The sequence below is a fragment of the Blastococcus sp. MG754426 genome, from assembly GCF_021699055.1.
GTDB lineage: Bacteria > Actinomycetota > Actinomycetes > Mycobacteriales > Geodermatophilaceae > Blastococcus.
In genome coordinates this window covers 1-57671 of sequence record NZ_SSXC01000006.1, presented here as the reverse complement: position 1 = coordinate 57671, position 57671 = coordinate 1, and the positions used below count along the sequence as shown (strand labels likewise).

The 57671-nt window shown below is 71.4% G+C and carries 49 protein-coding genes, 2 tRNA genes and 1 pseudogene (1 of these 52 running past the window's edge); 31 read left to right on the top strand and 21 right to left on the bottom strand.

What is annotated here, in order from left to right:
• The 5 genes from E9549_RS04685 to E9549_RS04665 all read left to right on the top strand — a co-directional run.
• Positions 1-1784: the 3' portion of a type IV secretory system conjugative DNA transfer family protein gene (locus E9549_RS04685; protein ID WP_097197038.1), read on the top strand. The gene continues 130 nt to the left of window position 1, outside the view; 1784 of the gene's 1914 nt are visible here — the last part of the coding sequence; the start codon falls outside the window, past its left edge; it ends in the stop codon at positions 1782-1784.
• Positions 1781-2359: a hypothetical protein gene (locus tag E9549_RS04680; protein ID WP_097197039.1), complete on the top strand. Its 579-nt coding sequence runs from the start codon at positions 1781-1783 to the stop codon at positions 2357-2359. Before E9549_RS04685 ends, E9549_RS04680 begins: the two co-directional genes overlap by 4 nt.
• Positions 2360-2478: 119 nt before the next feature.
• A complete protein-coding gene (locus E9549_RS04675) occupies positions 2479-2838 on the top strand; it encodes a hypothetical protein (protein ID WP_236825402.1) in 360 nt (119 codons plus the stop codon).
• A 108-nt stretch (positions 2839-2946) separates the two neighbouring features.
• Positions 2947-3243, top strand: a complete 297-nt coding sequence (locus E9549_RS04670) for a hypothetical protein (protein WP_097197041.1) — start codon at positions 2947-2949, stop codon at positions 3241-3243.
• 2 nt (positions 3244-3245) lie between these two features.
• Entirely contained in the window at positions 3246-4583 is a 1338-nt protein-coding gene (locus tag E9549_RS04665; protein WP_097197042.1) for a hypothetical protein, read from the top strand.
• On the opposite strand, the gene E9549_RS04660 is transcribed toward E9549_RS04665, so the two are convergent.
• The 9 genes from E9549_RS04660 to E9549_RS04620 all read right to left on the bottom strand — a co-directional run bounded on the left by E9549_RS04660 (position 4577) and on the right by E9549_RS04620 (position 19910).
• On the bottom strand, positions 4577-5410 hold the full coding sequence (locus E9549_RS04660; protein ID WP_097197043.1) for a DUF5710 domain-containing protein: 834 nt from the start codon (positions 5408-5410) through the stop codon (positions 4577-4579). The genes E9549_RS04665 and E9549_RS04660 overlap by 7 nt on opposite strands.
• 82 nt (positions 5411-5492) lie before the next feature.
• A complete protein-coding gene (locus E9549_RS04655) occupies positions 5493-5903 on the bottom strand; it encodes a hypothetical protein (protein ID WP_097197044.1) in 411 nt (136 codons plus the stop codon).
• A gap of 9 nt (positions 5904-5912) precedes the next feature.
• A complete protein-coding gene (locus E9549_RS04650; protein ID WP_097197045.1) occupies positions 5913-6605 on the bottom strand; it encodes a DUF433 domain-containing protein in 693 nt (230 codons plus the stop codon).
• Between the two features lie 141 nt (positions 6606-6746).
• Entirely contained in the window at positions 6747-12245 is a 5499-nt protein-coding gene (gene mobF / locus E9549_RS04645; protein ID WP_236825407.1) for a MobF family relaxase, read from the bottom strand.
• A gap of 752 nt (positions 12246-12997) precedes the next feature.
• Positions 12998-14053, bottom strand: a complete 1056-nt coding sequence (locus tag E9549_RS04640; protein ID WP_135095141.1) for an Eco57I restriction-modification methylase domain-containing protein — start codon at positions 14051-14053, stop codon at positions 12998-13000.
• 1 nt (position 14054) lies between these two features.
• Positions 14055-17333 (bottom strand): DEAD/DEAH box helicase, encoded by a 3279-nt coding sequence (locus E9549_RS04635; protein WP_135095140.1) that lies wholly within the window; start codon positions 17331-17333, stop codon positions 14055-14057.
• Complete coding sequence (locus tag E9549_RS04630) at positions 17326-17943, bottom strand: methylase (RefSeq protein WP_135095139.1); 618 nt, start codon at positions 17941-17943, stop codon at positions 17326-17328. The genes E9549_RS04635 and E9549_RS04630 overlap by 8 nt, the downstream gene beginning before the upstream one ends.
• Positions 17944-18397: 454 nt before the next feature.
• On the bottom strand, positions 18398-19120 hold the full coding sequence (locus tag E9549_RS04625) for a hypothetical protein (RefSeq protein WP_209305934.1): 723 nt from the start codon (positions 19118-19120) through the stop codon (positions 18398-18400).
• A 217-nt stretch (positions 19121-19337) separates the two neighbouring features.
• Entirely contained in the window at positions 19338-19910 is a 573-nt protein-coding gene (locus tag E9549_RS04620; RefSeq protein ID WP_236825401.1) for a hypothetical protein, read from the bottom strand.
• Positions 19911-19992: 82 nt separating this feature from the next.
• On the opposite strand from E9549_RS04620, the gene E9549_RS04615 reads away from it, so the two are divergent.
• Positions 19993-20409: a hypothetical protein gene (locus E9549_RS04615; protein ID WP_135095137.1), complete on the top strand. Its 417-nt coding sequence runs from the start codon at positions 19993-19995 to the stop codon at positions 20407-20409.
• Positions 20410-20557: 148 nt separating this feature from the next.
• Positions 20558-21511 carry an EVE domain-containing protein gene (locus tag E9549_RS04610; RefSeq protein WP_167758198.1) on the top strand — a complete coding sequence of 318 codons (954 nt, stop codon included), beginning with the start codon at positions 20558-20560 and terminating at the stop codon, positions 21509-21511.
• 927 nt (positions 21512-22438) lie between these two features.
• Here the strand turns inward: E9549_RS04610 and E9549_RS04605 are convergent.
• From E9549_RS04605 to E9549_RS04595, 3 genes are all read right to left on the bottom strand, one after another.
• A complete protein-coding gene (locus E9549_RS04605; RefSeq protein WP_135095135.1) occupies positions 22439-23374 on the bottom strand; it encodes a hypothetical protein in 936 nt (311 codons plus the stop codon).
• A 223-nt stretch (positions 23375-23597) separates the two neighbouring features.
• Complete coding sequence (locus tag E9549_RS04600) at positions 23598-24161, bottom strand: hypothetical protein (RefSeq protein ID WP_135095134.1); 564 nt, start codon at positions 24159-24161, stop codon at positions 23598-23600.
• A gap of 107 nt (positions 24162-24268) precedes the next feature.
• A complete protein-coding gene (locus E9549_RS04595; protein ID WP_135095133.1) occupies positions 24269-24478 on the bottom strand; it encodes a hypothetical protein in 210 nt (69 codons plus the stop codon).
• An 81-nt stretch (positions 24479-24559) separates the two neighbouring features.
• Here E9549_RS04595 and E9549_RS04590 point away from each other — a divergent pair, with 81 nt between their 5' ends.
• On the top strand, positions 24560-25696 hold the full coding sequence (locus E9549_RS04590; protein WP_135095132.1) for a DUF4062 domain-containing protein: 1137 nt from the start codon (positions 24560-24562) through the stop codon (positions 25694-25696).
• A 485-nt stretch (positions 25697-26181) separates the two neighbouring features.
• Positions 26182-27177: a PIN domain-containing protein gene (locus tag E9549_RS04585; RefSeq protein ID WP_135095131.1), complete on the top strand. Its 996-nt coding sequence runs from the start codon at positions 26182-26184 to the stop codon at positions 27175-27177.
• 254 nt (positions 27178-27431) lie between these two features.
• Here E9549_RS04585 and E9549_RS04580 read toward each other — a convergent pair.
• A tRNA-Gly gene (locus E9549_RS04580) sits at positions 27432-27505 on the bottom strand.
• A gap of 200 nt (positions 27506-27705) precedes the next feature.
• Here E9549_RS04580 and E9549_RS04575 point away from each other — a divergent pair.
• On the top strand, positions 27706-28497 hold the full coding sequence (locus tag E9549_RS04575; RefSeq protein ID WP_236825400.1) for a GAF and ANTAR domain-containing protein: 792 nt from the start codon (positions 27706-27708) through the stop codon (positions 28495-28497).
• Between the two features lie 111 nt (positions 28498-28608).
• Here E9549_RS04575 and E9549_RS04570 read toward each other — a convergent pair whose 3' ends face one another.
• Positions 28609-29634, bottom strand: coding sequence for a hemolysin family protein (locus tag E9549_RS04570; protein ID WP_236825399.1), 1026 nt, complete (start codon positions 29632-29634; stop codon positions 28609-28611).
• Complete coding sequence (locus E9549_RS04565) at positions 29631-31013, bottom strand: hemolysin family protein (RefSeq protein WP_236825398.1); 1383 nt, start codon at positions 31011-31013, stop codon at positions 29631-29633. Before E9549_RS04565 ends, E9549_RS04570 begins: the two co-directional genes overlap by 4 nt.
• A gap of 251 nt (positions 31014-31264) precedes the next feature.
• Between E9549_RS04565 and E9549_RS04560 the strand changes: the two genes are divergently transcribed.
• Genes E9549_RS04560 through E9549_RS04540 form a run of 5 tightly spaced genes read left to right on the top strand, consistent with a single transcriptional unit; the run spans position 31265 to position 36258 of the window.
• A complete protein-coding gene (locus tag E9549_RS04560; RefSeq protein WP_236825397.1) occupies positions 31265-32884 on the top strand; it encodes an ABC transporter substrate-binding protein in 1620 nt (539 codons plus the stop codon).
• Positions 32872-33984, top strand: a complete 1113-nt coding sequence (locus E9549_RS04555) for an ABC transporter permease (RefSeq protein ID WP_236825396.1) — start codon at positions 32872-32874, stop codon at positions 33982-33984. The genes E9549_RS04560 and E9549_RS04555 overlap by 13 nt, the downstream gene beginning before the upstream one ends.
• On the top strand, positions 33981-34838 hold the full coding sequence (locus E9549_RS04550) for an ABC transporter permease (RefSeq protein ID WP_236825395.1): 858 nt from the start codon (positions 33981-33983) through the stop codon (positions 34836-34838). Before E9549_RS04555 ends, E9549_RS04550 begins: the two co-directional genes overlap by 4 nt.
• Positions 34835-35641, top strand: a complete 807-nt coding sequence (locus E9549_RS04545; protein WP_236825394.1) for an ATP-binding cassette domain-containing protein — start codon at positions 34835-34837, stop codon at positions 35639-35641. Before E9549_RS04550 ends, E9549_RS04545 begins: the two co-directional genes overlap by 4 nt.
• Positions 35641-36258 carry an ABC transporter ATP-binding protein gene (locus E9549_RS04540; RefSeq protein WP_236825393.1) on the top strand — a complete coding sequence of 206 codons (618 nt, stop codon included), beginning with the start codon at positions 35641-35643 and terminating at the stop codon, positions 36256-36258. Before E9549_RS04545 ends, E9549_RS04540 begins: the two co-directional genes overlap by 1 nt.
• A 36-nt stretch (positions 36259-36294) precedes the next feature.
• On the opposite strand, the gene E9549_RS04535 is transcribed toward E9549_RS04540, so the two are convergent.
• Both E9549_RS04535 and E9549_RS04530 read right to left on the bottom strand, forming a co-directional pair.
• The gene (locus E9549_RS04535; protein ID WP_236825392.1) at positions 36295-36681 is read right to left on the bottom strand and encodes a hypothetical protein; all 387 of its coding nucleotides are present in this window, start codon (positions 36679-36681) and stop codon (positions 36295-36297) included.
• A gap of 107 nt (positions 36682-36788) precedes the next feature.
• Positions 36789-38726, bottom strand: a complete 1938-nt coding sequence (locus tag E9549_RS04530; RefSeq protein WP_236825391.1) for an alpha/beta hydrolase — start codon at positions 38724-38726, stop codon at positions 36789-36791.
• Here E9549_RS04530 and E9549_RS04525 point away from each other — a divergent pair.
• From E9549_RS04525 to clpX, 7 genes are all read left to right on the top strand, one after another.
• The gene (locus E9549_RS04525; protein ID WP_236825390.1) at positions 38725-38886 is read left to right on the top strand and encodes a hypothetical protein; all 162 of its coding nucleotides are present in this window, start codon (positions 38725-38727) and stop codon (positions 38884-38886) included. The genes E9549_RS04530 and E9549_RS04525 overlap by 2 nt on opposite strands.
• 54 nt (positions 38887-38940) lie before the next feature.
• Entirely contained in the window at positions 38941-40392 is a 1452-nt protein-coding gene (locus E9549_RS04520) for an amidase (RefSeq protein ID WP_236825389.1), read from the top strand.
• An 89-nt stretch (positions 40393-40481) separates the two neighbouring features.
• Positions 40482-40555 (top strand) — tRNA-Pro (locus E9549_RS04515).
• Positions 40556-40651: 96 nt separating this feature from the next.
• Positions 40652-42115, top strand: a complete 1464-nt coding sequence (gene tig, locus E9549_RS04510) for a trigger factor (RefSeq protein ID WP_236825388.1) — start codon at positions 40652-40654, stop codon at positions 42113-42115.
• A 299-nt stretch (positions 42116-42414) separates the two neighbouring features.
• Complete coding sequence (locus tag E9549_RS04505) at positions 42415-43053, top strand: ATP-dependent Clp protease proteolytic subunit (protein WP_374201379.1); 639 nt, start codon at positions 42415-42417, stop codon at positions 43051-43053.
• Between the two features lie 20 nt (positions 43054-43073).
• Complete coding sequence (locus tag E9549_RS04500; RefSeq protein WP_236825387.1) at positions 43074-43703, top strand: ATP-dependent Clp protease proteolytic subunit; 630 nt, start codon at positions 43074-43076, stop codon at positions 43701-43703.
• Between the two features lie 298 nt (positions 43704-44001).
• Positions 44002-45276: an ATP-dependent Clp protease ATP-binding subunit ClpX gene (gene clpX / locus E9549_RS04495; protein WP_236825386.1), complete on the top strand. Its 1275-nt coding sequence runs from the start codon at positions 44002-44004 to the stop codon at positions 45274-45276.
• Between the two features lie 112 nt (positions 45277-45388).
• Here the strand turns inward: clpX and E9549_RS24010 are convergent, their stop codons facing one another.
• The gene (locus tag E9549_RS24010) at positions 45389-46315 is read right to left on the bottom strand and encodes a DUF559 domain-containing protein (protein ID WP_236825385.1); all 927 of its coding nucleotides are present in this window, start codon (positions 46313-46315) and stop codon (positions 45389-45391) included.
• 166 nt (positions 46316-46481) lie between these two features.
• Here E9549_RS24010 and E9549_RS04485 point away from each other — a divergent pair, with 166 nt between their 5' ends.
• Positions 46482-47009 carry a DUF1697 domain-containing protein gene (locus E9549_RS04485; RefSeq protein WP_236825384.1) on the top strand — a complete coding sequence of 176 codons (528 nt, stop codon included), beginning with the start codon at positions 46482-46484 and terminating at the stop codon, positions 47007-47009.
• Between the two features lie 37 nt (positions 47010-47046).
• Positions 47047-47973 carry an oxygenase MpaB family protein gene (locus E9549_RS04480; RefSeq protein WP_236825383.1) on the top strand — a complete coding sequence of 309 codons (927 nt, stop codon included), beginning with the start codon at positions 47047-47049 and terminating at the stop codon, positions 47971-47973.
• A gap of 36 nt (positions 47974-48009) precedes the next feature.
• Here E9549_RS04480 and valS read toward each other — a convergent pair whose 3' ends face one another.
• On the bottom strand, positions 48010-50595 hold the full coding sequence (valS, locus tag E9549_RS04475) for a valine--tRNA ligase (RefSeq protein WP_236825382.1): 2586 nt from the start codon (positions 50593-50595) through the stop codon (positions 48010-48012).
• Positions 50596-50675: 80 nt separating this feature from the next.
• On the opposite strand from valS, the gene E9549_RS04470 reads away from it, so the two are divergent.
• The 4 genes from E9549_RS04470 to ndk are packed head-to-tail and all read left to right on the top strand — an operon-like array spanning position 50676 to position 53331.
• A complete protein-coding gene (locus tag E9549_RS04470) occupies positions 50676-51131 on the top strand; it encodes a YccF domain-containing protein (protein WP_236825381.1) in 456 nt (151 codons plus the stop codon).
• A 21-nt stretch (positions 51132-51152) separates the two neighbouring features.
• Positions 51153-52505: a folylpolyglutamate synthase/dihydrofolate synthase family protein gene (locus tag E9549_RS04465; protein ID WP_236825380.1), complete on the top strand. Its 1353-nt coding sequence runs from the start codon at positions 51153-51155 to the stop codon at positions 52503-52505.
• Positions 52502-52909 (top strand): DUF4233 domain-containing protein, encoded by a 408-nt coding sequence (locus E9549_RS04460; protein WP_236825379.1) that lies wholly within the window; start codon positions 52502-52504, stop codon positions 52907-52909. Before E9549_RS04465 ends, E9549_RS04460 begins: the two co-directional genes overlap by 4 nt.
• 11 nt (positions 52910-52920) lie before the next feature.
• Complete coding sequence (gene ndk, locus E9549_RS04455; RefSeq protein ID WP_236825378.1) at positions 52921-53331, top strand: nucleoside-diphosphate kinase; 411 nt, start codon at positions 52921-52923, stop codon at positions 53329-53331.
• Between the two features lie 74 nt (positions 53332-53405).
• On the opposite strand, the gene E9549_RS04450 is transcribed toward ndk, so the two are convergent.
• Both E9549_RS04450 and E9549_RS04445 read right to left on the bottom strand, forming a co-directional pair.
• On the bottom strand, positions 53406-53912 hold the full coding sequence (locus E9549_RS04450; RefSeq protein ID WP_236825377.1) for a hypothetical protein: 507 nt from the start codon (positions 53910-53912) through the stop codon (positions 53406-53408).
• Positions 53909-54175, bottom strand: coding sequence for a helix-turn-helix transcriptional regulator (locus tag E9549_RS04445; protein ID WP_236825376.1), 267 nt, complete (start codon positions 54173-54175; stop codon positions 53909-53911). The genes E9549_RS04450 and E9549_RS04445 overlap by 4 nt, the downstream gene beginning before the upstream one ends.
• A 162-nt stretch (positions 54176-54337) precedes the next feature.
• On the opposite strand from E9549_RS04445, the gene E9549_RS04440 reads away from it, so the two are divergent.
• The 3 genes and pseudogenes from E9549_RS04440 to E9549_RS04430 form a co-directional block, all read left to right on the top strand.
• Entirely contained in the window at positions 54338-56260 is a 1923-nt protein-coding gene (locus tag E9549_RS04440; protein WP_236825375.1) for a TIGR03960 family B12-binding radical SAM protein, read from the top strand.
• Positions 56260-57027 (top strand): TIGR03936 family radical SAM-associated protein, encoded by a 768-nt coding sequence (locus tag E9549_RS04435; RefSeq protein WP_236825374.1) that lies wholly within the window; start codon positions 56260-56262, stop codon positions 57025-57027. The genes E9549_RS04440 and E9549_RS04435 overlap by 1 nt, the downstream gene beginning before the upstream one ends.
• A gap of 320 nt (positions 57028-57347) precedes the next feature.
• A pseudogene (locus E9549_RS04430) lies at positions 57348-57671 on the top strand (hypothetical protein); the annotation flags it as partial.

The following is a 57671-nucleotide window of genomic DNA, read 5'->3' as shown; positions in this document are numbered from 1 at the left end:
ACGGCGGCGGCTGGGTCTGGCCGACCGACGGCGCCGCCCTGACCGCCTCGATCGGCGGCCTGCTGGTCGGGGATCCGGACACCGGCCTCGACGCGAGCCAGGCGGCGGCGCTGCCCGGCACCCCCGCCGTCTACGCCGTCATCGCGGTCCTGCTCGTCGCCTTCCTCGTCGCCAGCGGAGGTGCCGTCTGGGCCGGACGGCGGTTGCTCGGGACGCCGAGCGGAATGGCCGACCGCAGCCAAGTCGAGCAGGTGCTTGGCCGCTCCCGGCTGCGTCGCGCCGCTGCCGTGGTCCGGCCCGACTTTCCCACTTCCGCGGGTCGAGGCGGGCGGTCCCCCGAGTCGGATGGCGTGGGCTGGCGGCTGGGCGTCTGCGCCGTCCCCGCCGGTGGAGAGCTGTGGGTGCCCTTCGACCGGACCACCGGCATCTACGGCCCGCAGGGTTCGGGCAAGACCCTTGACCTGCTCGCACCGGCGCTCCTGGACGCGCCCGGCGCGGCGCTGGTGACGCTGACCAAGGCCGAGGACCTGCTGCTCACCCTCGACGCCCGCGCCGACGGCGGGCGGCCGGTCGCCGTGTGCGATCCGTTCGGCTCGGTCCCGGGCGTGCCGGAGCTGGTGTGGGACCCGGTCGCCGGTTGCGGAGATCCGATGGTCGCCGAGCGTCGGGCGAAGGCGTTCACCGCCGGCACCGTCGCCGGCGCGGTCACCGGGGGGATCTCCGACGGCGCGGCCCGCTTCTACGCCTTCGAGGCGGCCAAGGTGCTGCAGGCCTACTTCCACGCCGCCGCGCTGACCGGTGGCACCGTCGAGCACGTCCTCGAGTGGGCGGCCCATCCGCAGGCCGCGACCGCCCCGGCCGACATCCTGCGGGGCCACCCGCAGGCCGCGCCGTTGTGGGACGGGCTGCTGCACGGCGCCATGCAGGGCGACCCGCGCACCGCCGGGAACACCGCCACGACCGTCCAGCAGGCGCTGGCCTTGTTCTTCCAGGCCGACATCCGCCGCCGCTGCACTCCCGGGCCCGGCCGGCCGGCCACCGAGGTTGCCGGTCTCCTCGCTGCCGGCGGCACCGTCTACCTGCTCGGGCGCGACGACCCCTACGCCTCCGCGTCCCCGCTGCTGACCGCGCTGGCCGAGCACGTCCTCGATACCGCGCTCCAACTCGCCGCCGGCTCGCGGACCGGCCGGCTGTGCCCGCCGCTGCTGGCCTGTCTGGACGAGCTGCCGTCCACCGCGCCGCTGCCCACTCTGCGCACTCGCATGGCCAACGACCGGGCCCTGGGCGTGAGCTACATCTACGCCGCCCAGACCTGGCGGCAGCTGGTGTTGCTCTACGGCGAGCACGAGGCCCGGGCCCTGTTCGGCCTCACCAACGTCGTGATCGCTTTCGGCGGCGGCAAGGACGGCGATTTCTACCGCGAGCTCTCCGAGCTGATCGGCCGGACCCGCGTGCGCCGCTCCTCCTACAGCTACCGGGGCGCCGGCTGGGCGCGGTCCACCCACGGCGAGGACACCCCGGTGCTGCGGCCGGAGGAGATCCGCTTGTTGCCGCCCGGCCGGGCGCTGGTGCTCGCAGAGAACGCGCCGCCGCTGATCGCCCGTCTGACCCGGTGCCTCACGGGGCGCCGGGGCGCCACGCTCTTGGCCGCCCAGGCGGCCGCCCGCGACCGGGTTATGGCCGCCCGCGGCCGCGGCACCGGGGGAGGGGAGCGCCCCCGCCGCCCCTCCGAGCCGACGGCTGAAGCCGCAGGGACCATGCCCGCGAGTTGGGAGGTGTCGTGACCGAGATCCTCCTGGCGCCCCCGTTTCCGCGACCGCCGCGCTGGGTCCGGCACGCGCTGGAGATGCTGCGGCAGGCCGAGGTGTCCGGGCTCGAGCCATCGGCCTACGGGCTGCTAGACCGGCCGTGGGACCCGGCGACCTGCTCTCCCCAAGTGCGCCGGGAGCTGTGGTCGTGGATCGACGACGTCGCCGGCTGGCTCAACCACACCTACGCCTGGCAAACCGCGCACTTCGTCCCCTCCTGCTGGCCGGCCCACCCGGCACTGGTCCGCGAGCTGGCAGTCCTCGCGTGCATGCGGGCCGCGGCGGCCGACGCCACGGTTCCCCATCCGATGGAGGAGTGGCACCGCTACGCCCTGCCCGGCTTCTACGCCCGCATGAACGAGCGACAGGGCCTCGGCTGCCCACCCGGCCGACATGTCGACTGGCCGGCCCGCTCCTGGGACGCCGACTACCGCACTCCGTCCGCCGTCGCGGAGCGGCGCCGCCGCTTCGACGCCGACACCGGGGCCCAGTCATCTGACGGGGCACCGGACACAGTCACACTGGACGACGGCGAGGGAGCTACCCGATGAGTGCTGCTCCGCGCCCTGACCGGTCCGACGACTGGGTCGCGCTGCTCGGCGGCGTCCGGGTCAGCCGGCAGTGGATGACTCGCCACACTCCGGAACTGCTGGCCGCGTGGTGCGAGGCCATGCCCGAGGCCCGGCGGCGCGCCATCGCGGCCGAGATCGTGCGCGTCGCCGCCGAGATGGAGAGCGAGCCGGTCGGCCGCCGGGACGACGAGCCTGCAGACCCGGCGTGGGAGGCCGTCGCCCGGCGGATCGATCCGCGCCTCCTGGACGGCCCGGACTGGTGGCCTCTGTCCGCCGCCCTCACCCGCGCCGCGGCCGCCGGCTACGACGTTGCCGCCGGGCTGCCCGGCCTCGCCGCCGCCCCGCTTCCCGACCGGCATCCGGCGCGGGAGTTGCACTGGCGACTGCTCGACGACTGCCCGGCCGCCTTGCCCGTTCCCGATGCGGACGGCGGCCCAGCCACGCCGCCGCCCAGATGACCGGTCGTAAACAGCCCCGCCGCGATCCACAGGTTGATCGCCACATCCCCACTCACCGGCCGCGGCGACCCAGCCTCGGTGCAGTCCACCAAGTGAAGGAGAGCCGCCGTGACCGTCGAGGCGAGCATCGACCCGCTCAGCTACGCCGCCTCCCTGCTCGACGCCGTCGGCGCCGACCGAGAGCAAGTCCCCGCACACATCGCCCTGGAGTGCATGCAGGCCGCGGAGCTCCTCGAGCTGGCCGGTGGGCACGCCGAGCCTGTCCCACTGGTCGACGACGACCCCCGCGCCAGCATCCGCGCGGCTATGGGCGCGCTCGGCCTCGTCGACCAGGAGGCCTTCGCGACTCGCTACGTCATCGACGCGGCCCGCGCAGCCCGCCGCGCCCTGCGACAGCTGCGTTGATCATGGCCACCAGCCTGCAGCAGCTGCTCGACGCGCTCGCCGAACGCACCGCGGCGCCGACCAGCGTCGCGGCGATCGAGGACGTCACCGGAGCGATGGCCCACCTCGGCCGCGCCATCGCTGGCATGACCCAGGACGGGCTCACTGCTGGCGTCAGCCGTCGGCAGCAGACCGCCGCCCAGATGACCGCTGCCTGCACGACGGTGGGCCGGCTCTGGCCGCGCACCGGAGGACCGCTGACCGACCTGGCCGGCGCCGCCGCCGACGTGATCGGCCGCGACCGCGCCAGCATGGGTCGCGGCCACCGGTGGGCGGTCACCGTCGAACTTGCCGAAGCTGCCGACCACTGCGCCCGGCTGGCGCACCGGCTGCTGCCGCAGGCTGCGGTCGCCGAGCTGGCCGTCGTCCGGAGGCTGGCCGCAGCCGTCGAGCGCGACGCCCAGGCCGACCCGCCGACGGCCAACGGCGCGGCCGTCCTCGATCGCCTGGTGCCGGTGTCCGGCCTGCCACGAGCCGGCGAGAGGCTGACCGCAGTCGATGCCGCAGCGGCGCTGACCGCGGCGGTCGACCGATCCCTGCGCAGCGAAGGCCTGACCTTGCGCGACTTTCGCGCCGCTGTGGCCGCCGCCGAGATCACCAGCGACTGCGCCTCGTCCGTGCTAGCTGCCGCCTCGGGCGACGAAGGCATGCGGCCCCTGCTGGCAGCCGTCGCATGGGAACTCACGGGCCGAATCAGCATGACCTTCGACGACGGCCACCGAGTCGGGCCCACTGACCCCCACGGCGTCGTTCCTTGGGCACGCGCCCTCGCCGACACGCTGCGCAACGACCTCGGGTCCAACGCCGACCGCGGCGCGCTCCGCGACCGGGGCGACCTCCCTCGCCTGACCCGCACGGTCCAGCAGGTGACCAACCAGCTTCCCGTCCTCGCCGACCGACTCGCCGCGGCCGTCGACCGTTGGTCACGCACCGGTCAGCTCTACGCCGCCGCCCGCGACCTGCCCCGCATGGACAACATGCCCGACGACCGGGTGCGGGACGTCATCGCCGGCCGCCGCGTACAGGCCCGCGGCGCCGACCTTGACCGCCTCGGTCGCGCGGTCGCCTCGGCCACCGCGCTGTCGAGCAGCCTGGCCGACGCCGTGAACCGTGCTGCACCCGCCGCACCTACGAGCCAGCGCCACCTCGCCGGGCTCTACGCGCAGCGCGCTCGAGCGCCCGGCCCGGGCGAGCGACTGCTCAGCCACGCCGACGACGTGGCCAAGGCAGTCGCACGAGCCCGCTGTGCGCAAGGGATCAACACCCCGGCGCCGGGCGCAGGCGGCCCTGGCCGCTACTGACTAGTGAGAGCTCCGCGAATACGCGCCCACAGCTTTCTGCGGGGCGGTTCGGGTGCGGAGGGGCCTTCGTCGTCGCATCGGTACTCCGCGGCGGTATGGCTGCCGTGTTCCCCCTGTATCGACGTGGGCAGGAGCGGCATCTTGATTGCCAGGCGCGTCGCGCTCTCCTCAGTCCGACGCCCGGGATCGGGGGGCTCGACCACCCTGATGCCGGCGTTCGTGAGGATGCCCAGGTCGAGCCGCCACTCATGGGTCGACCGCTTCTCCCAGAGTGCGAAGGCGCGGTCGATGTGGGCGTCAGCTTCGCCGGGTGACCAGCCGTTGACCGCCCGAAGGTGGGCGGTCGCTTCGGCGGAGGTGCCGGTGACCTCGGCGAAGCCAAAATGCGTCGCCCGATGGCAGGACCAACACAGGGCGATCAGGCGCCGCAGCGTCTGCGTGTAGGTGCTCTCGTCGTACTGCCAGCGCTCGTGGGCTTCCAGTCGCTGACGGTCAGTGCCGCGTGGAGCGCCGCAGGCCTCGCAGCGGTGCCCGGCCCGGCGGTAGACCATGGACCGGAGCGCGTCCCACTGGCCTTCGTCGACGCAACTGCGGACGTTGGTGAACCAGCAAGTCGACGGCACCAGGTCGACAAACAGACCTTGGCCGAAGCTGCGGTCCTCCCCGGGCAAGAGCTCGGGTATCCGTGATTCCCAGCGCGCGAGCTTCGGGAGCAGTGCCACCTGAGGCGCATACCAGCGGCGAACGTCGGGATCCCATCGGGCACCGGCTGCCTTGGCAGCGTCCTTCTCGGCGTACGGCACGTCGAGCCACAAGCGATCCGGCATCGGTACTCCGTACTTACTCGGGGTGCCCTGACTATGCAGCCGGGTACCGACATGACGGTTGCCCCCATTCGGCGGGGGCTTCTCAAGCCAAAGGCAACTCCCTTACTGACCGTTCGGTGATGACGTACCACCATGGCCCTGGGCCCCTGGTGTCAACGATCTCCTCGATGTCGTCCCACCGGCGAACCATCCACGTCAGCCAACCCCACGTCGTTTCATCCCGCTTGCCGCCGATCCGGAAGACACGCAGGCCCGACTCCCGGATCAAGTGCACTTCGGCCGGCCGGGTACGCATTCGCCTGTCCCGGCCAATGGCGATGAGGCCTCGCGCCGCCACAGCTGGCATCCAGTCGGGGTCCAGCGTGCCGTATGGGCATTCGGGGATCAGTGGATGGCCGACATGAACGGTGTCAAAGCGCGCGGCGGTGAGAGCCTTGCCGAGCCCGAGCGCGCTCTCGTCCACGTAGAAGCGCAGACGTTCGCGATCGGCCACCACGAGACGTCAGGCGGCCGCGCGCTTCAGCTCGTACCGGACCGCGGCGTCGACGAGCGAGCGATTCAGCTCGTACATGTCTGCCACAGAGTCAGGCGTTTCTCCCGCACGGATCAGCTCTGCGATGACCTCAGTAGGGACGTTGCGAACAACTGGCTCCCCGTAGCCGCGAAGCGGATCGACCTGTACCTCAGCGATGTCCGGCATGGGATGCAGTAGTCGGGGCTCAGGAACATCGCCGTCTGTCCACTCGAGCGACCCCCGGAACGACTCGGCATGCTGAGACCAGAGAAGACGCTGGTTGCTCCTCACCACGACGAGCTGCAACGCGCTGTCGAGGCCGACCTCGTCTTGCACCGCTCGGACCAGTTCCTGACCCTCCGCGTACAGCCAGGTCCGCGCTGAGGCCAGCGGATACGGCGTTTCGAGCTCTCGGCGCAGGCGTTCCACCGCTGGCCGCATCCGGATCATCGGCACCCCGGCGTCACGGAACTCCGCGAGCAACCGAGTCTCTACAAACTCGCCCCACGTGGCGGTGTCCTCGTTGGTCCGCTCCTGCCTGATGACCGGCGGATACGACTTGGCTCCGCGGTTGTAGCCGTCGATCCACCGGCGGGCTGTCCCGCCATGAAGACCGAGGATGCGATCGACCTGGGCCATCGAGTACACCGGGCGGTCCACCAGCCGGGCGACTCGGTTCATGAGCGCATCTTGTCAGGGAGGTATGACCGAGCGCTGGACAAGCGGCATGCGGCGCAGGACTGTCACCCGACAGTGATGGGACCCAGACCGTGGCGCGTCCTCCCGGCTGCCGGGAGTGAACGCGTCCCGGAAGCCGAACCTCTACCGGGGTTGGTGCAGCTCAGGTGGCGTGCTGTGGGACGGCCGTCCCGTCTGACCCGGCCGCTGAGGATCCGCGTATGGGGGCGTTGAGCGGTGCGCCCGGTGTGGACCAGTCGGGGTCCTGCGAGGCGCCGAGGTGATCGGTTCGGTGTCGAGCACGGCCTTGTGGACGGTGCCAGGCGGCACGCCGAGAGCCTCGGTGACCCGGTCGATGTGTGCCAGCCACCGGCTGGGTGGCAGGGCGACGATGGTGGCGCTGACGTCGTGCAGTGCTGCGCGGAGAGCTGCGGGGCTCCTGTCGGAGAGCGCGGCGGTAAGGCGGGCGTCGAGAAGGTTGTCGGCGAGGCTGCTCGAGGCGTCGATGGCCCTCCGTAGCGCGGTGGCCCCCTCGCGGTGGAAGAGGTCGGCGGGATCGAGCCCGTCGAACAGGGCGAGTCGGCGCGGGTCGTCCCCACGGGTGGAGAGCTGCCAGAAGATGCGCTCTGCGGCCTGCTGTCCGGCGGTGTCGTCGTCGGTGGCCACGAGAATGCCGGGGCCGTGGAGGCGTATGTAGGGGCCGAGGAGGTCTGCTTGTCGGTCGGTCAGGGCGGTCCCGAGGGCGGCGACGCCGACGGTCTGTTCGCCACCGGCCAGAGTGAGGGCGATGGCGTCCAGCGGTCCCTCGACGAGAGCCGGGGTGGCTCCCGCGGCCAGCGCAGCTCGGCTCTCATGGAGCCCGAACAGGTGCTCGCCCTTGCGGTACAGGTCGGTGCCCGGGGTGTTGAGGTACTTGGGTCCGGCGCGTCCGTCGTCGGGTGCGGTGGGGTTGCGGCGGGCGACGAAGCCGACGATGACGCCGTCGCGGCTAAAGATGGGGAAGGTGAGCCGGTCGCGAAACCGATCGATCAGCGCTCCGGTGCGAGCGCGGAGGGCGAGGCCTGCGGCGAGCAGCTCTTGGTCGCTGGCGCCGAGGCCGCGCAGGTGGTCGACGAGCGCGGTCCAGCCGGCGGGGGCGTAGCCCGCGGTGAACCGGGGATCGGCGGTGAGGTCGGTGCCCAGCCGGTCGTGCAGGTAGCCCGCTGCCCAGGAGTGGCGGTAGTGGTCGCTGGAGAAGGCGGCGGCCTGGGCGTTGAGCTCGATGAGCCGGTCGCGGCCAACGATGGCGGTGGCCCAGAAGTGTTGCTCGAGGAGGTAGTCGGCGTCGTCGGCGACATCGACCCCGCCGGTGACGGTGAAGGGGTCCGGCGTGCGATACCGCGGCGGCCACGCCGGCGGAGGGGTGTCGTAGTTGGGGTCGAATGGCGCGTCCTCGTCGCAGGGCAGCCCGTCCGCCGGGTCAGTGGTGGCGGTCTTGGGTGCGTGCACGGGCGGCAGTAGATGCGCATCGTCGGGGGGCTGCAGATCGGCCGGCAGGGGTTCGGGGTCGTGCACGGGGGCCGGGTCGGTGAGGGCGGCGATCTGGAAGACCAGCGCCTCGGCCAGCCCAACCGCGTCGTCGGTCACTGCGGGCGGCAGGCCGGTGAGTGCGGCGGTGAGCAGGTCGGCGGGACGCCATCCGTTGCGGGTGCCGGTGGTGACCGCGGTGACCAGCGCCGGCCACGCCGGGTCGGCCAGCACACCTTGGGCCTGCTGGTCTGGGAGCAGGTCCAGCAGGGTGGTGCACCAGTCGGGGCGCGGTCCGGCCGTGCCCGGCCCAGCGGGAACGCTGGCCGGGGCGACGTGGGGTGCCATCCGCCACCACAGGGCCGCGGCGGGCAGGTCGTCGGGCAGGGGACGTTGTGCAGCAACGGCGGCGAGCATGCCGGCGGCATCTAGACCGGCACGGTCGGCGGCGGCCAGCCGGTCGCGGAGTGCCGGCCAGTGCTCGTCGCGGCGGATGCGGGGGGCGATGCCGTCGGCGAGGGCGGACCACACGGAGCTGTCCCGGGTGGGGCCGGTAGCGGTTACGGCCTCGTCCAGGCGTGTCTGAGATTGGCGTTCCGCAGCCTGCCGCCGGGGCGGTCCGGTGGGGCGCCGGTCGCTGTCGGGAACACTGAGCGCGGCGCGCCAGACGGCGAGGTCCGCACGCAGCGACCCGTGATCCGGGCCCAGCAGCGGTCTCGCCCAGGTGGGCGCGGTGGCCGCGGTCATGCCGGCGCTGTTCTCTCCGACCCGTGCCGCGCAGGCGATGACGTGATTGGCGCGGGCGGTCAGATAGGGCCCCCAACGCGGATCGTCGACCAGTGCCGCCGGTATCCCGGATAGCCACCGCAGCGGACCTGCCGGACCCGACACGGGCAGCCGGTGATCGAGGACGGCAGCGGGGTCGGTCGCCGTCTCCAGTTCCCGCGCTTCGACCGTCGTCCTCAGTACGGCGGCAGGGTCGCAGCCTTTGAGTGCGAGCAGCGCCAGGTGTCCGCGCAGCGTCGGCCACGCCGGCGCGGCGGTCAACCCGGCGTGCAGGCGCTCGGCGGCGTTCTCCAGTTCTTCTGCAGTCACGGCACCCAGGCGGTGGTCGGCGGCGACGTGTAGCGCGTCGGCGTACCGGGTGGCGGCCTCGTGCAGCAGCTCGGCCGGGTCAGCCAGTGCCCGGCGGGCGCCGGCCGCGGAGGTCTGGGCGCCGTCGCGGGCGAGCATGCCGACCAGCAGGTCGGTGGCCGTGGGCGGGGACACGGCGGCGGGGGTGACGATGCTGTGCGGATCACCGTCGCCGATGGTGGCCAGGTATAGGTGGTTCGCGGCGCGCCCCCGGGACAGCGCCACATAGAGCAGCTGCCGGGACTCGGTGCCGCCGAGAACGGTGTGGCAGACCTCGGCGGTGACGCCCTGGGCGCCGTGCACCGTAGTCGCGTAGCCGAGCTGCACGTGCTCGGCGACGTAGCCCGCCGGCAGGCTGATCCGCCGTCCGGTGTCCGTGTGCACGACGTCGAGGGAGCCGTCGCCGCCGACGGCCCGGACGGCGAACCGGTCACCGTTCTTCACCCACTCGGTGGCAGTGATCGGCAAATGCCGGTTGTTGGTGCGGGTGATGATGGGGTCCCCAGCGCCGACCCGGGTGCCGTCTGCCAGCTCGACCTCCGCACCCGGCGAGGAGGCGGCGCGGGTCAGCCGGTCAGCCCGCGCCCGCTGGTTCAGCTGCGCGACCAGCTCCCGGGTCGCGGCCAGCAGCAGCGCGTCCACACCGCGGTCGCGGTCGGCGGCCCAGGCGGCGTAGGCCTGCTCGGCGCAGGTGGACCGGTCCCCGACGTGGACCCGGCCGGAGTCGAGATAGAAGCCCAGCCCGAGGGTGTCGCCCTCCCGGACGGCGACGGTCGCCGCGGCCTCCGCCGGGTCATCGAAGCGCACCAACTGGGTGAGGGTGACCGCGCCATGGGTGGCGGCGATCTCGGCCAGCAGGCCGCCGGCGGCAACCGAGGTCAGCTGCTGGTGATCGCCGACCAGGCGCACCGATCCGCCCCGCCCCAAGACGTACTCGGCCGCGCGGGCCAGCTCGACAGTGCCGGCCATGCCGGCTTCGTCGAGGACCACCAGCGTCGTCGGCCCGATGCCGGCCACCCAGTCGGGTGCTTGTCCGGCCTCGAGGCACCAGACGAGCTTGGTAAGCGTCTCGCAAGGTGCACCAAGACAAGCCCGCAGCCCGGCGGTGGCCACGGCGGAGGGCGCTAACCCGAGCACCGTCCCGCCGTCGGCGGTCCAGGTGCGGGCCAGGGTGGCCAGCGCGGTCGTCTTACCAGCGCCGGCCGGGGCGAGGGCCAGCTGCATTCGGGCACCGCTGCAGGCCAGCTCACGGACCAGCTGCGCCTGGCCGGGATTGAGCTCCGCGCCGTTGGCCGTCGACTCAAGCAGCGCCAGCTCCACCGTGGCCGGATCGGCGCGGCGTCCCTCACCGCGCCCCGCGGCCGCCAGCAGCAGCGCCTCGGCGTCAAGCACCGCCCGGCTGGTGTAGAGCCGGGATCCGGCGACGGTATAGACGCTGGCCCCGTCCGAGCGGCGCAGCTCCGGCGGCTCGACCACCGGGTCGCGTTCACCGAGGGGAACGGACAGGCCGGGGGACAGCGCCTCCTCGGTGACCCGGGTGACCGCGACGTCCACCTCAGCGGGAGGCAGGGCGGCGGCCCGCACTACCCGCTCCACCTCGGCGCACACGTGCCACATCTGCCAGGTAGCCCGCCCAGCCGAGATGGTGTCCAGCACCCGGGAGGCGGCCGACTGGACCCAGGCCTCGGTTACCCCCGGGCGCGGGGACCCTCGCGCGCCCAGCACCCGGCCCAGCATCCGGTCGACGCGATTCGGGCTGCCGAGGATGGCGAGGGCTTCTCGGCGCCAGGTTGCCCGCTGCTCACCGATAGAGCGTGGCTCGTGCTTGGGGCCGCGCGTTTCCAGGGTCGCCTGCTGTGCCAGCCCGATCGCTTCCACCGCCGTGGGCGCCCGGCCGTGGTGGCGCTGGAACTCGCCCGCCAACACGCCTCGCCGGGCGTCGATGTCCCGACGCCGCGACGACCACGCGCTCAGCAGGCGTTGGTCCATGCCGACGATCTCCCGCACCGTCCGCCGGCCCGTTGTGATGCCGGGACGGTCGGTGAATCGAATCCCCAGGCGGGTGACCAGGTGCGCCTGCAGCCGGGTGTCGTAGCGCTCGGAGGCGGCGACAGCGGCCTTGTGCAGCACCCGCCCGTCCAGCGCCCGCCAGCGCCCGTCGCGGGTCTGCACCTTGTTGCTCACGGCCACGTGGCTGTGCAGGTCCGGGTCACCGGCGCGGGAGTCGCGGTGCGTGAACACCGCGGCGATCAGCCCGGTGGTCTCGACTTGCCGCACCCCGTCGGTGCCGAGCCGGGTGAAGCAGGCGCTGTCCTCCAGCCAGGCCAGGGCGTCGGCGACCGCGGTGGCATGGGCGGCCTCGATCTGCTCGGCCACCTCCCGCGGCGCCAACGCCCACAACGCCGAGACCGACTTGACCGGGGAGAAGGTCAGGTCGTAGCCGGCCACCGCTGTCGTCGCCGGCCGCGAGACTCGGGCGATGAACCCCGACAACTCACGTGCATCGCGCCAAGCGCGGCCGTAGGCCTCGGTGAACATGGTCCGGGCCAGGTCGCTGCGGATCTGCGCGCGGTCATCGTGCGGAACCGGGGTAGTGGCGGGCTGTCCGCGGGCAGCGTTGAAGGCGGCGTACCCCTGGGCGCACCGCGCCCGGAAGCCGTCGGCTCGAGCACTGAAGACGAAGAAGGCTCGCCCGAGAGATCCTGCGGCATGTGCTTCCGCCGGCGTCCGTCCGCCGGCCAAGGCGTCCTGCTCGAGCCGGTCGGCGTCGGGATGTCGACCCTCACCGAAGAGCGACTTCATCTGGTCTTCGCCGACGAACTGGCCGGCGATGACTCCGCTGAGCCCGGGCAGGCCATTGCCAGCCCACCTCCCCGGGGACTCGCCGCGCTGCGAGTAGTAGTCGCCCAGCCCGACGTGACCCCGCTCCGTGGCATCGAACGCCGCCACCTGTCGCGTGAGATAGGTGTAACCGTCCCCGGCGGTCAGCTTGTGCAGCGTCATCACGCCTGCGGACCGTAGGAAGGCGGTCTCCACTAGGACTGCCGTACTTCTCCAGTAGCCCCCGGGGCCCGGAAGCGCCGGCCAGGGCCTCGACGTTGTCCGAGTCGGGGAGTTGACACGGATCTCTGTGCGCGACGACCAAGACTTCGCTCACGGACCGCAGGCCACCACCGGGGGTGGCGCCTTCCTCTGCCCCTCGCCCGCAGACTGCCGGCGAGCAGCCCGCCGAAATGCAAGACGTGTGTCGGCTCGTGATCTTGCAGTTCTCCAGCTTCGGGAGGCGGCCAGTTCGCGCGCGATGAGACACCGCGGAATCAGGCGTGGTGGCGAGTGCGGCATGACGGGCGCGGTGTCTCTGAAGGCGGCCTATGGGACACGCGCTTCCGAAACCATGTGCGTAGAGAGTCAGTTTCTCGCCCCAGAAGTGAGCGTTGGCGCACGTTGTCTCCACATGGGACTTCCGCCCACCCCGACCGGCCGGTAGGCAAGCGATGGGGACTGCCCGGACTTCAGTTGCCTCTGTTCGGTAGGGGCGGTCAGGCCGCGTGAGCGGCCTGGGTCAGTGTCTCGAACTCGATGGGGGTCATGCGGCCGAGGGCGTCTTGGCGCCTGCGGCGGTGGTAGTGGTCCGCCACATTGTCAGCGAACACGCGAAGCGTGATCTCGCAGACCTCCGGCCACTGCTGCCCGGGCTGGTTCGAACGTGTGGGCTCTACCGGGAGCCGAAGCCGCAGCAGGCTGCCTGTTCGCCTTCACTCCTGCGGCGTGACCTTGGCCTCGATGAAGGCGATCTCCTCGGAGTCAAGGCCGTATTTGGCGTACAGCTGCTGGTCGATCTCGGCGATCGACTTCGACCAGTCGATGTCCGAGGACTTGGTGAAGTCCTGCGCCGGAACGAACTTCCAGGTGCTTCGCGGGTTGTGCTGGGTGACCTTCAGGACGCCGAGCATCGTTCTCGCGAACTTGGACTTGAGGTACTTCATGCACGCCTGCGCCTCGGCTTCGGCGTCGAACGAGCCGATGGTGATGAAGGTCTGCGTGACCCCGACACCTGGCCCAACGACCGTGGGGTTGTTCAACGCGACGCCGAAGAAGTCAGTTGTCGAGCCCGACCCGTTCGCAGCTGGGACCGAGACCTTGTACCTGTCGAAGCTGGCGGGGCCGGTGATGTAGTCGCTGCGGATCCAGCGGGCCGCGCGCCTGTTCCTAATCACTCCGAGGAGCTGCACGTACTCGTTGCCATCGCTGGGCTTCTCCGCGTGGAAGAGGAACGAGAACATCTCGAAAGCGTTGGTGTTGACCAGGGCCTGGTTGCCCTCAGGGCGCAGGGCAAGTGCCTGTTGGTGGTCCTCGTACAGCTTGGCTGTGTAGCGGTATGAGCGTGAGCTCGTGATGCCGAGGGTGTCGATGAAGGCGGATCCCGACTCCTGGACCTTGTGCAGGATCGCGTTGAGCTCGGGATGTCCGGTGAAGAACCCGATGGGGCCGAGCTTGCGCTCCGAATCGCGGTACGTAACAGCGATGCCGGCCTTGATGGGGTCCGAGAGCCCTGGGAACAGACGATTTGAGTCAGGCTCATAGTGAGCGACGCTCAGATGCTCGTCGGCCAACATCTTCTCGTTCCACGCCTTGGGCGTGAAGCCTGCGTTGAACAAGAAGCGCGCGGGCGTGATGAGCACGACCTTGCTGCCGACCTCGTACGCGGCATCCATGAACAGGTGATAGATCGGGGTGTCGCGTGTGCCCCCGCCCTGGGCCTCTTCCTGGTACGGCGGGTTGCCGATGACGACGTCGAACTTCTTGCTCATGTCAGCGATCTCCGCTCAGCATGTCGCCGATCATCTTCTGCCGGTCCGCTGGGCTCATCCGCGCGAGGTTGCCGACTCGGAAGTGCCCAGACTCCTTCACCCATTGCCTGCGTTCGGCGTTGCCACCGGAGACCGCTTCAATGGTGATGTCGTGGAGGATCTCGTTGTGGCTCATCTCGAAGATCTGTGAAGTCAGAATGTGCCGTAGCCGCACGTCCTGGTCCGGGAACTTGGCGGCCAGGCCGGTGTCCAGCCGCCGCACAAGCTCCATCAGGAACAGGCCAGCGGTGGAGAACAGGTCAGCGAACTTCTTGTCCGGGTCACTGAAGATGCCTGGGTTCTCGGCCTCAAGCGAGTCGACCATCATCTTCACGACGGCCTGCGGCGTGAAGACAAGGGAGGTCTTCTGCTGCGGGATGTACGCGAAGATGTCCTCGACCTGCTCCTCGTCGAAGTAGTCGGCGAGCGCTTCCTTCTTGTCCAGGAACTCCTGGACGGACTGGTCGAAGACCGCCTCGTCGAAGAGGCCGGGGATCCTGGTCGTCGTTCCGTTTTCCTCGACGACGTCCTGTCCGTCGCGGAGGAGGCGGAACTCTTCCTCCGAGATACCGGTGATCTCCTGGAAGACGTCGTCGGGCGTGTAGTCGTCGAAGTTGGCGAGGCGCATGCCTCGATCGCCGTACGCCATGAGGAACATCGGGATGGTCCGCGCGAAGCCGCGGAGGTGGGAGCGGCAGTCGTCCATCGTCTGGTTCGCGAGCTTCTGCTCCTTCTTCGTCTCTTCGCGCGTGACCACCTCAGGGACGACTTCGTCCATCGTTGCGGTGACGATGGCGATGATGTCCTTCTGGAAAGCCTGCTTCTGCTCTTCCCGCTTGGCCGCGACGGCCGCCGCCTCGGCCTCGGTCGCGGCCTCGGCTAGTTCGTCAGCCAGGTGCTTCTTCGCGATGGCCTGCTCGGCAAGCGCACGCTCGACCTTCGCCTTCACTGCCTGTTCGGTGCGCCTCTCGTCCCGTTCGACCTGCCCGGCGGTCAGTCCGTACGCGTCCTTGAGCTCGTCGCGCTTCTCCCGAGCGTGCTCGGTCACGACTTTGGCGATGTCCGCCGCCAGTTTGGTCGCCGGGGCGTCGAAGTCAGCTGTTGGGATGTCCTCGATGCGCCAGACGGGCTTGCCGAACTCTGCCACCTTGGGGTTGATGACGGTCTCCACGTCGACCAGCACGTTGCCGTCTCGGTCGGTCGTGGGCGGTGGCTCGGGCAGGTCGATCGTCTGCCCGGCGGTGGCCCGGTTCCCCTTCGCGGCGGGCAGCTTCTCAAGGATCTCCTTGAGGTGCTCCGAGTAGCGGAAGATGCCGGCGACGTTGGCGAACAGAAGGTTCGACAGGAAGCCGCGGCGAACGACCTCACGGGCCTTGAAGACCTGCGGGAACGCGAGCACCTGCCCCGCATCAAGTTCGATCATCCGCCCCTCGGAGTCCTCACCGAGGACCGGGAAGAAGTTCAGCAGCCTGCGGATGTTCTCCTGCCGCACCCCGGGGTCTCCCGAGGGGTTCGGGCTGAGGTTGTTGGCGAAGGCGTCGAACATCGTCAGAGTTCGTTCGGGCGCGAAGTCGAAGATGTAGGCGTTCTGCTTCTGGAAGACCGTTCCGCCGCGCTCGAAGGTGCAGGCGTTCTGCGCGCGGAAGGCGGCCTGCATGTACTGGGCCGGCGACGTGAGGTTGGACAGCATGATCACCGCTGTCCACTCCGGGACCGTGACGCCTGTCGTGAGCTGGCCCACGGACAGGGTGATGGTCTTTCCGCCGACGGCCTCGGCGTCGGCAATGGCCTTCCGCACCCTGCCCAACGACTTTCCGATGGCAGCAGGGTCGGACTCGTCGGAGCGCCCGTCGCCTGCGGCCAGGACGACGGTGTAGTCCTTGAAGACCTCGTGCGCCTTGAGGAGGCGCTCCAGCGCCCTCGCTGAGGCGACGCGGTTGAGCAGCCAGAAGGAGTGCCGGACCTCGTCCCGGAGCTCTGGGGTCGAGAACGGGTACTTCTCGTTCGTCGCGAGGCGGTCGAGGAACTTGATGACGTCGGCTTCGTACTCGAAGTAGCCGTTGTCCTTGGTGCTGAAGAACTCGTTGAGGTCGAACGTGTAGTCCACGTTCGCTTCGTCCCCCTCGATCGCCACCCCTTCGTCCAGGCGGTCGGTGATCATGCGGGAGAGCTGGTAGGTCAGCAGATTGAGCGTCGGCAGTGCGGCGTAGGGGTTGTCTTGGCCGTCGCCAACCCACTCACGGCGGGCGGTCTGCTCGTCCTCGTACGTCCAGTTGAAGATCTCGCCGGAGGCGAACCTTCCTGACGCGAGCGCCTTGAACGGCGTGCCCGACAGGTGCAGGGTCCGGCTGCGCTTGATCTGGTCGAACGCGATGTCGGTCTTGGTCGTGTCGACGCCTTCGTGGGCCTCGTCGACGACGAGGAGGTCCCAATGGAGGTCGGCGATGTGCTTGAGCTTGGGGTAGTACCCGCCGAAGTACTGCGACCCCTTGAGGTCCTGGAGGGAGACGAACTCGACGACGCGGGCGTCCGCACGGTCGGCGCAGAAATGGCGCCACTGCTCGCGGGACATGGGCGAACGGTCGTCGAGCGAGGGGGACTCGGAGACGAACTTGAAGGTCGTCTGGTGGCCGATGAAGCGCGTGAAGTCGTCGTACCAGCTGTTCGCGATGGCGGGGCGGTTGGTGACGATGAGGACCGTCTTGACGTCCAGTTCCCGCATGAGGTGGTAGGCCGTGAGCGTCTTGCCGAACCTGGGCTTCGCGTTCCACAGTGCCTCCGCCGATCCTGCGGAGAAGGCCGCGACGGCCTGGTCCACGGCGGCACGCTGCTCCGGCCTGAGGACGTAGTCGTCTTCGCCGCCGGCCTGGAGGTCGCCGAAGTCCTGCCCTGCGAAGTCGTTCAAGTAGTCGAGCGACGTCCGAGGAGCGCCGGCGAAGCGGTGCCATTCGGTCCGCTTGGGAGCGGTCTCTCGGACCACGCCCTGCTGCTTCAGGAAGGCGTGGAAGTCCGTGTCTGTGAACCGCCCTCCGGCCTCGGTGGTGAACAAGGCACGGCGAGACCAGACCTTCTGCTTCTCGACCGACATCTGGCTCGCCTGCTGGGCGATGCGGGCGTCGGCGCTGTCCTGCTCGGTGTAGCCGATCTTCTCCCAGCCCGAGTACTTGGGGACGTCAGGAGTCCTCCACGAGTAGATGAGGGGCACCACCTCGCGGAAGGTCCTGATCTTCGGGCTAGCCACTGGCCTTGGCCTTCTCGTGGACACGGTCGATCCGGCTCACCGCGTACGTTCCGTAGTCGGTGAAGTCGAGCATGCCGTCGCCGCGCAGCGACGCGAGTGCGAAGGGCTCCCGCTGGACCATGCCGGGCATGTCCGCGATCCTGTGCCACCAGGAGAACTGGATCTCCTCGCCGTGCGAGTCCAGACCCTTGAGGGTGTCGCCGCAGACGATGTTCGTGTCGATCAGGAAGGCGGCGGCCCGCCCGGCCCTGGTGCCCGAACCGCAAGCAACGCCGTGGCTGGAATGGAACCGCAGGAACTCGGCGAACATCGCCGCCTTGGCGTCCCGATGGTTGTCCTCCAGCAGCTCGATCCCGTAGATCGAGGCCAGGGCGAACAGCGACTCGTCGAGCCAGGACTCCGGCCCACACCGCTTCTCGATCGCTCGGAGCTTGCGGCCCAGGATCGCGACGAGGAAGTTGCCGTCGCCCGCCGCAGGCTCAAGGAAGGTCTTGTCGACGAAGTCGGGGCCCGTCTCCAGCTCCTCGTGGACCAACTCGAGCATCGTGTTGACCATCTGCCGCTGCGTGAAGACCTCGCCGTAGACCTTGACGCGTTGCCGGGACTTCACGACTTGCTCCTCCACGATCAGCGTCGGCACATGCGTCGTCCGTAGCGCCTTCACTGCGGGTCCGGCTCCTGCAGGACGACCCTCGCTGACCTTGCTCGCGATAGCGAGGGCCCTGGCCTCGGGGAGCACTATCTCGACCGGCGCTGACCGGCAAGAGAGCGTCTGTCCTGGGGTAGGGCCTCCTGCGTCCGGGGGCAGCACTGCCTGCCGTTGAAGCCGTGTGCCTGCGCCCCGCACCAGCCGCTCCTCCTGCTCGTCCTGACCGTCACTGCAAACCTAGGTCGTCGAGGGGCTAGAAGCGCGCAAGGCACCCGGAGGTCTGCGTTCCTGCAGTTAGATCGTCGCCCTTACGAGAGGAGACGACGGCTACGCCGCAAGCCGCCGCGGGAGTCAGCTAGGCCGCCGGTGTCCCTGAGCGGCCCATTTAGGGACAGTCACCGACTATGGCGCCGTGTCATGGGTCCACTCCCTCGTGTGGCCTAGCGGCGATGGCCAGGAGCACATCATGGCCGCGGCCCTGCTCGACCTGCCGGTGCAGGCCAAGCTCCACGATGCGTCCGTCATTGGGGGTCCATGGCTTGGCCGAGCCTGCTTGTCCTAGGAGCGGGCTGAGGGCATCAATGGTGGCTTTCCAAAGGTTCGGCCAGTTCCTCCTAGGCCCCACCGTGAAGCTCAGTTCCAGAGACACCGGACCCGGCGGAAGCTCGGCCACCGTGAGGAGAGCGTCCTGAATCTGCTGCTTATAGACGCCGCTCTCGCCGGAGGCGGTGGTGTGGACGAAGAGCCACCCGCCAGCCGGGTCCGCGTCGGCGAGGAGCACGGCTTGCTCAATGCCGATCAGCGAGGTCGTCGCGTGCCGCTTTGTTGCCCACACACAGGCCACTTGGCGCTGGCTGACGTTGATCAGTCTCATCGCGAGCGGGAAGACGTAGTTGTCCAGGTCGTTGGCGTCGAGCAAGGGCGTCTTAGCGGGAAGGCCTACATCCAGCCGTAGGGCCAGCGGGTCCGCCACGTCAGACAGCGCCGGCGTGAGCACGTCCACCGCATGTGTCAGGAACGCCTCGAGCCGCACTCGATCCGGATCCCCCGTCCTGTTCCAGCTCGCCAGGCGAGGCGCGACCCCGAGAGGCAGGAGCTCGCCGTTAGGGCGAGCAAAGAATGCCGGCTGCACGGACATGACGGGACGCTAGACCTATCAACTTGGCATCGGATCGCGTGCGCCCCTGAGCGGCCCACTCCAGGGATAGCCCGCCACCGGCCCCGCAGGCCGCGTCCCCGAGAGACGGCCGTAACGGGGACTTGGCAAGCACAACGAAGTTGTGCGGGGAACCCACCTCGCGTCAGTCCCAGATGGGCGGTCTGCTTGTCCTAAGGCGCCCCTTGGGGACGCTCGTTCATTTCCCGACAACGTCGCCCGCAGCCGCGAACGAGGCAGAGACCACGGGCGATTGACCGGCAAGATCAAGCGGCTGGTTGCTGGCGAGGTCGACGACCGTCAAGCCGGCGGCGACATACCGTGCCCAGCCAACCTTGTCCTCGTGAGCACTCAGCAGCTTGTGTTCGTCTCGGGTGACCACGCATGCGACGGCACCGGCGAGAAGCGCCGCGACGTCAGCGCCCGGCTGAAGTAGCTGCTGCACCAGGCCCTTCCGCGGTTGCACATGTTCGTGGTGCAGTAGCTTCGCCGCAGCCGAAGGCGTCATCGACGCCTGAATCGCCAAGGCGCCATTGGTCCGGTAGCGCAACAGATACTTCCGGCTGACGCTGCCCCGTTCCGTAACGAACCAGATCGCCTCGTTCAGCAAGCGCTTCCGGTGGTCGACGTGCACACACTTGTCGGTCAGTGCGAACGTGGCTTGTGCGACTGAACTGGCCAGACGGGCGGCTTCGTCACCATCGTTGGACCAGCTGGGTCCCAAATTTGGCACGACGTTCTCCTCTCCGGGAACCGGGTTGCAGCTTGCCATCGCACGGCCGCCGCCACGTCTGGCGGAAACCGTTCGACGAGAGGCCCTCGCCGCAGAGAGTCAGGGCAGGTAGGAAGGGCCAATGGCCGCCGGACGCTCACTCACGACGGATCAGGTGGACGCTGCTATCGATCTCGTTATCGAGGCAGCGAAGGATCGAGGGCAGACCGTCAGCTACACGCGCGTCTTCGAGGCGGGTGGCTTGCCGGCGCCCCAGATGTTGCACCAGGGCGCGGAGTCTCATTTGGTCACCGAGTTCATGAAAGCCTTCCACGACCGCTGCATCGAGCGAGACTTGCCTCCGCTCGATGCCCTCGTTGTGCACGTCGCCGGTCCTCGCGAGGGGAAGCCTGGCGGTGGCTACTTCAAGGTGAACGGTCACGACGACGCTTTCCACGACCGGACACCGCCAGAGCGCATGATCGCTGCCTATGGCTTCTGGGAACGGCAGGTCGCCCAGTGCAAGCGCTGGGGCATCGACGCGCGGCGAGCTCGTTAGAAGCTCGCCGCGACGTGTGAGACGGTGTCCCATAGCCCGCCTTCAGGACATGGCGGCGGCGCCCTCCGCTTCTGCCAAGCTTGGCTGATTCAGCAGCTCCGCTGAGCCGCTGACGTGATGTCGCGCTCAACGACCGGAGGAGTTGCTGGTGAGCTGGATCGAGAGGCTCCGTCGCAACGGCGCTCAACGGAGGACCGGGGCCGCCTCCGCAACCCCGACGGCCGGACAGGCGTGGCTCTGGGTCACCGGACCTGAGTTCTACCTGGACGACGACGGCCGGGATCGAGCCGACCTGGACCCAGCGTCGTTCGACGGCCCCCGAGGCTGGTGGACGTGCCATTCCGACACGCGGTTCGGCGACCCGGCGCTCCTGTACCGGGCAAGACAGCGCAAGGACATCGCGTACCTCGTCAGAGCGGAGTCGGACGCGTACCCGCTCTCGGCGGGCGACGGGGTCCCGGGAAGAAACACCCACGGGTGCGACTACACCGTCGTCAAGAAGTTCAGCCATCCGCTGTCGATCGAGGCCATGAGGGCGGACCCGTCGCTGGCGGAGTGGGCCGCACTAAAGATCAACTTCAATGGGTCCGTCCACCGGGTGCCCCATGCGATATGGAAGCGACTCCTCGACCGGTTAACGAACCGGCGGCCGGAGGAGGTCCGGTCCGCGATCGAGCACAGGGCCCGCGAGTTGGAGGACGAGCTTGCGCTCGAGCGGTACCTCGTCGACAACGGGGACATCTGGCGAAAGCTGGGCTACTCGCTCGAGCTGCGCCACCAGCAGCGCCGTTGGGCCGACCGAACCCGGGCCGACCTCGTCTACTGGGACAAGGCCGGCGGGCAGTACGTGGTCGTCGAACTCAAGGCGCGCACCGTTAATGGAGACACCGTCGGTCAGGTGCTGAGGTACATGGCCAACGCTCGGAACGAGCTCGCCGGCGGCCGACCGACGAAGGGGATCGTCATCGGAGCGGACTTAGGCAAGTGGGGCAAGTCCCTTCTCGAGGAACACCCGGAAGTCGCATTCGTGAGTCACGACGACCTCGGGGCGTCGGTCGTGCGGCGTAGCACCAAACGGACGAAGCTCCCGAAAGTCAGCTGACCGGTTGCGCCGACCAGCCCTCCATCGCAGCCCCATACCCACAGGTGTCCCATAAGCCGCCTTCGGAGACACGCGCCCGCTCGCCGGTCTCGAAGTCGTGCGCACTCAACGAGGTCCGATCCGCGGGGGTCGACCGAGCCGCAACGGGAGCTGGCGACGCGCCCGACCGCGTGGGCGTCAGTCAACAACCAGTCACAAAACTTCCATCCGAGACCCCTGTCGACCAACACCGTCCAACAACGGATGCGCTGGTCATCCGCTAGTTTCCGAGTCTGCCAATGACTGTCGTGCACGCTCAGAACGTTCCGCTTCAACGCGTTCCTCACGAACAACATCCGGCAGCTCAACGACCCCGATGAGTGCCGAGCCATCCAACGCTCCCGTCTGCACTGGATCTCGCACACCTTGGAGCCGGGACTCGCCGGGCTGGCGCTTGAGTCAGCCGCGATCTGTGCGGCCATCCAGCCCGTCATCTCGGAACTCGACCTTGTGTCGACGCAGCGGATCGTCGAGATCAGCGGCTTGGCTAGGCGCAAGAGCCACAAGATCACGGACCCAGCGACCCAGCCGCCGAGCAAGTACTGGCCGTGACCAGCCTACGAACGACGCCCGGCGGTCGACGGATGTGCTGCCGGGCCCGCCACCGCTACGCCGAAGAGAGCGACGCCGATCACGACCTGGGCGACGATCTCGCGGCGTCGTCGGCGCTGTTCGTCCGTGAGGGGTACATCGCGCCGACGCAGGAGTGGGCTCACCTGGCGCAGCCTAGGGCGACTCGTCTCTGAGTCGCCGAGCTGATGCGGGCCGGTTACTCCTGCAGCGTCGCGGCCTGCCTCGCAACGCCCAGCGCCGCGGGCATCCGTTAGTGGGGCCACTCGCCGACGGCGACCCTGCTCCAGGCGCGTCCGCCAACACCGCGAGGGGATGTCAGCCGCCCGGTAGCCCCTCCCTCATGTCCCGAAAGGCGGTCTCTCGGACCGCGTGGAGGCTTGCCTGCCACCGCAGCAACGTGGGTCCGATGACGTCCAGCCAGACCGAGTCGGGTAACCCCGCGTAAGCCAGCGCGGCCATGGCCGTGCGGTGGACGGCGAAGATCGCGCTTGCGGTGAACACCACGAAGTTGTCCAGACGCATTCCCAACTGCACGGTCGTCGACTCGGGTGCCGGGTTTGGGCTGTGGTCGCGGACCGACATCAACGAGGTGAAGTGCGGCTCGCCGTGGACGAACGCTGACGCGACCCGGTAGACGATGTCGCCCGTCTCGTCGCCCGGGACGTCGTCGAGCACTGCTCGGACCAATGACATCTCGCGGGGCAGCGGAGGGCCGATCTGGGGAGGCGGGTCCTCGCCGCTCCGCCTGCGCCCCGGCAGGGTGACGTGGAAGCCGGCCTGCTTGGCGCCCTCAACGATGTTCGCGATCTCGGTAGTGGAGGACGCCAAGCCGATACGGTCGAGCTCGCTGATCATCTTCAGCTTGATGGACATGGCCCGGCGTACCCGTTCGCGTGCGGAGATGTTGCGCTCCAGCAGGAAGTTGGCCCGGGCAGCGGAGCCGAGCACTGGACGCACGAGGGTGAAGGGGACCATGAGGATGCGCTCCTGCCCGGCAAGGAGCGCCATGCCGCGGAGGTGATCCTCGGTGTGGTTCAGCAATGCGGCGACGAGGGAGGTCGCCAGCAGCACGGGGCGCTGCGCCCAGCGGCCGGCGAGGGTGTCCTCCAGCGCGCTCTCCGCCGCCGCCTGAGAGCTCTCGGCCCAAGGGTGGCCGAAGCCCCCGATGATGACCTCGAGGGCGTCGGCGAACTTCTCAAGCATCGTGCCGACGTCGGGGAAGGACTGCGCCGGCTGCACGGGGGCGGTCATGGCATCGAAGCTTGACAGCGAGGTCACCTTGGCGCGCCTGCCGGCGGCCGACGCCCCGGTCGCGATGCCGCCGCGGATACCGCGAGCAGTAGGCAGCCAGGTGACTAGGGCGTCGCCGCCGCGACCGCGACGAAGAGTAACCACAGGCCCGGTGTGGAGGCCGCGCCACGGTCACGGATCCGGCCCGCGGTACTGGTGGTCCCCGCCGATTGGCTGCTGGACGTCATTCGGCGCCCCGACAGGATGGACTGAGGTCCCCAAGCAGGGTTGGCAGAAGCTCGCCGATGCCGCCGGGGGAGACGCCGGCCGGCAGCGCGACCGGCTCGGCCAAACCGGCATACCGGAGGGTCACCCGACCGTAGTGCGGGAAGGTCCAGTTGCCCTCTGCGGCGCTGGCTTGCCACACGTCAGCGCCATTCACCCATGAGTCTCCTTCGGGCTCGATGCTGACCTGCTGCAGCGCAGAGCGGGGCAGGACCTTGATCGAGACCCGGGCTTCGCGGTGCCCGTCGTCAAAACGATGGTGGCGCGCCGTCTTGACGTCCTGAAGGTCGGCGAGTAGCAGATGGTCGTCCGTCCAGACCCGGACCACGCCGCTGACGAGCATTCGCTCGCTGGATGCAAGGTTGACGTCGACATGGCGGGGCTGAGCGGGGTACAGCAGTACCGCCATCCGCGCGAGAACATGGACGGCAAGGCGAATTCGGCCGTCCGTCGCCGCCTCGATCCTCTCGGCGAGGGCGTCAGCCCATTGCTGCTGAGGATTCCCGCCCTCTTCACCGCTCATCCGAGGAAGCCTCCGACCGTCGTGAGAACCAAGGCGGGCCAGTATCGCAGCCAGTTTCGGTCGGCTCGGAGAAGTGGCGTCCTCGCACAGGCCAACCGGCGCGGTGATCACTCGTCGGCATTCCGCACCTTCTTGACGTCGTAGTACAGGCACTCGCCGGTCTCGGGAAAGTAGATGCCGAGGCAGTAGATGGCCGGCGACATGCCAAAGTTCATTCCTGGCACCACGACGACACCGATGTCGTCCCGGTTGGGGACGCGCACGCGGCGCGGCTCGGGTGTTCCACCGTAGGTTGTCGTCGTCACCGAGAAGTCCATGAGGCCAGCCTGGCAGCTGGGGGTGACATCCCAGGGGCCAGAGGCGTCGATGTGTCAGCCCCGGTCGCTAGCGTCCCCGCCATGAAGGTCTTCATTTCGTCGGTCACCTACGCGCTGAAGGCCGAGCGTGACGCTCTCGCCGCTCAGCTGAAGGTCGTGCCGCCGTACCAGCCGCTGCGCTTCGAGGACTTCACAGCACAGGGCCGCTCATCGCGGGAAGCGTGTCTCGCCGGCGTAGAGGCGTGTGACGTCTATGTACTGCTGCTCGGCCCTCGCTACGGCGACGCCCTTCCCGACACTGGCAAGGCGCCCACCGAGGAAGAGTTCGAACACGCTCGACGTCTGGGCAAGGAGATCTTGGCGTTCGTCAAAACTATCGACGAAGAGGACGAGCCTCGTCAGGCGCAGTTCAAGGCCCGGGTGCAGTCCTACGTCAATGGCTACTTCAGAGGCAGCTTCGCAGACCCGCTGACGCTGAATCTGGCAGTCACGGCGGCGTTAGCAGAAGTGTCACTCGGCCCCGCTGCACTCGAGTGGTCAACGTTGCCAGAGCCACCGGCCGTAGTCTGGCGCTGGGATGTGCCCGCCGTCCGCGACTCGGGGGTCTATGGTCCCGTTCTTGATGCTCACCTGGTGCCGATAGGCGCACAGCCGCTGCGGGCAACGCAGTTGCAGGGGCTCCCTGGAATTCTGACCCGCAGCGCCCGTGACGCAGGATTTTTCGCAGAGACCGATGCGGTCAAGGCGGCGAGCAACTCCGCGATGGCTTTGTCATGGGTGCCGAATCAGAGTGGGGGAGGAGCCGGCGGCTTCCTCACTGACCGTCAAGAGCCCACACATCGAGGAATTCTGGTCCATAGGAGCGGACAGGTGTCGGTGTTCGAGGCGCTCCCCACCGATTTCATGGGTGCTCTGGTGAACCGGGACGATCTTCAGCGGAGGCTTTCGCGTCTCATGGTGTTGGGGGCCAGTGTCGCGCCTTCTTACACCACGGCAGTGGCTCCTGCGGCTTCACTGGCACCCCTTGACCGAGTCTTCGAGGGAGATCCGTCCAAGGTGGGGGGTCGTCATCAAGGCACTATGCGGATGACGACGGGGGCAGCTGCTGTCATGCATCCGACCGCGACCGTGTCCCTGAGTGCGGTCATCGATCACAGCGGGGATGTCGCGGCAGAGATGGCAGCTGAACTGCTCGACGGGCTCCGCCAAGCCCGATAGCCCGCGGGCGCCACCAGATCCATTTGTGTACAGACCGTGATGGCACCTGGGCCGGGTTCGGTTCTCTGGGCTCAAGGGCAAGCGCAGGGCCAGAGGAGCGAACGCGGGTCGCGATGGCGGGGACGCCGGTATTACGTGACGTCGACGACGCCTCAACCGGCGTCGGTATCATGATCTTGCTGGACAACTCACCGGCTGCGTCGCCGATTAGTGACATCACTCAGGTCTTGGACGGCCCCGGTCGGGCGCCCTTGCGCTCCAGAACCGGTTGCAGTTGTGGTTGCAGTTGGCCGCGTTCACGGTCATTCGTCGCCGTGCGCGGCCGTAATTATCCGCTGTTCAAACGGCTTATGGAACTGCGACGAACTGCTATGAACGCGATCAAGACGGCCTGGCAGTGCGGCGCCGGGCGGCCGCTCGCTGAGCATTCTGCTCCTCGGTCAACTGGGCCATGTCGCCTCCTGGGTAGGCCATACGGTGTGGTCGTGCTACGTCTGCTCGTTGACACCTCCACCTGGCTGGACCTGTGCAAGCGCCGCGACGGGCAGCGCTGGATCGTCGCGCTCCGAGTACTCGTTCACCAGGGGCAGGTCGAGCTGCTCGTCCCACGACTCGTCATCGACGAGTTCGAGCGGAACCGAGATCGGGTTGAGACGTCGATGACGGCGAGCATCGCCCAGCGGTTCAGGCTCATCAAGCAAGACCTCGACGACTACGGCGGCTCGGACAACGAGCAGGCGCTCAACGTCATCACGGATCTTGCCCGCCATGTGCCGCTCATCGGAGCCATGACGACCCGCAACTTCGACGAGGTGCTCGACCTGCTCCGAGCCGGCCGTGGCCTCGAGCCAGGGGACGAAGAGAAACGCGGGGTGGTCGAGCGCGGCCTGTTGAAGCAGGCGCCGTTCCACCGGTCCCGCAACAGTGTCGCCGACGCCTTGCTCATCGAGCTCTACGAAACGACTCTCCGCGGCGTCGACCTGGACCACGAGCCGCACGCGTTCATCACGAGCAACAGCGACGACTTCTCCATGCCCGGCGGAGACGCGCGGCAGCCGCATCCTGACCTCGCCGGTCTGTTCGCAGTGGAGGGGTCGACCTACGGCCTGGGAGTCGACGGCCTCAATCAAGTCCTCCTGGACTACTTCGGCGACGAGATTGAAGAGCTGTTCGCGGAGACCTACTTCGAGGAGGAGCCCCGACGGCTGGACGAGATCGTGGAGGCAGAACGGGAGCTGTTCGACCGCATCTGGTACCACCGCTCCCTCCAACACGAGTACCGGCTCGAGGACGTTGGGGACGACGCCGAGCTGGAGCGCCTACTCGCGATTGCAGGGCCAGGGCGCCGGCGTGTTGAAGGGCTGTACACAGAGCCTGGTCAGCTGGGCCCGTACACGGATTCCGAGCTCGGGATGCTCAACGGAAAGCTTTCGGCCCTGCGCTGGGTCCTCGGCAGCGAATGGGACTTCCTCGACACATGACGGCGATCCCCGGAGCCCTGACGCCCAGCCGACGGCCACCTCGAGTAAGAAGAGCCGGTTTCACCCGGCAGTGCAGCGAGTCATAGGACAACGCGTTTGCAGCTTGGGCCGCTCGAGGTCGTGCCTTATCCGTGCCTTAAGCACCGGTCAAATCGGGTGGTCAGCGGCCAACAGGGGTCGGTATCACTGAGGCACGAACTCAGCGCCGAGGCACTGCTGAGCTGGGATAACTGGCATACGAGCTGGTCGAAACGTGGAGCGGGTGACCGGGATCGAACCGGCATGGCCAGCTTGGAAGGCTGGGGCTCTACCATTGAGCTACACCCGCGTGACGGCGCGAGGGAGCGGGCTCCCTCGACATCGGAGCCGCCGGGACCGAGATCCACCGGCTGCCGAGCCGCGACGAGCGTAGCGCGCCGCCGCCGGACGACGTGGCAGCGGCCCCATGCAGGCGTCGGCTCCCAGAACCGTCGACGCTGCGGCTCCCGCGCAGGGACAGCCGCGCGGCCCGGCGATACCGTGGCGCGCATGCCCGAGAGGCCCGACCGCGCAGCCCGGTCCGCCCACAGCGATGAGCCGCAGCGGCCGGTTCCCTTCCCGGGCAACGGTGCGGTAGCGCGGGGGCCGGCGGCGGACCTCGGCGAGGTCATGGGGCAGGTCGCCCGCGCGCTGCAGGAGGAGCACGGCGACGTCGAGGCCACGTTGCAGGCGATCACCCACGCCGCGGTCGGCTCCGTGCCCGGAGCGGAGGAGAGCGGCATCACCCTCGTGGTCGACCGCCGCACGGTGGAGTCGCGGGCCCCGACCGGCGACCTGCCTCGAAGCATCGACCGCCTGCAGGAGCGGCTGGGCGAGGGGCCGTGCCTGGACGCGCTGTTCGAGCAGCGGACCGTCCGCATCGAGGACCTCCGGGAAGAGGACCGCTGGCCCCGGTTCGCCGGTGAGGCCGCCGACCTGGGCGCCCGCAGCATGCTGTCGTTCCAGCTGTTCGTCACCGGCAGCACCGTGGGGGCGCTCAACCTCTACTCGTCGCGGCCCGGCGCCTTCGGCGAGGAGTCCGAGTCGGTGGGGCTGGTGTTCGCCAGCCACGCCGCGGTGGCCCTCGTCAGCGCGCAGCACGAGCAGCACCTGCGGACCGCGCTCGCCAGCCGCGACCTGATCGGTCAGGCGAAGGGCATCCTGATGAACCAGTTCAAGCTCACCGGTGACCAGGCCTTCCAGGTCCTGGTGCGGGCGTCCTCGCACACCAACCGCAAGCTCGTCGACATCGCCGAGGAGCTGAGCGAGACCGGCGTCCTGCCGACCCCGTCCCGGGACTGAGCGAGCGGACGGGCACTCCGGCGGGGACGCTCGTCCCGCGGCGCCGCGCCCGCCGGCAGGTGCGCCGCCCAGGCCCGGCAGTCCAGGCAACGGGCTGCCGGGCCGCCCCGCTCAGCCGGCCGGCTCGGCGGCCGCGGGCTGGGGGAGGAGCCGGTGCAGCACGTCGGCCATGGTGACCACGCCGAGCACCGAACCGGCCTCGGTGACGACGGCGAGGTGGTTCCGCGTCTCGCGCATCGCCGCGAGGGCCGCCCACACGGTGGTGCCGGCGTCCAGGTCGAACACCGGGCGGGCGAACCCGGCCGCCGGGGTGCCGGGCGCGGAGGCGAGGGTGTCGCGTACGTGCACCACACCGGTCAGCCGGGCCCGGGTCCCGAGCAGGATGCGCAGGTGGCCGCTCCGCCGGGTGGCCTCCCGCACCGCCTCCACGGTCGCGTCCGCCGGCACCGAGACGAGCGGCGCCTCGGGGGTGACGAGCTCCCGGACGGTCATGCGCTCCAGCTCCAGGGCGCCGGAGATCTGCGTGGAGAAGCCGGCGTCCAGCGCACCGACGTTGGCGGAGTGCTCCACCAGGTGGCGCAGCGCATCGGGGCTGTGCCCGACGGCGAGCTCGTCGGCCGGCTCCACCCCGACCGAGCGGACGAGCCGGTTGGCCATGGTGTTGAGGAGGCGCAGCAGGGGCCGGAACACCGCCATGAACGCCCGCATCGGCGCCGCCAGCAGCGTGGCCGAGCGCTCGGGGTGCGCGATCGCCCACGACTTCGGCGCCATCTCGCCGACCACGAGGTGGATGAACGTGATCACCAGCAGCGCCAGCACGAAGCCGGCGACGTCGGCGGCGACCAGCGGCAGTCCCCACGACTCGAACAGCGGGGTGAGCCAGTGGTGCACCGCCGGCTTGCTGATCGCGCCCAGGGCCAGGGTGGCGGCGGTGATGCCCAGCTGCGAACCGGCCAGCAGCAGGGTCAGCTCCGAGGAGTTGCGCAGCGCCGCGCGGGCCGACCGGCTGCCGGGCGCAGCCTCCTCCAGCCGGTGGCGCTTGGCGGCCAGCGCGGCGAACTCCACCGCGACGAAGAACGCCGACAGCGCCACGATCACCACGGTCGCGGTGAGGACCACCCACGGGTTCTCGCTCATCGGGCCTCCTCCGGGGCGGTGGCGCCGGCGCGGTCGGGCAGCTCCAGGCGGACGCGCGAGGGCACGTGCCGCTCCACGTCGAGCACCTCCACGTGCAGGTGCCGTGGGGCGGGCCGGTCGGCGTGCACCAGATCCGCCGGGTCCGGCGGCAGCTCGATGGTCAGCCGGTCGCCCGGCTCGGGCAGGGCGCCGGCCGCGGTGATGACCAGCCCGGCGATCGTCTCGTGGTGGCCGTCGGGCAGGTCGACGCCGAGCGCCCGCTCCACCTCGTCGACGTGCACGTCACCGGCCATCTCCCACACGCCGTCGCCCACGACCGGCACGTACTCCGGGCGCTCGTCGTCGTGCTCGTCGGTGATCTCGCCGACGAGCTCCTCGGCGAGGTCCTCGAGGGTGACGATGCCGGCGAAGCCGCCGTACTCGTCGATGGCACAGGCCATCTTCTCGCCGCCCTCCGCGAGCCGGCGGAGCGCGTCGGGCAGCGGGGTGAACGTGGAGACGACCGGGCACTCCCGGGCGATCGTCGTCACCCGCGCGGTGTCCGGCTCGGGTGTGGCCAGCAGGTCGGCCAGGTGCACCACGCCGACGACGTCACCGGTGCCGGCCTCCAGCACCGGGTAGCGCGAGTGCCCGTGGGTCATCAGGGCGCGCAGGTCGCCCAGGGTGATGGTGTCCTGGACGGTGTCCACGCGCGGGCGCGGGATCATCGCGTGCTCCACGTCGCGGTCGGGGAAGTCGAGGATGCGGTCGACCAGCATCGAGAGCTCCGCCGGCAGGTTCCCGCTGTCGCGGGACTCCTCGACGATGTGCTCCAGGTCCCGGGCGGTGGCGGCGTGCTCCACGTCGTGCACCGGCTCGATCCGCAGCGCCCGCAGCAGCAGGTTGGACGCCTGGTCGAACACCCAGATCAGCCAGCCGAAGACCTTGAGGTACACCACCGTCGAGGCGGCCAGCCACCGGGCGACCGGCTCCGGGCGGGAGATGGCCAGGTTCTTCGGGAAGAGCTCCCCGAACAGCATCTGCACGACCGTGGAGAAGAGCAGTGCCAGCACCGCGCCGATGCCGACGCCGACCGCCGTCGGTATGCCGACGCCTCCCAGCAGCGCCCCCAGGGACTCGCCGATGAGCGGCTCGGCGACGTAGCCGACCAGCAGCCCGGTGACCGTGATCCCCAATTGGGCGCCCGACAGCATGAACGACGTCCGGCGGGTGACGTCCAGCGCCCGCTTCGCGGCGGCGTCACCGCCCGCTGCGCGCGCACCGAGGGTCGCCCGGTCGACCGCCATGTAGGCGAACTCCTGGGCCACGAAGTAGCCCGTGACGGCCGTGATCGCCAGCACGACGAGCACCCCGAGCAGGAGCGAGAGCACTTCGGTCACCGGCCGCGCACCCCCTCACCGGAACGGAGGGGCGCGGCCTGGGGACTGTGGTAGGGGCTCATGGCTCTCTTCGGAGGAGGACGGGGGCGGTCGCCCCGCAGACCAACGAGGCGGCGGTGTGCAGTGTTCCTTCCCGGTACCCCGGTTGCGGTGTGCAACCCCGGATGGCCTGTTGCAAGATGTTTGCAATAACCTCGGCGGCGGCATGGCGCGCACCGGGTGCGGCACGCCGTCGGAGCGGAGGGGATCACGTGCGCGCACGGCGGGGAGCGGTCCGGAACGCGCTGGCCGTCGGCGCGTCGGCGGTCCTGGTCGCCGGCTGCGGCGCCGCCACCGGCGGGGCCGGGACGGCCGCCGGATCGACTGCGCCCACCGAGCTGCGGCTGGCGATCGGTGGTGAGCCGGACGACGGCTACGACCCGACGCTCGGCTGGGGGCGGTACGGCTCGCCGCTGTTCCAGTCGACCCTGCTGGCGCGGGACGCGGACCTCGACGTCGTCCCGGACCTGGCCACCGACTGGTCGGTCAGCGAGGACGGCCTGGTGTGGACCGTCGACCTCCGCACCGACGCCCGCTTCACCGACGGCGAGCCGGTCACCGCCGACGACGTCGCCTACACCTTCACGACGGCGAGCGAGAGCGGCGGCCTGACCGACGTCACCGCGCTGGCCGAGGCCGTCGCCGTCGACGAGGACACCGTCGAGCTGCGGTTGGAGCGGCCGCAGAGCACCTTCGTCAACCGGCTGGTCTCGCTGGGCATCGTCCCGGAGCACGCGCACGGCCCGGACTACGCCCGCAACCCGGTCGGCTCGGGGCCCTACACCTTCGTGCAGTGGGACGAGGGGCAGCAGCTCATCGTCGAGCGCAACGACGGCTACTACGGCGAGCAGCCGGCCTTCGAGCGGCTGGTCTTCCAGTTCACCGGCGAGGACACCTCCCTGGCCGCCGCGGCCGCGGGGCAGGTCGACATGGCGGCCGTCCCCGCGCAGCTGGCGACCAGCCAGGTCCCGGGCATGGAGCTGGTCGCGGTCCGGTCCGTCGACAACCGCGGGATCATGTTCCCCTTCGTGCCCGACGAGGGGCGGACCACCGAGGACGGGCAGCCGATCGGCGACGACGTCACCTCCGACCGCGCCGTGCGCCAGGCGGTCAACGTCGCCGTGGACCGCGCCGCGCTCGTCGACGGCGTCCTGGAGGGCTACGGCACGCCGGCGACCGGGCCGGTCGACGGGCTGCCCTGGGACGAGCCTGCCGCGGCGGTCACCGACGCCGACACCGCCGAGGCCGAGCGGCTGCTGGAGGCGGCCGGCTGGGTCGACGCCGACGGCGACGGCGTGCGGGAGCGCGACGGCGTCCCGGCCGCGTTCAGCCTGCTCTACCCGGCCGACGACTCGTTGCGGCAGGCGCTCGCCCTCGCCGTCACCGACATGCTCGCCCCGGTGGGCATCGAGGTCACCCCGGACGGCGCGAGCTGGGACGTCATCGAGCAGCGGCTGCACTCCGACGCGGTCCTCTTCGGCTGGGGCAGTCTCGACCCGACCGAGATGTACAACCTCTACTCGTCGACCCAGGCCGGCGTCGAGTACTGGAACCCCGGCTACTACGCGAGCTCCGAGGTCGACGCGCACCTGGAGGCGGCGATGACCGCCCCCGACCAGGAGGCCGCGATCCCGCACTGGCAGGCGGCCCAGCACGACGGCGAGGGCGCCGGGTTCGGCCCGCAGGGGGATGCCGCCTGGGCCTGGCTGGTCAACCTCGAGCACACCTACTTCGTCGACGAGTGCCTCGACCTCGGCAGCCCGCGGATCGAGCCGCACGGCCACGGCTGGCCGGTCACTGCGGGGATCGCGGACTGGCAGTGGAGCTGCTGAGCCGGGCGACGCGGTGGCTGGCCGGCCGGCTCGTGCGGCTGGCCCTGCTGCTGGTCGCGGTCGCCACCGCGTCGTTCGCGCTGGTGGTGCACTCGCCGGTCGACCCCGTGGACGCCTACGTCGGCGGGGACATCGCCGCCGTCGGCCCCGAGCAGCGGGCGCTGATCGCCGAGCGCTGGGGGCTCGACGAGCCACCGGTCGAGCGCTTCCTCGCCTGGGCGGGGCAGCTCGCGCAGGGGGACCTGGGGCGGTCCCTGACGTTCAACCAGCCGGTCGCCGACGTCATCGGGGAGCGCTTCCTCGCCAGCCTCGCGCTCATGGCCACCGCCTGGCTGCTCTCCGGGCTCGCCGGGTTCGCGCTCGGGGTGCTCGCCGGTGCCCGGCAGGGCACGTTCACCGACCGGGCGATCTGCTGGTGGGCCTACACCCTGGCCTCGGCGCCGACCTTCTGGGTCGGCCTGCTGCTGCTCTACGTCTTCTCGGTGCAGCTGGGCTGGACGCCGGTGTGCTGCGCGGTCCCGGTCGGCACCCTGGCCGAGGACGTCACCCTCCTCGACCGGCTGCACCACCTGGTGCTGCCGGCGGTCACCCTCTCGGTCGTGGGCGTCGCCCCGGTCGTGCTGCACACCCGGCACGCCGTCGTCGAGGCGCTGGCGAGCGACTACGTCGCCTTCGCCCGCGCGCAGGGGGAGTCGGCGACCGGCGTCGTGCTGCACCGCGTGCTGCGCAACGCCGCGGCCCCCGCGGTGCTGCTCCAGTTCAGCTCCCTCGGTGAGCTCTTCGGCGGCGCGGTCCTCGCCGAGCAGGTCTTCTCCTACCCGGGCCTCGGTGCCGCGACGACCGCCGCCGCCCTCGGGCAGGACGTCCCGCTGCTGCTGGGCATCGTCCTGTCCACCACCGTCTTCGTCTTCGTCGGCAACCAGGTCGGTGACCTCGTGCACGCCCGGCTCGACCCCCGGGTGTCGGCCGATCTCGCCGCCGCCCGGCGCGCCCGGCGTGGCCTGCGCGGTCCGGTCGCTGCACCCCGCCCGCCGGCAACCGGTGCGCTGCCCCCTCAGGAGCAGGTGCCGCCCTCCCCGGCCGGGCAGGGGGTGCGATGAGCACCGCCGCCGATCCCGCCCTCCGGACCGGGTTCCTGGGGGACCGGCGCCGCCGGACGCTCGCCTGGGTCGGGCTCTCGCTGCTGGTCGTGCTCGGCGTCTTCGTCGCCGGGGGCCTGGCGGACGACGCCGCCTCGACCACCGCGCTCGCCGACCGCAACCTCGGCCCGTCGGCCGCCCACCCGTTCGGCACCGACCCGCTCGGTCGCGACCTGCTGGCCCGGGTGCTGGCGGGGCTGCGGCTCAGCCTGGTGGTCGGGACGACGGCGGCGCTGATCTCCGCCGTCATCGCGCTGCTGCTCGCCTCCGCCGCAGCGGTGTTCGGCGGCGTCGTCGACCGGGTGGTGAGCTGGCTGGTCGACCTCTTCCTCGCCCTGCCGCACCTGGTCCTGCTCATCCTGCTGGCCTTCGTCCTCGGCGGGGGCACGCAGGCCGCGGTGATCGCCGTCGCCCTCACCCACTGGCCGACGCTCACCCGCGTGCTGCGCGGCCGGGCGCGGGAGATCGTCTCCTCCGACCACGTCGCCGTCTCCCGGCAGCTCGGCCACGGCCGCGGCTGGATCGCCCGCCACCACCTCGCCGGGCACCTGACCGGCCACTTCCTCGTGGGCGCCGTCCTGCTCTTCCCGCACGCGATCCTGCACGAGGCGGCGCTGTCCTTCCTGGGTCTGGGCGTCGACCCGGGGGAGCCCTCGATCGGGGTGCTGCTGGCCGAGTCCATGCGCTACCTCAGCGCCGGCGCCTGGTGGCTCGCCGTGCTGCCCGGGCTGTGCCTGCTGGTCGTGGTGAAGCTCGTCGACACGATCGGCGAGAACACCCGGGCGCTGCTGGACCCGCGGAGCGCCCACCTGTGAGCCCGTTGCTGGAGGTGCGCGACCTCGAGGTGGACTTCGTGCAGTACGAGCGCGGGCTGCGCCGCCGCACGGTGGCTGCGCTCTCCGGCATGGACCTCACCGTGGCGGCGGGCGAGGTGGTGGCGCTGGTCGGGGCCAGCGGAGCCGGGAAGTCGCTGCTCGCGCACGCCGTCCTGGGGCTGCTGCCGCCGAACGCGGTCGAGCGCGGGACGGTGGCCTACGACGGCGTGGACCTCGACCCCGACGGGCGCCGCCGGCTGGCCGGGCGCGGCCTCGCGCTGCTGCCGCAGTCGGTGGCCTTCCTCGACCCGCTGAGCCGGGTGGGCCGGCAGGTGCGGCGCTCGGCGCGGCTGGCCGGGCACCCCGACCCGCGGCGGGCCGCGGAGGAGGCGCTGGCCCGCCGGGGGCTGGGGCCCGAGGTGCTGCGGCTGCACCCGCACGAGCTCTCCGGCGGCATGGCCCGGCGGGTGCTGGTCGCGATGGCGACGATGAGCCGGCCGCGGGTGCTGATCGCCGACGAGCCGACCACGGGCCTCCCGGCCGCCGGTGTCACCAGCACGCTCGCCGAGTTCCGGGCGATGGCCGACGACGGCTGCGCGGTCGTGCTCATCACCCACGAGCTGGTGGCCGCGCTCGCCGTCGCCGACCGGGTGGTCATCGTCCGCGACGGCCGCACCGTCGACGTCGCCGACCCGCGCGCCTTCACCGGCGACGGGGCCGCTCTGCAGCACCCGTACACCCGGTCGCTCTGGCAGGCGCTGCCCGCCAACGGCTTCCGGGTGCCGGCGGAGGCGCTGACCTGATGCTGCACGCCGACGACGTGTGGTTCCGCTACGGCACCGCGCAGCCGTGGGTCCTCGCCGGGGTGGACCTGCGGGTCGAGGCCGGGGAGGTCGTGGGGCTGTGCGGCCCGAGCGGCGGGGGCAAGAGCACGCTCGGCCGGGTGCTGGCCGGGTTCGCCACCCCCGTCCGCGGCCGGGTGACCGTCGACGGCGCCGTCCCGCGGGCCCGGCGCGCCCCGCACCCGGTGCAGCTCGTGCTCCAGCACCCCGAGCGCGCGATGGACCCGCGCTGGACGGTGCGGCGGGTGCTCGCGGCCACCGGTGCGTCCGAGGGCGACGTCGCCGCGCTGGACCGGCGGCTGGTCGACCCGGCCTGGCTGGACCGCCACCCGCACGAGATCAGCGGCGGCGAGCTGCAGCGGGTCGACCTGGCGCGGGCGCTGCTGGCCCGGCCGCGCTACCTCGTCGCCGACGAGATCACCGCGAGCGTCGACGCCGTCACCCAGGCCGCCATCTGGCACCTGCTGCTGGAGCACTGCCGCGCCGCCGGCATCGGGCTGCTGGCGATCTCGCACGACCGCCCGCTGCTCGACGCGGTCGCGTCCCGCGTCGTCGACTGGGCGCCGGTGGACGTCTGATCACCCCTCACCCGTGCTGGGCCGACCGGCAGGCGGTCACGGGTGCCCGCGGTCCCCGTCGCGGTCGACCGCACCGGTCACGAGGCGCTGCTGCTCGACCTCGGCACGGACGGCGGCCAGGTCGCCGGCCGAGCGCAGCGCGTGCGCCAGCGCGCCGGCGCTGTCGGCGCGGGCGGCGCGCGCGAGGGCGTCGATCAGCTCCCGCAGCGCGCCGTCCCGCTCGCCGTGGTGCACCAGCCGGGCGACGTCGTTGACCGTGCTGCGCACGTCCTGCACCAGCAGGGGGAGCTGGCGCACGGTGTAGCCGACCAGCACCGCGACGTCGAAGGGCAGACGGGCGAGCGCCGCGGCCGCGGGCAGCACGCCGAACCCGGGCGGCGGCGGGGGAGTGGCCGGGCCGAGGCCGTCGTCGTCGATCGCCACTGCGAGGTCTCCGTCCGTGGGGCACGCTCCGGCGGCCCGGTGGCCCGGGTCCGCGCGTTCCCGGCAGGCTATCGGCGGGTGTCACCGCGCGCGGCTCGGACCGGGGTTCAGGGCGCCGGGGCGAGTGCTTCCACGGCCGGGAGGAAGACCTGCTCGCGGTGGACGTCGGCGCGGTCGGGGCTGGTCGTCAGCTGCACCAGCACCAGGCCGTCCGGACCGTCCGCGAGCGCCAGCTCGACGCTCTGCCCGAGGTCGTCCAGCCGGTAGAGCTGCCAGGTGGAGGACTCCGTCGACAGCTCGCCGACCGGTTGCGGCGGCTCGGCCAGGCTCAGCTGCACGCCGACCTGCTGGAGCAGCTGGTCCGCGGTGGCGCCGGGCACCACCTGCTGGACCAGCGAGACCAGGGCCGACTCCTGCCACACCCCGGGGACCACCTTGGTCCAGCCGTCGGGCCGCACGCCCCGCAGGCCCAGCTGCTCGTCCTCGAACGACGTCATCTCGACGTCGACGTCGTCCGCCGTGAAGGCCGGTGCCGCGATGTCGTCGACGCAGTCCGTCGCCGGCTCGCTGCGGGGATCGTCCAGGAAGTCGGTGGCGATCCGGACGGCGCAGTCGTGGCTGGGCAGGGCGCCGTGCCCGGTGAAGGGGAACTCCACGAAGGAGCCGGCGGACAGCCCCGCGGCGATCTCCTCCCCCCAGCGCGGCGGCGTGATGGGGTCCAGGATGCCCGCGAGCACCAGCGCGGGGACGTCGCTGGTCACCGGGTCGTCCGCCCCCGGGCCCGGCTCCCCGGCGTCCCACGAGGAGCAGACGTCGAAGACACCCGGGCCCAGGGTCGGCGCGCCCTCGAAGAACCCCTCGACCAGCGGGTGCTCGGCGGCTGCCTCGGCCGCCTCCTCCCGGGAGCCGAAGGGGACCTCCTCCTGGCACTGGACGGCCAGCTGCTGGCCGAGGCTGACCAGGTCCAGCTGCTGGGTGAGGGCGCCGAGGAGCAGCCCGATCGTGCCGTACTGGCCGTCGTCGGCCGCGGCGATGATCTCCGGCAGGTGCGCCAGCAGCTCGGTCGAGTACAGGGTCTGGAAGAGGAAGCCCACGAGGGAGTCCCCGTCGAGCTCGTCCTCGATGCGCTGCCCGTTCGCCGGGTCGACCACGGTGATCGGCGCCGGCGAGGCGTTCAGCTCGTCGACCAGGGCCCGGAACCTCGGCTCGAGGTCGGGGTACCGCGCGGCGCACCCCGCGTCGTCGGCGCACGTCGCGAACAGGGCGTCCATGGCGCGGACGGCGTTGCCCGGCGTCTCCTCGTAGAGGTCGGCGTCCACGGGGTACGCGGCGTCCAGCACCACCGACCGGATGCCCTCCGGGTGGTCGCGCAGGGCCGCCTGCGCCAGCCGGGTGCCGTAGGAGATCCCGTACAGGTTCCACTCGTCGTAGCCGAGGGCGACCCGCAGGTCCTCCAGGTCCGCGGCGGAGGCGGCGCTGTTGTAGTCGGAGAAGTCGACCCCCTCGTCGACCAGGCGCTGCCGGCACTCCTCCAGCGACCCGACTGCCTGCGCCTCCAGCTCCTCCGGCGGGAGGTCCGAGCCCAGCGACTCCCGCACCCACGAGCTGTACTCGTCGCAGGCCAGCGACGGCTCGGTGAGCCCGGTGCCGCGCTGGTCCACGAGCACGAGGTCGCGGTTCGCGGTGAGCGGCTCGTAGAGCTGGCCGAACGCCTGCGGCACGAGCTCCAGGGTGCTCTGACCCGGTCCTCCCGACAGGTAGACGACCGGGTCCTCGGCCGGGCTGCCGGAGTCGCTGCGGACGACGGCGAACGCCAGCTGGATCTCCCCGGCGTCGGGGTCGTCGCGGTCGGCCGGGACGGGCAGCGTTCCGCACTCGACGTCCACGCCCGCCGGCACGTCGAACCCGCATGCGCCCATGTCGACCTCGCCGGCCGTCGCCGAGGGGGAGGCGTCGACGGCCGTGGCGTCGTCCTCACCGCTGCTCGTGCACGCGCCGACGGTGAGCAGGGGGATCAGGAGCACTGCTGCTCGACGACTGGTCATGGGCCCTCTCCGCGTGCACCGGGGTGTCGTGCCGGACCCGCGCCGGGGCGTCGCCCGCCCGCTCACGGGCACCGGCGCGGGGGTCCACCCCATCATCGACGGCTGGTGGGAGCGGCACATGTCGGTCCCGTGGAGCCTGATCGGCGGCCGGGGCGGGTGAACGGTCCGCCCCGTCGTCCCGGGGGCCGCCTGGGCAGCGGCTAGCGTGCGGCGTGTGACCGACACCACCTGGATGGACGCCACCGCGCAGGCCGAGCTGGTCCGCACCGGCCGGGCCACGCCCGCGGAGCTCGTCGACGCCGCGATCGAGCGGATCGAACGGGTGAACCCGCGGCTGGACGCGGTGGTCCGCGAGCGGTTCGACGCCGCCCGCGCCGAGGCCGCCGGCGACCTGCCCGACGGCCCCTTCCGCGGCGTGCCGATCCTGCTCAAGGACCTCGGCTGCCACGTCGCCGGCGAGGCCACCCACTACGGCACCTCCTTCCTGCGCGACGCCGACGTCCGCTGGCGTGTCGACAGCCACCTCGCCACCCGCTTCCGCGCCGCGGGGTTCGTCGTCCTCGGCCGCACCAACGTGCCGGAGTTCGGGACCACGATCACCACGGAGCCGGCGGCGCACCCGCCGGCCCGCAACCCGTACGACACCGGTCGCTCCGCCGGCGGCTCCAGCGGCGGATCGGCCGTCGCGGTCGCCGCCGGGCTGGGCCCGGTCGCGCACGCCAGCGACGGCGGCGGCTCGATCCGCATCCCTGCGGCGGAGTGCGGCCTCGTCGGGCTCAAGCCCACGCGGGCCCGGGTCAGCCAGGGGCCGGAGGTGGGGGAGAGCTGGGCCGGCGCGACCACCGACGGCGTCGTCACCCGCACGGTGCGCGACACCGCCGCCGTCCTCGACGCGATCAGCGGCCCGATGCCCGGCGACCCCTACGCCGCCCCGCCGCTGCCCCGCCCGCTCGCCGAGGAGGTCGGTGCCCCGGTGGGCCGGCTCCGCGTCGGGCTGCTGGACGCCGAGCCGGGGGAGCAGTACCTGGACCACCCCGCGTGCCGGGCGGCGGTCGAGCGCACCGGCCGGCTGCTCGCCGACCTCGGCTGCGACGTGGAGCCGGGGACGCCGGGGGCGATGTTCGACCCGGAGTTCCCGCGCTGGTTCACCACGACCATCGCGGCGGACGTGGCGCTCACCCTCTCGGCCTTCGAGCGGTCCCTCGGCCGGCCGATCGAGGACGGGGAGCTGGAACCGCGCAACCGGGTGTACCGGGCCGTGGGGCGCAGGCTCTCGGCCGAGAAGTACCTCGGGGCGCGCACCTGGCTGGGCACCTGGAGCCGCCGGATGGCGCAGTGGTGGGCGCCGCGGGAGCTCGGTGGCGAGGGGTTCGACCTCCTGGTCACGCCGACCATCGCCGCGCCCCCGCCGGAGCTCGGCTGGTTCACCGCGGCCGGCGAGAAGGAGGAGGGACGGCGGATCAACAGCCTCATGCCCTACACCTCCCAGTTCAACGTCACCGGCCAGCCGGCGGTCAGCCTGCCGCTGCACCGGACCGAGCAGGGGCTGCCCGTCGGCGTCCAGCTCGTCGCCGCCGTCGGGCGGGAGGACCTGCTCGTCCGCGTGGCCGCCGCCCTGGAGGGTGCGGCGCCGTGGGCCGGGCAGCGGCCGCCGGTGTCGGCGTGAGCGGGCGCCTGCACCGCGGCGGTGACCCGCGTGCCCTGACGACCGCGCCCGCCCGGCCGGCCGCCGGTCCGCCTAGACTCGTGCGGCCACGGGGTGTGGCGCAGCTTGGTAGCGCACCCGCTTTGGGAGCGGGGGGCCGTGGGTTCAAATCCCGCCACCCCGACCGTGCCCCGACGTCTCTAGACTCGGGGGTCGACCCGGCGTCCCGAGTCCGCCCGGGCGCCTGCACACCACTGTCTCACCGAGGAGCACTGCCGCTGTGAAGAGCACCATCGAGGAACTGGGCCCCACGCGGGTCCGGATGGCGATCGAGGTGCCGTGGGGGGACCTGGACCACGCCTTCGGTGAGGTCTACAAGGAGCTGGGCAAGCAGGTCCGCGTCCCCGGGTTCCGCCCCGGCAAGGTCCCCAACCGCGTGCTCGACCAGCGCCTCGGCCGCCCCGTCGTCCTGGAGCAGGTCGTCCAGCACGCCGTCCCGGAGATCTACTCCGAGGTCATCCGCGAGAACCAGGTCCGCGTCCTGGGCCAGCCCGACATCGAGGTCACCCGCCTCGACGACAACGACACCCTCGCCTTCACCGCCGAGGTCGACGTCGCCCCGCAGCTCGAGCTGCCGGCGCTGGACTCCCTGGCCGTGACCGTCGACGACGTCGAGGTCACCGACGAGGAGATCGACCAGCAGATCTCCGTCATGCGCGAGCGCTTCGGCATGCTCACCGGCGTCGAGCGCGCCGCCCAGGACGGCGACTTCGTCTCCATCGACCTCGAGGCCAAGCTCGACGGCGAGGTCCTGGAGGACGGTTCCACCACGGGCATGTCGTACGAGGTCGGCTCGGGCAACCTGATGGAGGGTCTCGACGACGCCGTCCGCGGCCTCTCCGCCGACGAGTCGAAGACCTTCCAGACCGCGCTCCTCTCCGGCCCCGACGCCGGCCAGCTGGCCGACGTCACCGTCACCGTCCGCTCGGTGAAGGAGAAGGAGCTGCCGGAGCTCGACGACGAGTTCGCGCAGACCGCCAGCGAGTTCGACACCCTCGAGGAGCTGCGGGAGGACGCCCGCACCCGGCTGGCCCGCACCAAGGTGATCCAGCAGGGCGCGCAGGCGCGCGACAAGCTGGTCGAGCACCTCATCGAGACCATCGAGGTGCCGGTGCCGGAGAACCTGGTCGAGCGCGAGGTGCAGTGGCGCAACCAGGCCTTCGAGCGCGAGCTCGCCCAGGCCGGCATGGACTGGGACGCCTTCCTGCAGATGTCGGGCGTGGAGAGCCGCGAGGACTACGAGGCCGACCAGCGCACCAACGTCGAGCAGGCGGTCAAGACGCAGTTCATCCTCGACGCCATCGCCGACGCCCGTGAGGTCACCGTCGGCAACGACGACCTGTCGGCGCAGATCATGGCGCAGGCGCAGCGCAACCGGATGAGCCCGGAGCAGTTCGCCCAGCAGTTGCAGCAGAGCGGCAACATCGCCGAGTTCGTCGCCGACGTCCGGCGCACCAAGACCCTCGCGCAGCTGCTCGAGCAGACGACGATCACCGACGAGTCGGGCCGGACCGTCGACCTCGACGCCCTGCGGCCGAAGACGGTCCAGGCGGCCGCCGAGGAGACCCCCGCCGGGGACACCGAGGAGGCCCCGGTCGAGGCCGAGGAGATCGGCGTCCAGGCCGTCGCCACGGAGGCCGCCGAAGGGGCGACCGAGGACACCGAGGACGTCACCAAGGCCTGAGAAAGGACCCCGTCCCCCTCACCCCTCGCACGCTCGGGGTGAGCCTCTGGACGGGACCGCCCTCCGCGGCGACGCCGTCCTGCCCATCCGGGCGGGGCGGCGTCGTCGCCGTTCCGGGGTCGTCGCTGCGCCGACGGCGAACACCGCCGCCACGGGGACTGTCCCGTCGCAGGTGCGCGTTAGGGTCGACAGGACTCAGGCGATCGCCGGGGGATACCTCTCCCGGCAGGCCGTTCCGGGCCCCGCACCACACCGAGACCGACTGCCACGACACGCGTCCTACGGAGGTCACCGCACCCGTGAGCACCACCGACCCGAACCTGGCCAGCGCGCCGCTGCTGCGCGCCAACGGCGGGGGGATGAACCTCGGCGACTCGGTCTACGAGCGCCTGCTGCGCGAGCGCATCATCTTCCTGGGCACCCAGGTCGACGACGTCATCGCCAACCAGCTGGCCGCCCAGATGCTCCTGCTGTCCGCGGAGGACCCGAAGCGGGACATCCACCTCTACATCAACTCGCCCGGCGGCTCGGTCAGCGCCGGCATGGCCATCTACGACACGATGCAGTTCATCGACTGCGACGTCGCCACCTACGGCATGGGCCTGGCCGCCTCGATGGGCCAGTTCCTGCTCACCGCCGGCACCAAGGGCAAGCGCTACGCCCTGCCCCACGCGCGGATCATGATGCACCAGCCCTCGGCCGGCGTCGGCGGCACCGCGGCCGACATCGCGATCCAGGCCGACCTGTTCCGCCGCACCAAGCGGGAGCTCAACGAGCTGCAGTCATTCCACACCGGTCAGAGCGTCGAGCAGATCGAGAAGGACGCCGACCGCGACCGCTGGTTCACCGCGCAGGAGGCGCTCGAGTACGGCTTCGTCGACCACGTCGTCAGCCGTGCCGCGATGACCGACAGCGCCAACCCGGTCTCCGACAACTGAGCGCCCGAGGACACAGACACATGAGCTTCCAGATGCCCTCCAGCCGGTACATCCTGCCTTCCTTCGTGGAGCGCACGAGCTACGGCATGAAGGAGTCCAACCCGTACAACAAGCTCTTCGAGGAGCGCATCATCTTCCTCGGGGTGCAGATCGACGACGCGTCGGCGAACGACGTGATGGCGCAGCTCATCACCCTCGAGTCGGCCGACCCGGACCGCGACATCACCATCTACATCAACTCGCCCGGTGGCTCCTTCACCTCGCTGATGGCCATCTACGACACGATGATGTTCGTCCGGCCCGACATCCAGACCGTCTGCATGGGTCAGGCCGCCTCGGCCGCGGCCGTCCTGCTCGCCGCCGGGACGCCGGGCAAGCGGCTGGCGCTGCCGTACTCCCGCGTGCTGATCCACCAGCCCTCCGGAGAGGCCGGCGGTCAGGTCTCCGACCTGGAGATCCACGCCGCCGAGATCCAGCGGGTGCGCACGCAGATGGAGGAGATCCTGGCGCGGCACACCGGCCGGACCGCCGACCAGGTCCGCGCCGACATCGACCGCGACAAGATCCTCACCGCTCCGGAGGCCAAGGAGTACGGGATCGTCGACCAGGTGATCCAGAGCCGGAAGCTGAACGCCCTCCCGACTGCCTGATCCGGTACGGGCCGGGGGCGCGCGAGGCGCGTGTTCGGCCCGTACCGTCGGGGGTCCGAGGGCACGACGGGACAGAAGAGGGACGGCCTCGGGTCATCCGGGTGAGTCATTGCCCGGACCGGCCGGAGGCGGCGGGTAGGTTCGGCGAACGCCCGATCCCCGGCCCGCACCGCCGGGAGGAGAGCCTCGCGGGGCAGCCTGCCAGCGGGGTCGAGCAGGGGCAGAAGACAAGCAAGCAGGGTCCAACCCGCGGGTACCTGACACCAGGACCGGCGACTGTCGAGGTGGAGGTCAGCAGGTGGCACGAATCGGTGAGAGCGGTGACCTGCTCAAGTGCTCGTTCTGCGGCAAGAGCCAGAAGCAGGTCAAGAAGCTCATCGCTGGCCCCGGGGTCTACATCTGCGACGAGTGCATCGACCTCTGCAACGAGATCATCGAGGAAGAGCTCTCGGAGTCGTCGGACCTGAAGTTCGACGAGCTGCCCAAGCCCAAGGAGATCCACGACTTCCTCGACCAGTACGTCATCGGCCAGGACAAGGCCAAGCGGACGCTCTCGGTCGCCGTCTACAACCACTACAAGCGGATCCAGGCCGGCGGTGACCGCGCCTCCCGCGAGGACGCCGTCGAGCTGGCGAAGTCCAACATCCTGCTGATCGGCCCCACCGGCTGCGGCAAGACCCACCTCGCCCAGACGCTGGCGCGGATGCTCAACGTCCCGTTCGCCATCGCCGATGCCACGGCGCTGACCGAGGCCGGCTACGTCGGTGAGGACGTCGAGAACATCCTGCTCAAGCTGATCCAGGCCGCCGACTACGACGTCAAGCGGGCCGAGACCGGCATCATCTACATCGACGAGGTCGACAAGATCGCCCGCAAGAGCGAGAACCCGTCGATCACGCGCGACGTCTCCGGCGAGGGCGTGCAGCAGGCGCTGCTGAAGATCCTCGAGGGGACGACGGCGTCGGTGCCGCCGCAGGGTGGGCGCAAGCACCCGCACCAGGAGTTCATCCAGATCGACACCACCAACGTGCTGTTCATCGTGGGTGGCGCGTTCGCCGGCCTGGAGCAGGTCATCGAGGCCCGCGCCGGCAAGCAGGGGATCGGCTTCGCCGGCGAGGTCCGCGGCAAGCAGGAGATCGAGGACGCCAACGCCTTCGCCGAGGTCATGCCCGAGGACCTGCTGAAGTTCGGCATGATCCCCGAGTTCATCGGCCGGCTCCCGGTGATCACCAGCGTGCGCAAGCTCGACCGCCAGGCCCTGATCAACATCCTGACCGAGCCGAAGAACGCCCTGGTGCGCCAGTACCGGAAGCTGTTCGAGCTCGACGGCGTGGAGCTGGAGTTCACCGACGACGCGCTCGAGGCGGTCGCGGACCAGGCGATCCTCCGCGGCACCGGCGCCCGCGGGCTCCGGGCGATCATGGAGGAGGTGCTCCAGTCGGTGATGTACGACGTCCCGAGCCGGGACGACGTCGCCTCCGTGGTGATCACCAAGGAGGTCGTGCTGGAGCACGTGAACCCGACCATCGTGCCGCGCAAGCCGACCCGAGCCCCCCGCGAGAAGTCGGCGTGAGCCACAGCTGACCACGGCAGCCCAGAGGCCCAGGACCCGCCCGGTTCTGGGCCTCTGGCGTTCACCGGACGAGCCTGCCGGGGAGCGATGACCCTGCACGCGACGTTCGCGGTCATCTCATGTCCGCCTGAGGGACATCGCCCAAGCGGCGGCAGTAGATCTCCGCGATCTGGGCGCGGCAACCGGCCGGGTCCGAGGTGGCCCGTCGGTAGCTGAAGCGCAAGGTCTGCCAGCCGAGGACGGCGAGGGCGGCGTCCCGGCGCAGGTCTCGTTCCCGTGCCGCCGGGGAGCCGTGGAAGGCGGCGCCGTCGAGTTCGACCGCCAGGAGCACGTCCGGCCATGCCGCGTCGAGGAAGACGGGCCCGTCGCGCAGGTCCACCCGGTACTGGCGTCTGCACTCCGGCAGCCCGGGGACGGTGAGGATGTGCCGGAGGCCGAAGATCTCCAGCTCGCTGTGGCTCCCACCCGCGACGAGGCCCAGCAGCTCGTGCAGTTCCGCCTTCCCGGGGAGGTTGGGGCGGCGGTCGAGCTCGTCCGCCACCTCGGCCGGCTGGACGCGCCGCCGCTGCACCGCGCGCAGCACCGCTGCGCGGGCCAGGCCGGGGGAGGCCCGTACCGCCGTCGCGGAGTGCGCGTCGCCCCAGCTGTCCACCAGCGCCCGGCTGACCGGCGTCGTCACCAGCCCTCGCGCGGTGGTCAGCCCGAACGGCAACCGGCTGCGGTGGACACGGAGCCGCGGTGACGACCGCACCCTCGCTCCCGCCGGCACGGTGACGTGCAACCGGGTGTACTCGTCGCCGAGCCCGTGGACGGCCAGTGCGCTCCAGTGGCTGAGGGGCCCTCCGCAGTAGGACGCGGCTGCGTAGGCGCGGACGGTCCAGTCGTCGACGAGTTCCGGGACCGTGACCCAGCCGGGGTGCAGGTGCACGATGCGGCCGGTAGCGAGCCAGCGCCCGACGGTGCGCGGTGCGACGAGACGCGACAGCGTCGCGGTCGACGCCACGCGAGCGGGACCGAGCAGTTGGAGGACATCGTGCACGGCCACAGAGTGGCCGTCAGCCGTCCCGCAACGGGGCGCCAGAGGCAGACCTGTGGACGGCCCCGCAGGCGTTGTCCCTGATCACGACACTCGGAAGGGCCGGATGTCGTGATCAGGGACAACGCCTCCCGCATGCCGGGTGCAGATCAGCGCTAGCGTCCGGGACGTGACGCGGTACGTGGCCCTGCTGCGGGCGGTCAACCTGGGCGCCACCCGCCGGGTCCCGATGCCGCGGCTGCGCGAGGTGCTCACCGCCCGCGGGTACGGCGCCGTCCGCACCCACCTGGCCAGCGGCAACGTCCTGCTCGAGAGCCCGCTGCCGGAGGCGGAGCTCGCCGCCGACCTGTCCGCCGCGATCGCCGACCACTTCGCGCTGGACGTCCCCGTCGTCGTCCGCACGGCCGACGAGCTCGCCGCCGTGCTGGCCGCCGACCCGCTGGGCCACGTCGCCACCGACGCCGCGCGCTACGCAGTCACCTTCTACGCCGAGCCCCTGGACCCCGAGCGGGTGGCGGCGCTGCCGGCGGCCGAGAACGGGGAGCACGTGGTGCGCGGGCGCGAGCTCTACGCGTGGCTGCCCGAGGGCTTCCAGCGCAGCAGCACCGCGGGCCGTTCGTGGGACCGGCTGCTCGGTGCCGCCGGGACCACCCGCAACTGGAACACGGTGCGCAAGCTGGTCGAGCTCACCCGCTGAGCGTCCCGGTGCACCCGCTGCGTGGCACATTCGGGGCGTGCGCGCCCTGACCTCCCTGCCCCAGCAGGCGCGGGAGGCGTTCCGGTCCCGCGTCTCCGGTGATCCGACCGGCGCCCCGGACTGGGTCCGCGACATCGCCCGCGTCGGCACCGGCCCCGGCTGGTTCGAGCCCGACGGCGTCGTCTGGCGCGTGCACGGCGACCTCGCCACGCTGGTCGGCGGGGTCGCGGCGCTGCTGGGGCAGGGCGCCCACCCGCTCGCGCTGGCCGGGGTGCAGCGGCACTCGGCCTACCGCGAGGACCCGTGGAAGCGGCTGGCCGGCACCGCCCGCTGGCTGGTCGTCAGCACCTTCGGCTCGACCGAGCTGGCCGAGCGGGAGGCGGCCCGGGTCCGGGCCATGCACGCCCGCGTCCGCGGCCGGGTGGGTGGCACGGCCTACTCGGCGTCCGACCCGGCGCTGCTGCGCTGGGTGCACCTGGCCTTCACCGACGCCTTCCTCGCCGCCCAGCAGGCGGTCGGCAGCGACCTGACCCCGCGCTTCGGCCGCGGTTGGCCCGACGTCTACGTGGGGGAGTGGGCCCGCGCCGCGGCGGAGCTGGGGGCCACCGACCTGCCGTTGACGAGGGCCGAGCTGGCCGAGGCCCTCGCCGCCTACCGCCCGCGGCTGCGGCCCGTTCCCGGGCACCTGCGCGAGTTCCTCGCCGCGCCACCGGGCCTCAGCGTCCCCGAGCGGGTGGTCTACCGCGGGTTGTCCGGCGCTGCGGCCTACGTGGTGTCGCCGTCGATCGCCGGGTGCGCCGGTGTGCCCGGCCGGGGCCGTGGCGGCGCGGCGCAGCTCGCCGTCACCCGCGCCCAGCTGCGGGCGCTGCGCCTGGCGCTCGGCCCGTACAGCCCGTCGGAGGAGGCGGCGCGCTGGCGGCTCGGCACGGGACCCGCGCCGGCCTGGGCCGCCGACGCAGGCTGAGACGTCGGCGCCCGGGGCGGCACGGTCGAACCGGGGTCAGCTCTCGGCGGCCTCGGCGAGGACGACGTCGACGGCGAGCTCGCCCTCGCCGGGGCGGACGGTCAGCGAGCGGATGCGCCCGGCGTCGACGAGGTCGGACCGCGCGGCCTCGACCAGCGGCAGCTGGTCGGGCGCCACCGTGACCGTCGCCGTCTCCACCTCGGCCCGCATCGACTGCTTGGCGTCGGACTTCGCCTTCCGCACCGCCGCCAGCGCCGCCGCCGTCACCGTGACGACCGCCGGGTCGCCGTCGGCCGGCAGCTCGGCGGCGGCCGGCCACGCCGCGCGGTGCACCGAGCCGGTCTGCCACCAGGACCAGACCTCCTCGGTGGCGAACGGCAGCACCGGCGCGAACAGCCGCAGCTGGACGTCGAGCGCGATGGCCAGCGCCGCCTGCGCGGAGGTCGCGGCCTCGCCCGAGCCGTAGGCGCGCGACTTCACCAGCTCCACGTAGTCGTCGCAGAACGACCAGAAGAACGCCTCGGTGACCTCGAGCGCCCGCGTGTAGTTGTAGGACTCCAGCGCCGCCGTCGCCTCCTGCACCACGGTGGCCAGCCCGGTGAGCAGCGCGCGGTCGATCGGCTGGGTCACCTGCTCGGCGGTCAGCGAGGCCGACGCACCCAGGCCCAGGACGAACTTGCCGACGTTGAGGATCTTCATCGCCAGGCGTCGGCCGACCTTCATCTGCGCCTCGTCGAACGGCGAGTCCGCGCCCGGCCGCGCACCGGCGGCCCGCCAGCGGACGGCGTCGGTGCCGTACCGCTCCAGGACGTCGATCGGCGTCGTCGCGTTGCCCTTGGACTTCGACATCTTCTTGCGGTCGGGGTCGACGACGAAGCCGGAGATGGTGGCGTGCGTCCACGGCACCGTGCCGTGCTCGAAGTGCGCCCGGACGACCGTGGAGAACAGCCAGGTGCGGATGATGTCGTGCGCCTGCGGGCGCTGGTCCATCGGGAAGACCTTGGCGAACAGCTCCGGGTCGGTGTCCCAGCCCGAGGCCACCTGCGGGGACAGGGACGACGTGGCCCAGGTGTCCATGACGTCGGGGTCGGCCATGAACCCGCCGGGCACGCCGCGCTGCTCCTCGGAGAAGCCCGGCGGCACGTCGGAGGACGGGTCGACCGGCAGGGACGCCTCGTCGGCCAGGACCGGGTTCTCGTAGTCCGGCTCGCCGGCCTCGTCGAGGCGGTACCAGACCGGGAAGGGGACGCCGAAGAAGCGCTGGCGGCTGATCAGCCAGTCGCCGTTCAGCCCCTCCACCCAGTTGTCGTAGCGGTGCCGCATGTGCTCGGGCACCCACTGGATCTCCCGGCCGCGGGCCACCAGGGCGTCGCGCAGGTCGGCGTCGCGGCCGCCGTTGCGGATGTACCACTGGCGGGTGGTGACGATCTCCAGCGGGCGCTCGCCCTTCTCGAAGAACTTCACCGGGTGGGTGATCGGCTTCGGCTCGCCCTCGAGGTCGCCGGACTCGCGCAGCATCTCCACGATCCGCTGCTGCGCGCTGAACACCGTCTTGCCGGCCAGCTCGGCGTAGGGGGCGGCCGCCACGCCCGGCGGCGGCTCGGGCAGCAGCCGGCCGTCCCAGCCCACGATCGCCCGGGTCGGCAGCTGCAGCTCGCGCCACCACGTGACGTCGTTGAGGTCGCCGAAGGTGCAGATCATCGCGATGCCCGAGCCCTTGTCCGGCTCGGCGAGGCGGTGGGCGACCACCGGCACCTCGACGTCGAACAGCGGCGTGCGCACCGTCGTCCCGAAGAGCGGCTGGTAGCGCTCGTCGTCGGGGTGCGCGACCAGGGCGACGCAGGCGGGGATCAGCTCGGGCCGGGTGGTCTCGATGAAGACGGGGCCGGCGGGGGAGCGGAAGGCGATCCGGTGGTAGGCGCCGGGGCGCTCCCGGTCCTCGAGCTCGGCCTGGGCGACGGCGGTGCGGAAGGTGACGTCCCAGAGGGTCGGCGCCTCCTGCGCGTAGGCCTCACCGCGGGCGAGGTTGCGCAGGAACATCCGCTGCGCGGTGGCCCGGGAGGACTCCGAGATCGTCCGGTAGACGTTGGTCCAGTCCACCGACAGGCCCACGCGGCGCCACAGCTTCTCGAACTCCGCCTCGTCCTCCTCGGTCAGCTGCATGCAGAGCTCGACGAAGTTGCGGCGCGAGACCGGCTGCTGGTCCTTGCCCGGCTTGGCCGGGGGCTGGAAGGACGGGTCGTAGGGCAGCGACGGGTCGCACCGGACGCCGTAGTAGTTCTGCACCCGCCGCTCGGTGGGCAGGCCGTTGTCGTCCCAGCCCATCGGGTAGTAGACGTGCTTGCCGCGCATCCGCTGGTAGCGGGCGACGATGTCGGTGTGGGTGTAGCTGAAGACGTGCCCCACGTGCAGCGAGCCGCTGGCGGTCGGCGGGGGCGTGTCGATCGACCAGATCTGCTCGCGCGGCGCAGCCAGCGCGGCCTCGCGGTCGAAGGCGTAGGTGTCCTCGGCCGCCCAGCGGCCGATCCACTTCTCCTCGAGCCCGTCGACGGTCGGCTTGTCGGGTACGCCGACGGTCGCAGCCGGGGCAGTCGTGTCCGGGGTCGCGATGTCGGGAACCATGCCGCTCATCCTAGGAAGGGCGGGCAACGGGCCTCCGCCCCGCCGGGGAACTCCCGCCCGGTGTCGCGCGTGGGACAGACGTGGACACGCTGCGCCTGCTGCTCAACCTGGTCTGGCTCGTGCTGCAGGGCTGGATCCTGGCGCTGGCCTACCTGCTGGCCGGGGTCATCGCCTGCCTGCTGGTCGTCACCATCCCGTTCGGCATCGCGTCGTTCCGGCTGGCCGGCTTCGTCGTCTGGCCGTTCGGGCGGACGACGGTGCGCGCACCGGGCGCCGGCGTGGCCTCGGCGGTCGGCAACCTGCTGTGGTTCCTCGTCGCCGGCTGGTGGCTCGCGGTGCTGCACGTGGTCGCGGGCATCGGGTTCTGCCTCACGATCATCGGGATCCCCTTCGGCATCGCCTCGTTCAAGCTGGCCGCCGTCGGGCTGTTCCCGCTGGGCAAGCGGGTGGTCGAGACGGCGCCGCCGAGGGACTGGATGCACGCCGGTGGCGGCGTGGTGGGCGGCGCACCCCCGCGGCGCGCCGGGGCCTGGTGAACGGCTGGCATCCTTGACCGGGTGAGCAGCAGCACCGGTGACATGGCCCGGGTCGAGAGAGAGCTGCTGGCCCGCTGGCCGGAGAACCGGCTCGAGCCGTCGCTGACCCGCATCTCGGCGCTGGTCGACCTGCTCGGCTCCCCGCACCGCGCGATGCCGGTCGTCCAGGTGGCGGGCACCAACGGCAAGACGACGACGGCCCGGATGGTCGACGAGCTGCTGCGCGGCTTCGGCCTGCGCGTGGGCCGGTTCACCAGCCCGCACCTGGAGTCGATCCGCGAGCGCATCGTGCTCGACGGCGAGCCGGTGAGCGCCGAGCGCTTCGTGGAGACCTACCAGGACATCGCGCCCTACGTGCAGATGGTCGACGCCGCGGGGGAGACCCCGATGAGCTTCTTCGAGGTCATGGTCGGCATGGCCTACGCCCTGTTCGCGGACGCGCCGGTCGACGTCGCCGTCATCGAGGTGGGCATGGGTGGCACCTGGGACGCCACGAACGTGGCCGACGCGCGGGTCGCCGTCGTCACCCCGGTGGACCTCGACCACGCCGAGTACCTGGGCCCCGACGTCGCGACGATCGCGGGGGAGAAGGCGGGCATCATCGCCCCCGGCTCGATCGCCGTCCTCGCCCGCCAGCAGCCGGGTGCGCTCGACGCCCTCGTCCGCCGCGCCGTGGAGGTCGAGGCGGTGGTCGCCCGCGAGGGCACCGAGTTCGGCGTGCTGGAGCGGAAGGTCGCCGTCGGCGGGCAGCAGGTCCGCCTGCAGGGCCTCGGCGGCGAGTACGAGGAGGTCTTCCTGCCGCTGTTCGGCGCCCACCAGGCGCAGAACGCGGCGACGGCGCTGGCCGCGGTGGAGGCGTTCCTGGGCGCGGGTGCGACGACCGGACCGATCGAGCAGGAGACCGTCCGCGCCGCCTTCGCCGCCGTGCGCTCGCCCGGCCGGCTGGAGCGGGTGCGCACCAGCCCCACGGTGCTGGTCGACGCGGCGCACAACCCGGCCGGCATGCGGGCGACGGTCGAGGCGATCCGGGAGTCCTTCGACTTCACCCGGCTCGTCGGTGTGGTCGGCTGCGTGCACGGCAAGGACGTCACCGGGATGCTCGCCGCGCTCGAGGAGATCTGCGCGGAGCTCGTCGTCACCCAGAACGGCTCGCCCCGCGCGATGCCGGCCGACGAGCTCGGCGCGCTGGCCGTCGACGTCTTCGGCGCCGACCGGGTGAGCGTCCAGCCGGTGCTCCCCGAGGCGCTCACCGAGGCGGTCGAGCTGGCCGAGGCCGGTCCGGACGACGCCCTCGGCGGCTCCGGCGTGCTGGTCACCGGCAGCGTGATCACCGCCGGTGAGGCCCGCACGCTGATGGCGCGGGGTTCCCGGTGACGGCAGCCGACCCGGTACGCGCCGCCAAGGCCCTGCGCGGGGCCGCCGCCGCGGTGCTGGTGCTCGAGGGGATCGCCGTGCTCTTCGTGCCGCGCGGCATCGCCCAGACCGAGGACGGCCTGAGCGGCGGGCTGCTCGCCGCGCTCCTCGTCCTGGCCCTTGTCCTCATCCTCGCCAGCGGGATCCAGCGCCGTGAGCGCGGGCTGCTGATCGGCACGGCGCTGCAGGTCCCCCTGCTGGCGACCGGGCTGATCAACGGCGTCATGTGGTTCGTCGCCGGGGCGTTCCTGCTCATCTGGGCCTACCTGCTGCAGGTCCGGAAGGAGCTGCTCGGCACCGCGTTCGGCGCCGTCGCCGAGCCGGACCCCACCGAGGGCGGCGGGGACGCCACGCCGACCCCGTAGGCTGCCGCCCCGTGACCGAACGCACCCTCGTCCTCGTCAAGCCCGACGGCGTCTCCCGCGGCCTGGTCGGCGAGGTGATCACGCGGCTCGAGCGCAAGGGGCTGCGCCTGGTCGCCGCCGAGCTGCGCACCCTGGACCGGGAGACCGCCGAGACCCACTACGCCGAGCACCGCGAGCGGCCCTTCTTCGCCGGCCTCGTGGAGTTCATCACCGGCGGCCCGCTCATGGCGCTGGTCGTCGAGGGGCCGCGGGCCATCGAGGCCTTTCGCGCCCTCGCCGGCGCGACCGACCCGGTGAAGGCGGGCCCCGGCACCATCCGCGGCGACTTCGCCCTCGAGGTGCAGAACAACATCGTGCACGGCTCCGACTCGCCCGAGTCCGCCGCGCGCGAGGTGGCGCTCTTCTTCCCCGACCTCTCCTGATCGCGGGGGCAGAGGAAGCTATACGGGCGGATCGGGGCCCGAGAACGCAGGTACAGCTTCCTCTGCCCAGGGCATCAGAGGTCGGCGTCGGTCGGCTCGTCGGGGGCGGTCCACGCCAGGTGCCAGTAGGCCAGCAGCCCGGCGGTCATCCAGAGCAGGAAGCCGAGGCACAGCCCGAGCGCGACCTCGTCGGTCAGCGCGACGAGGGCGACCGCACCGGCGAACGCGGTGAAGTGCAGCCCCCACGCCGGCCACGCCACCGCCACGTAGGAGCGCTCCCGCAGTTCCTGCTGGTGCTCGTCCAGCGAGCGGCTGCTGCGGTCGAACACCCCGCGGATGCCCAGGTTGAGCAGCGAGTGCAGCGGGATGAACCCGAGCATGCCCGCCGTCCAGACGACGAAGTACCACGTCGACCAGCCCTGGGGCGATGCGGCGCACACCAGCGTCGCGGTCACCAGTGCGGCGAGGAGCGCCGCTTCGGCGAGCACGGCCCGGCGCCGGGTCCGGCGGCTGCGCGCCCGGTCGTAGCGGCTGTCGTCGAAGGTGCGGGCGAGGTAGGTCTGCTGCGGGTGGGTGCTCATGACGTCCTCCTGAGGAGCTCCTCGCTGAGCGAGGGCAGCGGGTCGAGCGAGAAGACCGCCTCGACGGGCAGGTCGAAGAAGCGGGCGATGCGCAGGGCCAGGGCCAGTGACGGGCTGTACTCGCCGCGTTCGACGTAGCCGATCGTCTGCGGGTGCACACCGACGGCGTCCGCCAGCTCCTTCCGGCTCACGCCGCGGTCGGCGCGGAGCACCGCGATGCGGTCGTGCACCTTGTCCGCCTCGGATCTGGGCTGTCGTCCCATACTACGAACCGTAGCATTAATGCGACGGCGCGGGGAAGCGTTCGCCGTCCTGGCTCACCTGATGTGGTCCTGGCTCACGGTCGGAGCTGAGCCAGGACCCAGTTCGATCAGGTGACCTGATCACCATGGGCGGCGGGCGGGGGCGGCTACCCTGGACGGGTCATGACTGGTGAGACCCTCTACCCCCGCCTCGAGCCGCTGCTGGCCCGGATCCAGAAGCCGATCCAGTACGTCGGCGGCGAGCTCAACGCCCAGACCAAGCCGTGGGAGTCCGCGGACGTGCACTGGGCGCTCATGTACCCCGACGCCTACGAGGTGGGGCTGCCGAACCAGGGCCTGATGATCCTGTACGAGGTGCTCAACGAGCGCCCCGACGCCCTCGCCGAGCGCACCTACGCCGTCTGGCCCGACCTCGCCGCCCTCATGCGCGAGCACGGCGTCCCGCAGTTCACCGTCGACGGCCACCGCTCGGTGCGCGACTTCGACCTGCTCGGCGTCAGCTTCGCCACCGAGCTCGGCTACACCAACCTGCTCGAGGCGCTCGACCTCGCCGGGATCCCGCTGCACGCGGTGGACCGCGACGAGACCCACCCGGTCGTCGTCGCCGGCGGGCACGCCGCCTTCAACCCCGAGCCGTTCGCCGACTTCGTCGACTGCGCCGTCCTCGGTGACGGCGAGCAGGCCGTCGGCGACATCACCGACGTCGTGAAGGCGTGGAAGGGGCAGGGCCGCCCCGGTGGCCGTGAGGAGCTGCTCGCCCGGCTCTCGCGGGTCGACGGCGTCTACGTGCCGCGCTTCTACGCCTTCTCCTACGGGCCGGACGGCACCATCGCCGCCGTCACCCGCACCCGTGCCGACGTGCCGGTCAAGGTCGGCAAGCGCACCGTCATGGACCTCGACGAGTGGCCCTACCCGAAGCAGCCGCTGGTGCCGCTGGCCGAGAGCGTGCACGAGCGGATGAGCGTGGAGATCTTCCGCGGCTGCACCCGCGGCTGCCGCTTCTGCCAGGCCGGGATGATCACCCGCCCGGTGCGCGAGCGGACGATCACCGGCATCGGCTCGATGGTGGAGCAGGGGCTGCAGGCGACCGGCTACGAGGAGGTCGGGCTGCTCAGCCTCTCCAGCGCCGACCACTCGGAGATCGGCCAGGTCGCCAAGCAGCTCGCCGACCGCTACGAGGGCACCAACACCAGTCTCAGCCTGCCCAGCACCCGGGTCGACGCCTTCAACGTCACCCTGGCCAACGAGCTCTCCCGCAACGGCCGCCGCAGCGGGCTGACCTTCGCCCCGGAGGGCGGCAGCGAGCGGATCCGCCGGGTCATCAACAAGACGGTGTCCAAGGAGGACCTCGTCCGCACGGTGACGACGGCGTACGCCAACGGCTGGACGCAGGTGAAGCTCTACTTCATGTGCGGTCTGCCGACCGAGACCGACGAGGACGTCCTGGAGATCGCCGAGCTGGCGGTCGAGGTCATCCGCGCCGGCCGGGAGGCCAGCGGCCGCAAGGACATCCGCTGCACCGTCTCCATCGGCGGCTTCGTGCCCAAGCCGCACACCCCCTTCCAGTGGGCGGCCCAGGCGAGCGCGGAGACCATCGACCACCGGCTGCGGGTGCTGCGCCAGGCGATCAACGCCGACCGCCGCATCGGCCGCTCCATCGGGCTGCGCTACCACGACGGCAAGCCCGGCGTGATCGAGGGCCTGCTCTCCCGCGGTGACCGCCGGGTCGGCCGCGTCATCGAGCGGGTGTGGCGCGAGGGCGGGAAGTTCGACGGCTGGAGCGAGCACTTCTCCTTCGAGCGCTGGACGCAGGCCGCGGCCGAGGAGCTCGCGGCGTTCGGTGTCGACCTCGACTGGTACACCACCCGCGAGCGCACCGAGCACGAGATCCTGCCCTGGGACCACCTGGACTCCGGGCTGGACAAGGAGTGGCTCTGGGAGGACTGGCAGGAGGCGCTCTCGGAGGAGGAGGTCGCGGACTGCCGGTGGACCCCCTGCTACGACTGCGGGGTCTGCCCGACGATGGGCACCGAGATCCAGATCGGGCCCACCGGGCGCAGCCTGCTCCCGCTCACCGTCGTCTGATGGCCCGCCAGCCCGAGGGGCCGCCGCCGCCCCCGACCGTGCAGAAGCTGCGCATCCGCTACGCCAAGCGCGGCCGGTTGCGGTTCGCCTCGCACCGCGACCTGGCCCGCGCCCTGGAGCGGGCGCTGCGCCGGGCGCGGGTGCCCATGGCGTTCTCCGCCGGGTTCAGCCCGCACCCCAAGATCTCCTACCTCGGTGCGGCGCCCACCGGCTCGGCCAGCGAGGCGGAGTACGTGGAGATCGGGCTCGCCGAACGCCGCGACCCCGAGGCGGTCCGGGCCGCGCTGGACGCCGCGCTGCCCGAGGACATCGCCGTCCTGGAGTGCGTCGAGGCCGCGCAGGGGACCGGCTCGCTCGCCGATCGGATCGACACCTCGGTCTGGCGGGTGGAGCTGCCCGGCGTGCGCCTGGAGGAGCTCGCCCCGGCGGTCGAGAAGTTCCTGGCCGCCGACGTCGTCACCGTCGCGAAGCGCACCAAGAACGGCCTGAAGGACGTCGACGCCCGCCCCGCCGTCGCCAGCGCGTCAGCGGCGGAGGAGGCAGGTTGTGCCATACTGCACATGGTCGTCCGGCAGGTGACGCCCGCTGTACGACCCGATGACGTGTTGGCCGCCCTGGCTGCCGTCGCCGACCTGCGCCCGCCGTTGCCCCCCCGGGCCGTGCGTGAGGCGCAGGGCCGGCTCGACGACACCGGGACCGTGGCCGATCCGCTCGGTCCTGACCGTGCGGCGCGCACCCGCTGCCAGGGGGAGCACGCGACGGTCTGACCGGCGGACGCCCGGAGGCCGCCCGCCGTCGAGCGGCACGGCTGCCAGACGTGACGCGCCCGCCCCGGGCCACCCGGCCCGGACGCCTGAGACCACCGCAGGACCCGCACCACCGCCCCCGGCGTCACCGGGGAACGGGCACCACCGCACACCGGCTCCCTGCCGCGGCAACCGTCGCGCGGGAGCCGCCCACAGACTTCGCAGGGCGAGCACGTCCGCCACACCCCCGCGGCGGCCCGCCCCGCCCAACCCGTGCTCCTGCGCGGCCGCCAGTCCTCACCGATCGGCGCCCGGGAGCAGCACAGGAGGCGAGAGCCCTCGTGGCTGACACCGACCACCCGACCACCGACACCGACGAAGCGACGGACGCCGCGGTCCCGCCGGGCACACCGCAGCCCGCGGAGGCCGAGACCACCGGCGTCCCGGCGACCTCCCCGGAGGGCGCGCCGGACGAGGACGCCGCCGAGGAGGACGACGAGCCGACGGCAGCCGAGGTCGAGGCCCCGGCCGAGGAGCCCGAACCCGAGCCGGCCGGACCTCGGTTCGGCGCCCAGTTCAGCTCGCCGGAGCCGACCGCGGTCGTGGCCCGCCCCCGCCGCCGGGCCACCCGGCCGACCGGGCGCGCGGGCGGCACCGGGTCCGGG

Bases quoted from the DNA above. Each gene is read 5' to 3' on its own strand.
- E9549_RS04675 (WP_236825402.1), top strand. From the start codon at position 2,479: ATGCCCGAGGCCCGGCGGCGCGCCATCGCGGCCGAGATCGTGCGCGTC.
- E9549_RS04665 (WP_097197042.1), top strand. From the start codon at position 3,246: ATGGCCACCAGCCTGCAGCAGCTGCTCGACGCGCTCGCCGAACGCACC.
- E9549_RS04660 (WP_097197043.1), bottom strand. From the start codon at position 5,410: ATGCCGGATCGCTTGTGGCTCGACGTGCCGTACGCCGAGAAGGACGCT.
- E9549_RS04650 (WP_097197045.1), bottom strand. From the start codon at position 6,605: ATGAACCGAGTCGCCCGGCTGGTGGACCGCCCGGTGTACTCGATGGCC.
- mobF (WP_236825407.1), bottom strand. From the start codon at position 12,245: ATGACGCTGCACAAGCTGACCGCCGGGGACGGTTACACCTATCTCACG.
- E9549_RS04640 (WP_135095141.1), bottom strand. From the start codon at position 14,053: ATGAGCAAGAAGTTCGACGTCGTCATCGGCAACCCGCCGTACCAGGAA.
- E9549_RS04625 (WP_209305934.1), bottom strand. From the start codon at position 19,120: ATGTCCGTGCAGCCGGCATTCTTTGCTCGCCCTAACGGCGAGCTCCTG.
- E9549_RS04620 (WP_236825401.1), bottom strand. From the start codon at position 19,910: ATGGCAAGCTGCAACCCGGTTCCCGGAGAGGAGAACGTCGTGCCAAAT.
- E9549_RS04615 (WP_135095137.1), top strand. From the start codon at position 19,993: ATGGCCGCCGGACGCTCACTCACGACGGATCAGGTGGACGCTGCTATC.
- E9549_RS04605 (WP_135095135.1), bottom strand. From the start codon at position 23,374: ATGACCGCCCCCGTGCAGCCGGCGCAGTCCTTCCCCGACGTCGGCACG.
- E9549_RS04600 (WP_135095134.1), bottom strand. From the start codon at position 24,161: ATGAGCGGTGAAGAGGGCGGGAATCCTCAGCAGCAATGGGCTGACGCC.
- E9549_RS04595 (WP_135095133.1), bottom strand. From the start codon at position 24,478: ATGGACTTCTCGGTGACGACGACAACCTACGGTGGAACACCCGAGCCG.
- E9549_RS04590 (WP_135095132.1), top strand. From the start codon at position 24,560: ATGAAGGTCTTCATTTCGTCGGTCACCTACGCGCTGAAGGCCGAGCGT.
- E9549_RS04575 (WP_236825400.1), top strand. From the start codon at position 27,706: ATGCCCGAGAGGCCCGACCGCGCAGCCCGGTCCGCCCACAGCGATGAG.
- E9549_RS04570 (WP_236825399.1), bottom strand. From the start codon at position 29,634: ATGAGCGAGAACCCGTGGGTGGTCCTCACCGCGACCGTGGTGATCGTG.
- E9549_RS04550 (WP_236825395.1), top strand. From the start codon at position 33,981: ATGAGCACCGCCGCCGATCCCGCCCTCCGGACCGGGTTCCTGGGGGAC.
- E9549_RS04540 (WP_236825393.1), top strand. From the start codon at position 35,641: ATGCTGCACGCCGACGACGTGTGGTTCCGCTACGGCACCGCGCAGCCG.
- E9549_RS04525 (WP_236825390.1), top strand. From the start codon at position 38,725: ATGGGCCCTCTCCGCGTGCACCGGGGTGTCGTGCCGGACCCGCGCCGG.
- E9549_RS04530 (WP_236825391.1), bottom strand. From the start codon at position 38,726: ATGACCAGTCGTCGAGCAGCAGTGCTCCTGATCCCCCTGCTCACCGTC.
- E9549_RS04500 (WP_236825387.1), top strand. From the start codon at position 43,074: ATGAGCTTCCAGATGCCCTCCAGCCGGTACATCCTGCCTTCCTTCGTG.
- valS (WP_236825382.1), bottom strand. From the start codon at position 50,595: ATGGTTCCCGACATCGCGACCCCGGACACGACTGCCCCGGCTGCGACC.
- E9549_RS04450 (WP_236825377.1), bottom strand. From the start codon at position 53,912: ATGAGCACCCACCCGCAGCAGACCTACCTCGCCCGCACCTTCGACGAC.
- E9549_RS04445 (WP_236825376.1), bottom strand. From the start codon at position 54,175: ATGGGACGACAGCCCAGATCCGAGGCGGACAAGGTGCACGACCGCATC.
- E9549_RS04440 (WP_236825375.1), top strand. From the start codon at position 54,338: ATGACTGGTGAGACCCTCTACCCCCGCCTCGAGCCGCTGCTGGCCCGG.
- E9549_RS04435 (WP_236825374.1), top strand. From the start codon at position 56,260: ATGGCCCGCCAGCCCGAGGGGCCGCCGCCGCCCCCGACCGTGCAGAAG.